57 protein-coding genes and 1 pseudogene (2 of these 58 running past the window's edge) are annotated in these 55204 nt (G+C 62.4%); 27 read left to right on the top strand and 31 right to left on the bottom strand.

Annotated features, from left to right (window positions below; translation table 11 throughout):
* The 3 genes in view from ACNAOT_RS00565 to ACNAOT_RS00555 are tightly spaced (each overlapping or abutting the next) and all read right to left on the bottom strand, a layout consistent with a single transcriptional unit that may run on beyond the window.
* Positions 1-219, bottom strand: the beginning of a protein-coding gene (locus ACNAOT_RS00565; RefSeq protein WP_420179610.1) for a glycosyltransferase. 831 nt of this gene lie to the left of the window's left edge; the window shows 219 of its 1050 coding nt (coding positions 1-219); it begins with the start codon at positions 217-219; its stop codon lies beyond the left edge, outside the window.
* Positions 216-1304, bottom strand: coding sequence for a glycosyltransferase family 9 protein (locus ACNAOT_RS00560; protein WP_420179608.1), 1089 nt, complete (start codon positions 1302-1304; stop codon positions 216-218). The genes ACNAOT_RS00565 and ACNAOT_RS00560 overlap by 4 nt, the downstream gene beginning before the upstream one ends.
* Complete coding sequence (locus ACNAOT_RS00555; protein WP_420179606.1) at positions 1301-1855, bottom strand: D-glycero-alpha-D-manno-heptose-1,7-bisphosphate 7-phosphatase; 555 nt, start codon at positions 1853-1855, stop codon at positions 1301-1303. The genes ACNAOT_RS00560 and ACNAOT_RS00555 overlap by 4 nt, the downstream gene beginning before the upstream one ends.
* Before the next feature lie 86 nt (positions 1856-1941).
* On the opposite strand from ACNAOT_RS00555, the gene ACNAOT_RS00550 reads away from it, so the two are divergent.
* Complete coding sequence (locus ACNAOT_RS00550) at positions 1942-2904, top strand: glycosyltransferase family 9 protein (RefSeq protein WP_420179605.1); 963 nt, start codon at positions 1942-1944, stop codon at positions 2902-2904.
* A gap of 7 nt (positions 2905-2911) precedes the next feature.
* Here ACNAOT_RS00550 and ACNAOT_RS00545 read toward each other — a convergent pair whose 3' ends face one another.
* The gene (locus ACNAOT_RS00545; RefSeq protein WP_420179604.1) at positions 2912-3688 is read right to left on the bottom strand and encodes a sigma-70 family RNA polymerase sigma factor; all 777 of its coding nucleotides are present in this window, start codon (positions 3686-3688) and stop codon (positions 2912-2914) included.
* Between the two features lie 142 nt (positions 3689-3830).
* Between ACNAOT_RS00545 and ACNAOT_RS00540 the strand changes: the two genes are divergently transcribed.
* Positions 3831-4571: a GAF and ANTAR domain-containing protein gene (locus tag ACNAOT_RS00540; protein ID WP_420179603.1), complete on the top strand. Its 741-nt coding sequence runs from the start codon at positions 3831-3833 to the stop codon at positions 4569-4571.
* 38 nt (positions 4572-4609) lie between these two features.
* Here the strand turns inward: ACNAOT_RS00540 and ACNAOT_RS00535 are convergent, their stop codons facing one another.
* The 3 genes from ACNAOT_RS00535 to ACNAOT_RS00525 all read right to left on the bottom strand — a co-directional run bounded on the left by ACNAOT_RS00535 (position 4610) and on the right by ACNAOT_RS00525 (position 6926).
* Positions 4610-5005 (bottom strand): DUF1761 domain-containing protein, encoded by a 396-nt coding sequence (locus ACNAOT_RS00535; protein ID WP_420179602.1) that lies wholly within the window; start codon positions 5003-5005, stop codon positions 4610-4612.
* Between the two features lie 80 nt (positions 5006-5085).
* Positions 5086-5952, bottom strand: coding sequence for a DUF6597 domain-containing transcriptional factor (locus ACNAOT_RS00530; RefSeq protein WP_420179601.1), 867 nt, complete (start codon positions 5950-5952; stop codon positions 5086-5088).
* Positions 5953-6080: 128 nt separating this feature from the next.
* Positions 6081-6926, bottom strand: a complete 846-nt coding sequence (locus tag ACNAOT_RS00525; RefSeq protein ID WP_420179600.1) for an HAD family hydrolase — start codon at positions 6924-6926, stop codon at positions 6081-6083.
* A 204-nt stretch (positions 6927-7130) separates the two neighbouring features.
* Between ACNAOT_RS00525 and ACNAOT_RS00520 the strand changes: the two genes are divergently transcribed.
* The gene (locus ACNAOT_RS00520; RefSeq protein ID WP_420179599.1) at positions 7131-7856 is read left to right on the top strand and encodes a class I SAM-dependent methyltransferase; all 726 of its coding nucleotides are present in this window, start codon (positions 7131-7133) and stop codon (positions 7854-7856) included.
* Between the two features lie 67 nt (positions 7857-7923).
* On the opposite strand, the gene ACNAOT_RS00515 is transcribed toward ACNAOT_RS00520, so the two are convergent.
* Together ACNAOT_RS00515 and serS are read right to left on the bottom strand one after the other, a co-directional pair.
* Positions 7924-8973, bottom strand: a complete 1050-nt coding sequence (locus ACNAOT_RS00515) for a hypothetical protein (protein WP_420179598.1) — start codon at positions 8971-8973, stop codon at positions 7924-7926.
* Positions 8974-9135: 162 nt separating this feature from the next.
* Complete coding sequence (serS, locus tag ACNAOT_RS00510; RefSeq protein WP_017198243.1) at positions 9136-10416, bottom strand: serine--tRNA ligase; 1281 nt, start codon at positions 10414-10416, stop codon at positions 9136-9138.
* A 112-nt stretch (positions 10417-10528) separates the two neighbouring features.
* Here serS and ACNAOT_RS00505 point away from each other — a divergent pair, with 112 nt between their 5' ends.
* Positions 10529-11590 carry a diacylglycerol/lipid kinase family protein gene (locus tag ACNAOT_RS00505; protein WP_420179597.1) on the top strand — a complete coding sequence of 354 codons (1062 nt, stop codon included), beginning with the start codon at positions 10529-10531 and terminating at the stop codon, positions 11588-11590.
* On the opposite strand, the gene ACNAOT_RS00500 is transcribed toward ACNAOT_RS00505, so the two are convergent.
* The 3 genes from ACNAOT_RS00500 to ACNAOT_RS00490 form a co-directional block, all read right to left on the bottom strand.
* Positions 11587-11817, bottom strand: coding sequence for a hypothetical protein (locus ACNAOT_RS00500; protein ID WP_054808662.1), 231 nt, complete (start codon positions 11815-11817; stop codon positions 11587-11589). The genes ACNAOT_RS00505 and ACNAOT_RS00500 overlap by 4 nt on opposite strands.
* Positions 11818-11923: 106 nt before the next feature.
* Positions 11924-12856 carry a prephenate dehydratase gene (gene pheA / locus ACNAOT_RS00495; RefSeq protein WP_420179596.1) on the bottom strand — a complete coding sequence of 311 codons (933 nt, stop codon included), beginning with the start codon at positions 12854-12856 and terminating at the stop codon, positions 11924-11926.
* Between the two features lie 30 nt (positions 12857-12886).
* Positions 12887-13213 carry a rhodanese-like domain-containing protein gene (locus ACNAOT_RS00490; RefSeq protein ID WP_178994762.1) on the bottom strand — a complete coding sequence of 109 codons (327 nt, stop codon included), beginning with the start codon at positions 13211-13213 and terminating at the stop codon, positions 12887-12889.
* Between the two features lie 155 nt (positions 13214-13368).
* Between ACNAOT_RS00490 and ACNAOT_RS00485 the strand changes: the two genes are divergently transcribed.
* The 3 genes from ACNAOT_RS00485 (at position 13369) to ACNAOT_RS00475 (ending at position 17115) form a co-directional block, all read left to right on the top strand.
* Positions 13369-14112 (top strand): Type 1 glutamine amidotransferase-like domain-containing protein, encoded by a 744-nt coding sequence (locus ACNAOT_RS00485; RefSeq protein WP_420179595.1) that lies wholly within the window; start codon positions 13369-13371, stop codon positions 14110-14112.
* Between the two features lie 25 nt (positions 14113-14137).
* Positions 14138-15541, top strand: coding sequence for an amidase (locus ACNAOT_RS00480; RefSeq protein WP_420179594.1), 1404 nt, complete (start codon positions 14138-14140; stop codon positions 15539-15541).
* A 74-nt stretch (positions 15542-15615) separates the two neighbouring features.
* On the top strand, positions 15616-17115 hold the full coding sequence (locus ACNAOT_RS00475) for a peptide MFS transporter (RefSeq protein ID WP_091464444.1): 1500 nt from the start codon (positions 15616-15618) through the stop codon (positions 17113-17115).
* 203 nt (positions 17116-17318) lie between these two features.
* Here ACNAOT_RS00475 and ACNAOT_RS00470 read toward each other — a convergent pair whose 3' ends face one another.
* On the bottom strand, positions 17319-18011 hold the full coding sequence (locus ACNAOT_RS00470) for a DUF4190 domain-containing protein (RefSeq protein ID WP_420179593.1): 693 nt from the start codon (positions 18009-18011) through the stop codon (positions 17319-17321).
* A gap of 220 nt (positions 18012-18231) precedes the next feature.
* Between ACNAOT_RS00470 and ACNAOT_RS00465 the strand changes: the two genes are divergently transcribed.
* Both ACNAOT_RS00465 and pgm read left to right on the top strand, forming a co-directional pair.
* Positions 18232-18987: an SDR family NAD(P)-dependent oxidoreductase gene (locus ACNAOT_RS00465; protein ID WP_091464441.1), complete on the top strand. Its 756-nt coding sequence runs from the start codon at positions 18232-18234 to the stop codon at positions 18985-18987.
* Between the two features lie 220 nt (positions 18988-19207).
* Positions 19208-20881, top strand: a complete 1674-nt coding sequence (pgm, locus tag ACNAOT_RS00460; RefSeq protein WP_420179592.1) for a phosphoglucomutase (alpha-D-glucose-1,6-bisphosphate-dependent) — start codon at positions 19208-19210, stop codon at positions 20879-20881.
* A 103-nt stretch (positions 20882-20984) separates the two neighbouring features.
* Here the strand turns inward: pgm and ACNAOT_RS00455 are convergent, their stop codons facing one another.
* Both ACNAOT_RS00455 and ACNAOT_RS00450 read right to left on the bottom strand, forming a co-directional pair.
* Positions 20985-21485, bottom strand: a complete 501-nt coding sequence (locus ACNAOT_RS00455; RefSeq protein WP_420179591.1) for a 2'-5' RNA ligase family protein — start codon at positions 21483-21485, stop codon at positions 20985-20987.
* 310 nt (positions 21486-21795) lie between these two features.
* Positions 21796-22401, bottom strand: a complete 606-nt coding sequence (locus ACNAOT_RS00450; RefSeq protein ID WP_420179590.1) for a malonic semialdehyde reductase — start codon at positions 22399-22401, stop codon at positions 21796-21798.
* A 203-nt stretch (positions 22402-22604) separates the two neighbouring features.
* Between ACNAOT_RS00450 and opgC the strand changes: the two genes are divergently transcribed.
* A complete protein-coding gene (opgC, locus tag ACNAOT_RS00445) occupies positions 22605-25094 on the top strand; it encodes an OpgC domain-containing protein (RefSeq protein ID WP_420179589.1) in 2490 nt (829 codons plus the stop codon).
* Positions 25095-25179: 85 nt separating this feature from the next.
* Positions 25180-26535, top strand: coding sequence for a uracil-xanthine permease family protein (locus ACNAOT_RS00440; RefSeq protein WP_420179588.1), 1356 nt, complete (start codon positions 25180-25182; stop codon positions 26533-26535).
* Between the two features lie 48 nt (positions 26536-26583).
* Here the strand turns inward: ACNAOT_RS00440 and ACNAOT_RS00435 are convergent, their stop codons facing one another.
* The 3 genes from ACNAOT_RS00435 to ACNAOT_RS00425 all read right to left on the bottom strand — a co-directional run bounded on the left by ACNAOT_RS00435 (position 26584) and on the right by ACNAOT_RS00425 (position 28824).
* The gene (locus ACNAOT_RS00435) at positions 26584-28050 is read right to left on the bottom strand and encodes a GH25 family lysozyme (RefSeq protein WP_420179587.1); all 1467 of its coding nucleotides are present in this window, start codon (positions 28048-28050) and stop codon (positions 26584-26586) included.
* A gap of 142 nt (positions 28051-28192) precedes the next feature.
* The gene (locus ACNAOT_RS00430; protein ID WP_420179586.1) at positions 28193-28573 is read right to left on the bottom strand and encodes a hypothetical protein; all 381 of its coding nucleotides are present in this window, start codon (positions 28571-28573) and stop codon (positions 28193-28195) included.
* On the bottom strand, positions 28573-28824 hold the full coding sequence (locus tag ACNAOT_RS00425) for a hypothetical protein (RefSeq protein ID WP_420179585.1): 252 nt from the start codon (positions 28822-28824) through the stop codon (positions 28573-28575). Before ACNAOT_RS00425 ends, ACNAOT_RS00430 begins: the two co-directional genes overlap by 1 nt.
* Before the next feature lie 573 nt (positions 28825-29397).
* Between ACNAOT_RS00425 and ACNAOT_RS00420 the strand changes: the two genes are divergently transcribed.
* The 6 genes and pseudogenes from ACNAOT_RS00420 to ACNAOT_RS00395 all read left to right on the top strand — a co-directional run.
* On the top strand, positions 29398-30714 hold the full coding sequence (locus ACNAOT_RS00420; RefSeq protein ID WP_420179584.1) for an ABC transporter substrate-binding protein: 1317 nt from the start codon (positions 29398-29400) through the stop codon (positions 30712-30714).
* Between the two features lie 64 nt (positions 30715-30778).
* Positions 30779-31879 (top strand): carbohydrate ABC transporter permease, encoded by a 1101-nt coding sequence (locus ACNAOT_RS00415; protein WP_420179583.1) that lies wholly within the window; start codon positions 30779-30781, stop codon positions 31877-31879.
* Positions 31876-32778 (top strand): carbohydrate ABC transporter permease, encoded by a 903-nt coding sequence (locus ACNAOT_RS00410; protein ID WP_179018063.1) that lies wholly within the window; start codon positions 31876-31878, stop codon positions 32776-32778. The genes ACNAOT_RS00415 and ACNAOT_RS00410 overlap by 4 nt, the downstream gene beginning before the upstream one ends.
* Positions 32778-34235 (top strand): GH1 family beta-glucosidase, encoded by a 1458-nt coding sequence (locus tag ACNAOT_RS00405; protein WP_420179582.1) that lies wholly within the window; start codon positions 32778-32780, stop codon positions 34233-34235. The genes ACNAOT_RS00410 and ACNAOT_RS00405 overlap by 1 nt, the downstream gene beginning before the upstream one ends.
* A gap of 44 nt (positions 34236-34279) precedes the next feature.
* Entirely contained in the window at positions 34280-35299 is a 1020-nt protein-coding gene (locus ACNAOT_RS00400) for a LacI family DNA-binding transcriptional regulator (RefSeq protein WP_420181216.1), read from the top strand.
* A 93-nt stretch (positions 35300-35392) separates the two neighbouring features.
* Positions 35393-36067 (top strand): annotated as a pseudogene (locus ACNAOT_RS00395) (Gfo/Idh/MocA family protein); the annotation flags it as partial.
* 214 nt (positions 36068-36281) lie between these two features.
* Here the strand turns inward: ACNAOT_RS00395 and ACNAOT_RS00390 are convergent.
* Complete coding sequence (locus ACNAOT_RS00390; RefSeq protein WP_364308637.1) at positions 36282-36569, bottom strand: helix-turn-helix domain-containing protein; 288 nt, start codon at positions 36567-36569, stop codon at positions 36282-36284.
* Complete coding sequence (locus ACNAOT_RS00385; RefSeq protein WP_364308636.1) at positions 36569-37060, bottom strand: DUF2975 domain-containing protein; 492 nt, start codon at positions 37058-37060, stop codon at positions 36569-36571. Before ACNAOT_RS00385 ends, ACNAOT_RS00390 begins: the two co-directional genes overlap by 1 nt.
* A gap of 194 nt (positions 37061-37254) precedes the next feature.
* Here ACNAOT_RS00385 and ACNAOT_RS00380 point away from each other — a divergent pair, with 194 nt between their 5' ends.
* Positions 37255-37821, top strand: coding sequence for a type 1 glutamine amidotransferase domain-containing protein (locus ACNAOT_RS00380; protein WP_364308635.1), 567 nt, complete (start codon positions 37255-37257; stop codon positions 37819-37821).
* Between the two features lie 184 nt (positions 37822-38005).
* Here ACNAOT_RS00380 and ACNAOT_RS00375 read toward each other — a convergent pair whose 3' ends face one another.
* On the bottom strand, positions 38006-38221 hold the full coding sequence (locus ACNAOT_RS00375; RefSeq protein ID WP_420179581.1) for a hypothetical protein: 216 nt from the start codon (positions 38219-38221) through the stop codon (positions 38006-38008).
* A 410-nt stretch (positions 38222-38631) separates the two neighbouring features.
* Between ACNAOT_RS00375 and ACNAOT_RS00370 the strand changes: the two genes are divergently transcribed.
* From ACNAOT_RS00370 to ACNAOT_RS00360, 3 genes are all read left to right on the top strand, one after another.
* Positions 38632-39231: a hypothetical protein gene (locus tag ACNAOT_RS00370; RefSeq protein WP_420179580.1), complete on the top strand. Its 600-nt coding sequence runs from the start codon at positions 38632-38634 to the stop codon at positions 39229-39231.
* Positions 39232-39791: 560 nt separating this feature from the next.
* Entirely contained in the window at positions 39792-40118 is a 327-nt protein-coding gene (locus ACNAOT_RS00365) for a hypothetical protein (protein ID WP_420179579.1), read from the top strand.
* A gap of 12 nt (positions 40119-40130) precedes the next feature.
* Positions 40131-40682 carry a dihydrofolate reductase family protein gene (locus ACNAOT_RS00360; protein ID WP_420179578.1) on the top strand — a complete coding sequence of 184 codons (552 nt, stop codon included), beginning with the start codon at positions 40131-40133 and terminating at the stop codon, positions 40680-40682.
* Between the two features lie 48 nt (positions 40683-40730).
* On the opposite strand, the gene ACNAOT_RS00355 is transcribed toward ACNAOT_RS00360, so the two are convergent.
* Positions 40731-41684, bottom strand: a complete 954-nt coding sequence (locus ACNAOT_RS00355; protein WP_420179577.1) for a DUF5937 family protein — start codon at positions 41682-41684, stop codon at positions 40731-40733.
* Between the two features lie 56 nt (positions 41685-41740).
* On the opposite strand from ACNAOT_RS00355, the gene ACNAOT_RS00350 reads away from it, so the two are divergent.
* Positions 41741-43021, top strand: coding sequence for an MFS transporter (locus tag ACNAOT_RS00350; RefSeq protein ID WP_420179576.1), 1281 nt, complete (start codon positions 41741-41743; stop codon positions 43019-43021).
* An 81-nt stretch (positions 43022-43102) separates the two neighbouring features.
* Here ACNAOT_RS00350 and ACNAOT_RS00345 read toward each other — a convergent pair whose 3' ends face one another.
* Positions 43103-43546 carry a hypothetical protein gene (locus ACNAOT_RS00345; protein ID WP_420179575.1) on the bottom strand — a complete coding sequence of 148 codons (444 nt, stop codon included), beginning with the start codon at positions 43544-43546 and terminating at the stop codon, positions 43103-43105.
* A gap of 355 nt (positions 43547-43901) precedes the next feature.
* Positions 43902-44345, bottom strand: coding sequence for a YdeI/OmpD-associated family protein (locus ACNAOT_RS00340; RefSeq protein WP_420179574.1), 444 nt, complete (start codon positions 44343-44345; stop codon positions 43902-43904).
* 95 nt (positions 44346-44440) lie between these two features.
* Between ACNAOT_RS00340 and ACNAOT_RS00335 the strand changes: the two genes are divergently transcribed.
* The gene (locus ACNAOT_RS00335; protein WP_091464392.1) at positions 44441-44701 is read left to right on the top strand and encodes a DUF2630 family protein; all 261 of its coding nucleotides are present in this window, start codon (positions 44441-44443) and stop codon (positions 44699-44701) included.
* Positions 44702-44713: 12 nt separating this feature from the next.
* Here the strand turns inward: ACNAOT_RS00335 and ACNAOT_RS00330 are convergent, their stop codons facing one another.
* On the bottom strand, positions 44714-45856 hold the full coding sequence (locus tag ACNAOT_RS00330; RefSeq protein ID WP_420179573.1) for a glycerate kinase: 1143 nt from the start codon (positions 45854-45856) through the stop codon (positions 44714-44716).
* A gap of 83 nt (positions 45857-45939) precedes the next feature.
* The gene (locus tag ACNAOT_RS00325; protein ID WP_420181215.1) at positions 45940-46911 is read right to left on the bottom strand and encodes a D-2-hydroxyacid dehydrogenase family protein; all 972 of its coding nucleotides are present in this window, start codon (positions 46909-46911) and stop codon (positions 45940-45942) included.
* A gap of 65 nt (positions 46912-46976) precedes the next feature.
* Between ACNAOT_RS00325 and ACNAOT_RS00320 the strand changes: the two genes are divergently transcribed.
* Positions 46977-48803 (top strand): glycoside hydrolase family 2 protein, encoded by a 1827-nt coding sequence (locus tag ACNAOT_RS00320; protein ID WP_420181214.1) that lies wholly within the window; start codon positions 46977-46979, stop codon positions 48801-48803.
* A 51-nt stretch (positions 48804-48854) separates the two neighbouring features.
* Here ACNAOT_RS00320 and ACNAOT_RS00315 read toward each other — a convergent pair whose 3' ends face one another.
* Positions 48855-49652: a glycerophosphodiester phosphodiesterase gene (locus ACNAOT_RS00315; RefSeq protein WP_420179572.1), complete on the bottom strand. Its 798-nt coding sequence runs from the start codon at positions 49650-49652 to the stop codon at positions 48855-48857.
* 13 nt (positions 49653-49665) lie between these two features.
* Positions 49666-49938 (bottom strand): hypothetical protein, encoded by a 273-nt coding sequence (locus ACNAOT_RS00310; RefSeq protein ID WP_420179571.1) that lies wholly within the window; start codon positions 49936-49938, stop codon positions 49666-49668.
* Positions 49939-50074: 136 nt separating this feature from the next.
* Here ACNAOT_RS00310 and ACNAOT_RS00305 point away from each other — a divergent pair, with 136 nt between their 5' ends.
* Both ACNAOT_RS00305 and ACNAOT_RS00300 read left to right on the top strand, forming a co-directional pair.
* Positions 50075-50941, top strand: coding sequence for an SDR family oxidoreductase (locus ACNAOT_RS00305; RefSeq protein ID WP_420179570.1), 867 nt, complete (start codon positions 50075-50077; stop codon positions 50939-50941).
* On the top strand, positions 50938-51867 hold the full coding sequence (locus tag ACNAOT_RS00300; RefSeq protein WP_420179569.1) for a methyltransferase family protein: 930 nt from the start codon (positions 50938-50940) through the stop codon (positions 51865-51867). The genes ACNAOT_RS00305 and ACNAOT_RS00300 overlap by 4 nt, the downstream gene beginning before the upstream one ends.
* Here the strand turns inward: ACNAOT_RS00300 and ACNAOT_RS00295 are convergent.
* Entirely contained in the window at positions 51864-52673 is an 810-nt protein-coding gene (locus tag ACNAOT_RS00295; RefSeq protein ID WP_420179568.1) for an HAD family hydrolase, read from the bottom strand. The two genes, ACNAOT_RS00300 and ACNAOT_RS00295, sit on opposite strands and share 4 nt — an antisense overlap.
* Before the next feature lie 70 nt (positions 52674-52743).
* Here ACNAOT_RS00295 and ACNAOT_RS00290 point away from each other — a divergent pair, with 70 nt between their 5' ends.
* Positions 52744-53805: a glutathione S-transferase family protein gene (locus tag ACNAOT_RS00290; RefSeq protein ID WP_420179567.1), complete on the top strand. Its 1062-nt coding sequence runs from the start codon at positions 52744-52746 to the stop codon at positions 53803-53805.
* A gap of 6 nt (positions 53806-53811) precedes the next feature.
* On the opposite strand, the gene ACNAOT_RS00285 is transcribed toward ACNAOT_RS00290, so the two are convergent.
* The gene (locus tag ACNAOT_RS00285; RefSeq protein ID WP_420179566.1) at positions 53812-54750 is read right to left on the bottom strand and encodes a carbohydrate kinase family protein; all 939 of its coding nucleotides are present in this window, start codon (positions 54748-54750) and stop codon (positions 53812-53814) included.
* A 39-nt stretch (positions 54751-54789) separates the two neighbouring features.
* Positions 54790-55204: the 3' portion of an alpha/beta hydrolase gene (locus ACNAOT_RS00280; protein WP_420179565.1), read on the bottom strand. The gene runs 407 nt beyond the window's last position; only the last 415 of its 822 coding nucleotides appear in the window; its start codon lies off the right edge, out of view — the gene reads right to left on this strand; its stop codon occupies positions 54790-54792.

Here is a 55204-nt window from a genome sequence, read left to right as displayed (position 1 = left end):
CGCTGCGATCTCCTCGGGCCGCTGCAGGACTACGGCATCCACGCTGTCCGGATCGAGGCTTTCCAGGTTCACTTCCTGCGCGGCGGCAGGCCACTCACGGCCGCCTCGCCCCAAACCCCACGCGCCGCCGTCGGACGATTTAGGGAGCAGGTACTCATGCTGGCCCCGGACAAATGCCTCCATCCATCCGCCGTGGACGTGCCACACCAGAATCCTCATGGTTTCCAAACCTTTCGTCGGGTGGACAGGGAGGACACGCCTCCCAGGAGCCTTTCAACAGCTTCGACAACCTGCTCCGGGGTTACCGAGCTCAGGCAGGGATGCCCGGGGACCGGACATACGCGGGCGCGGGTGTTCTTGCAGGCCGCTTCCTGGTCTCCCAGCAGTTCCAAGGGGACGCCGTAGGGCGCCCATCGGATGGCCGGAACCACCGGGGCGAACAGGCACACCACCGGAGTGCCCACGGCTGCCGCCAGATGGGCGGGACCGGTATTGCCGGTCACCACGACGGCGGCTCCCGCCAGTACTGCTGCTAGCGTCCTGAGGTTGGTTCCGCCGCCGAGGTTCATGGCGGAGGGGCCGGCCACTGTTGCAGTGAGTGACGTTTCGCCCGGGCCGCCTGTGACCACCACCCGGTGCCCGTACGCTTCAAGAAGTTCCACGGTGGCAGCATGGTGCAGTGCGGGCCACGCCCTGGCTGGGGCGGCGGCTCCGGGGTGGACCACGATGTACGGGCCATCATCAGCCAACTTGTCGGCTACCCCCTCAGGATCCGGGCCTGAGGTGATGCGCAGCTTTCCGTCGTCGCCGTTCGGCAGCACATAGCCGCCGGCCTCCGCAATGGTGAGCGCACGGACCACTTCCGGCTGGTCCTCCGGAAAGTCTTCGCCCGGTTTGAGCCGAACGTCCAGGAGTGAGCCTGCGTAGTCCGTTGATGCGCCCGTGATCTTTTTGACGCCTGCCAGGCGCAGGAGCATGGCCAGCGGAAGCGGGGACTGGTGGAAGGACGTAAGAATCACGGCTTCCTGAATCCGTGAACTGCGGACAAACTCGATCAGGCCACTGGTCATGTCATCCGTGACCGGAGGTGCCGGGTTCACGATCCACGGGCATGCCCACGTGTGCACCTGGGTCACTCCCGGCAGCATTTCCGCAGCGCTGGCTCCTTCGGGGCCGCAGAGCAGGACCACATCGTTGGGTCGGCTGCCATCGGGCCGGCTTCCGTTCGCGACAGCACGCAGGGCAGGTCCTGAAAGGAGGACGTCCCCCATGCTGTCCAAACGGGCTACCAGGACGCGGCTCATACACGGGCATCCTGTTCTTCCAGTGCCCCGGAGAGCAGAAGCTCCACTGCCTGCCCCAAGTCCTCCGCAACAACGCCGGCAGCCTCGATTTCCTCCTGCCGGGTAATGCTGGTCGGCACCAGGACGGCTCTCGCACCCGCCGCGGCGGCCGCCTCCATGTCAGCCCCGATATCGCCAACGAAAGCAACCTCCGCTGGCGTGATACCCAAGGTGCTGCACGCTCCAAGAATCATGCCCGGAGCGGGCTTGCGGCAGTTGCAGCCATCCTCCGTTCCGTGGGGACAAATTTCCCACACATCGAACGGACCCAACATCTGCTCCACCCGCTGATTGACGGAGTGCATTTGCTCCAACGTCAACAGCCCACGCGCCACGCCCGACTGGTTGGTCACCACTCCCGTGGCCAGTCCCGCCCGGCGTACTTTTTGCAGCGCTTCAAGGGCACCATCCATGGGCCGCACCAACTGCGGATCGCCGTTGTATGGCACGTCAACAACGAGTGTTCCATCGCGGTCAAACAGGACCGCCTTCAACGTTCCGGTTCCTCCCATACCCGCAACGTTCCCCAGTTCTCCGGACACTAAACAGTGCGGCCCTGAGAAGTTTCGTGCAGCTAGACTCCTAGCGGGAGGCCACTATGGACGCAGCTTTGGAAAGTCACAACACCAACGATCAGCCCCTGCTGCTTGCCCTGCGCGCTTTGAAACTTGGCGACCTCCTGGTCGCGGTTCCGGCGCTCCGTGGGTTGCGGCGGGCGTTCCCCGAGCACCGTATTTTGTATGCTGCGCCGGCGTGGATTGCCGAGGCTTTAGATCTTGTGGGCGGCATTCATCACCTGCCGACACCTGGGCTCGATGACCCCCTGACAGTCCCGCGGGGCGCCGTGGATATCGCCGTGAACCTCCATGGGAATGGCGCTGAAAGCCGTTTGCGGATTGAAGAACTGCAGGCCAACCGCATAGTGGCGCACGCTTCCGCCGGCACTGACGGACCTGAGTGGACCACCGGCATCCCGGAGCGCGAACGCTGGACCCGGCTGCTCAACTGGCACGGTATTGATGCCGATCCCCTGGACTATCGGCTGAACCGTCCCGCCGTTCCTTCGCCGCGCCCGGGGGTCACCGTGATCCATGTGGGCGCGGCCTATGGCAGCCGGCTATGGCCGGTGGAACGGTTCGCGGACGTTGCCGTGGAGCTCGCTGCAGCGGGGCACGATGTAGTTCTCACGGGCGGCGCCTCCGAGCGCGGGCGCGCTGAGGAGACTGCTGCCTTGGCGAAGCTCAAGGGAGCAGATCTCGACGGCGGGCTACTGGCGGGGCGTCAAGGTCTAGCCGAGTTTGCGGCCACCATCGCCGAGTCACGGCTGGTGATCTCTGCCGACACCGGCGCCGCACATCTGGCATCAGCCTACGAACGTCCGTCCGTAGTTCTGTTCGGCCCTGCGCCCGCGGAAGAGTGGGGACCGCCGCCCGGACCGCACGTGGTGCTCACCGCCGTCGAACTCCGCCGCGGTGATGTGTTTTCCGCCGATCCTGATCCCGCACTGTTGGCCGTCAGCGTTCGTGACGTTTTAGCCGCAGTAGAGCGGCTGGGCGTCTAAAACATCATTACAGGGCGGTCCCGTCCTGAAGCTGAGCTTCTTCGTCCAGCAGTTGCGTTTGGAGGGAAACGAGGATTTTCGAGAGCTTGCGCGACACCTGCATCTGCGACATTCCCAAGGCTTCGGCAATGGTGGACTGCGTTTCCTCGCGGTAATAGCGGCGGTAGAGCAAGTGCCGGTCCTCGGCGCTCAGATCACGGATGGCATTGCGCAGGGCCAGCACGTCCTCGAGCCGGTCCGTCGGGCAACCGAAAGCAGAAAGCGAGCCTTGGAGGCCATCTCGCCCCTCGGATGCCGGAGCATCCAGGGAATCCGGTCGCTTGCTGGTGCCGGCCATCAGCGCTTCACGCACTTGGCACGGCTCCAGGCTTAGATCTTCCGCAACCTCCTCAGGAGAGGGCGTGCGTTGCAGCGTTTGGGTCATCTCCTCAGTCCGGGCCAGCACCTGGCGGCGGACGTCCTGGATGGTGCGGGGTGGGCGCACAACCCAGCAATGGTCGCGGAGGTAGCGCTTGACCTCCCCGGCGATAGTAGGGGCGGCGTACGCGGGGAAACTGACACCCTTGGACTCGTCGTAGCCGCGCGAGGCCTTGATGAGGCCCATGTACGCGACCTGCCTGACGTCGTCGAGGTCGTGAGTGTGGGCAGAATATCTGGCGGCAATGGACTTGGCCAGGTTCAGGTGATCAAGTACCAGGCTGTCCTGGAAGCTTTGCCGGATGCTGCCTTCCGGTTTGCAGGCAGGGGGCCTGGTCTGGACGGTGAGAGGTCGGGTTTGACGCATGGGGCTTCAATCCTTAACCAACTAAATGGGGGTGAGCCCACGGCAAGACTCCTTAAAAAGAGAAGCACACTTACTATTAGCTTTCAACGGGTCCACGGGGTTAGTCTCGAAAGGTAGCCATATCCACGGATCGGAGATCCACATGGAAGACCCCCAACTCGCTGAGCCGACTACAGTGGTGGCCGATATCCAAGACCTGCTGCTCGATACCCCGGACGTTGAAGCGTTCCTTGAGGAGTTGGCCAGGCACTCGGCAGGCATGTTCAGCACGCCCGGAAACGAGGTTTACTGCGGCATCACGCTGATGCGTCATCGCTCGGCCGGGACGGTGGCAAGCAGCGGCGAGCGCGCCCGGATGCTCGACGAACTGCAGTACGACTTCGCCGACGGACCGTGCCTCCGCTCCTGTCGTGAAGTCACGCAAGTGCACATTCCCGATTTCGCCAAAGACAACACTTGGCCCGAGTACAACAAGTTGGTCACCGAACACGGCATCCGGTCCGTCCTGGCTGTGCCGTTCCCCCTTAGCGATGACGCTGCCCGGGCGGGACTCAACCTCTACTCCGAACACGCCAACGCCTTCGATCAAGCCGCTGTGCAACGCGCCAACGACTACGTACAGCAGGCATCCAAAGGCCTGCGCCTGGCGGTTCTCATCGCGGAGCACAGCCAGACCGCCAACAACCTCCGGGCAGCGATGGAATCCCGCACGGTGATAGACGTGGCAACGGGAATCATCATCGCCCAGAACCGCTGCACCCAGCAGGAGGCAATGGAGCTCATCAAGAAGGCGTCCAGCAACCGGAACGTTAAGCTCCGGGTGGTGGCGCAGGCCATTGTTGAATCCGCAGGCGGCGGGCCTGTTCAGACCTATTTCAAGTAGCTTTCCTGCCCTTTTGTTGCGGGCGGCTGACCCTGCTGCTAGCCCTGCATCGCGCCGATGATTGCGCCCATGGCCGTGAAGGTGACGACGTTGTAGCTGGCGTTGATCGCGAACAGTGTCAGGCTGCGGCGTTCGAACAAGTAACTAATGCCCAGTGCTGTTGCTACCCATCCCAGTCCAGCGGCCAACCCGGCAAGGGTTCCGAATGCGAATCCACCGCGGCCAATGAACGCCGCCAGAAACACGGCCATCACCAAGGCAAGGATGAATGAGCCCACGAACACGCGTGCCGTTCCGGACTTCAGTTGCTCATCGCTGACACCTGCGGCCTTTTGCCACGGCTTGGCGAACAGCAGCGAGTACCACAGCCCACCCACCACGAAGGTGGCGAGCGCGGCCAGAAGCACGGCGAGCCAATTGATCTGAATGTCCATCGGTGTCCTCTCAAGGGCGGGCAGTTCCTGAATGGACAGTACGTCTGTGAGCCCCCACGGTCTTGTAAAAATCCCGCACGCTACCCGATTACTTCCTCAAGCGGGACAAAAGTGGCGTACTCCGCCCCATAGTTCTTCACCACCTGCAGGTACTCCGACGGCGTGAATCCGCTGAACCGCCTGAACGCCCGGATGAGGTGCGGCTGATCATAGTAATCTGCCAGGTGGAGGAGCTCACGGCCTGGGACTGACCTTTTCGGGAGGGCGGCCGCCTGCTTCACGATCCTGTTGAAGCGGCACACGTCCGAGTACGCCTTGGCCGTGGTTCCACAATCCCGCATCATGATGCGTTCCAGCGTGGACGTGCTGATCCCCAAGTCCCTGGCAAGCACGCTGATTTCCACGTCCTCATTCGCAAGGGTTTCAGTTGCCTTTTGTGTCCTGGGATCTGCTCTGTAATCGGGTCTGAGACGGTGTTCGAGGAAGGCAGTCAGGGCCGCGAACGCCGGCTCCGGTTCCGCGTTGGCGAGGCTCTCACGCAAGTCCGAAAAGCCCGGTAAGAGACTTTCGGCGTCCACCACACGGTTCTGAAAACCCGACGGCGGCAGGCTGGTGAACGCTGCCAAACCGTAAGGAGTGAGTCGGGCACCGACGTTGAAAAGCTGGTCCGGGTTTTCGCTGATCAGGTAGCTGCGCTGCAGGCCGGCATAGAAACCGGTGGAAACTTCCGTCTCCCTGCTGGTTTCCTGCTCGCCCGAACCGTTCAGGTCGCCGGAACTGTCCGGCGGGCTGATGAGGCGGTACGGGTCGGACAAATTCAGAATCAAATGCGCTTCGGGCCCGGGAAGAATTTTCTCGTATCTTGCCTGCGGCTCAGCACGGACCAGCCACAACCGGGTAACGAACGGCTGCAGCTCTGGCGGTGGCGGGCACTCTTGATAGAACACAGGCTCAGTCTAGGCAGGTCACCGCCACGGATCCCGCCTTTGTTCGAAACCCCCGGCGCTTAGCGGTGAGGGTAACGAACAAGAGCCGGTCCGACCGCAGCGATGAGCCCGGCTAAGACGAGTGGCAGTTACAGCAGGCTACGCAAGACCTGCGCCGCGCCGTCGTCGAGCACTGAAGCGGTGACTTCATCCGCCACGGCGATCACCTCGTCAGGGGCCTGACCCATGGCAACGCCGCGGCCAGCCCAAGTGAGCATCTCGATATCGTTGCGTCCATCGCCAACGGCCACTGTGTTGGCCAAGTCCGTGCCGAGCTTATGGCGCAAGGCCTCCAAGGCACTTGCCTTGGTGACGCCCTCGGCTGCGATGTCCAGCCAAGCAGTCCATCCCACCGAGTACGTCACACCGGAAAGTCCGATGTGCTTGATGGCCTCGTTGAACTCGTCCGAAGTGTTCTCGCTGCTGAAGACCACTACGCGGACCGCAGTGGAATCCAACATGGTCTGGAAGTCGACGCCGATGGACTCCACGCCGAAACTGGCGTCCTGGAAGCGCTCCGTGGAGAGGAAGTTCCCGTCCTCATCCTCCAGCGCGTACTTGGCGTTGGGCAGCCGTTCCCGCAGGGCCTTCAGCGCTGGAGCGGGATCGAAAGTTGCCTTGTGGATGATCTCGTAGCCCTTCTCCAACGACGGATCCAAGCGAAGGGTCACGCCGCCGTTGCAGCACACGGCGTATCCTCGCTCGATGCCAATCTGCTGGATGATGGGAAGTGTCGCATTGAGCGACCGGCCTGTGGCGATCATGACGTCGTGGCCGCTTGCCACCACTGCTTGCGCAGCGGATCGAACAGCCGGCGACATGTGGCCATCGTGGTCCACGAGTGTGCCGTCGACGTCCAATGCGATCATGAGCTTGTTGTTGTTATTTGGCTGGTCATCGATGCCAGCAACTGGAGTATCAGTCAAAATAGTCATGCATACAGTAGAGCAGACACCCCAGACACTGAACTAGGACGGGCGCCACAGCTGTGGATTAACGGACGGTGAATAGTGATACTGCTGCTCGTCGTTGTCCCTGTTTCCCGCACTTGTTCGAAATCCCCGCCGTGCAACGCCGAGGGTGCCGAACAGGAGCAGGCTTCGGTGGTGCAGGGCTAGGGTAGTCGGATGCTCTCACAAATGACCGGCGCTCAGTTGTCGGCACTGTACGACGCGGAAAATCAATGGGCCGAGGATGACGACTTCTTTCTGGCCTTCGTAAATGAGCGACCGAATGGTCGGGTGTTGGATCTGGGATGCGGCACTGGGCGGATGACCCTGGCGGTTGCTGCGAATGGTCATGCCGTTGTTGGCGTCGACCCAAACCCTGACTCCCTTGCAGCTGCCCGAACGAAGCCCGGCGCTCATGCCGTCACGTGGATTGAAGGCACGTCGGCGGCGATCCCCAACGACGCCATGTTTGATGTGGCCATCATGACGGCGCACGTGGCACAAGCGATTAACGACGACGGCGACTGGTCCCGAACGCTTACCGACGTCTACCACGCGCTCATACCCGGAGGCCGATTGGTCTTCGATTCCCGCGACCCTGTGGCCATGGCCTGGCAGCACTGGGTTCCGGCGGAGACGCGGCATCGGCACACTCTTCCTGATGGCTGCACCGTGGAAACATGGGCCGAAAGTGCTCCAAAAAGCCACGGGCTAGTCTCTTTGACCGAGCACCGCGTCGTTAACGGCGTCCATGAAACCGAGACCTCGGTCCTCGCATTCCGCACTGAAGAACAGCTGCAACAGGATCTGGACACGGCGGGCTTCACTGTGGACCGGGTATACGGCGGCTGGCACGGCGAAGAAGTGGGCAACGGCCATGGTGAACTGATTCTGGTTGCCCACAAGCCCATCTAGATTTCCACCCTGGTTCGAAGGCCGCGCAGTACAACGGGGGCGGGGCGAACGAGAGCCGGTTTGAACGCTATCCACGACTCGTCACAAGCAATCGTGGGCGGACGCCCGGGAGCAGTCCTGCACCCATCAGCTTCCGGCGCAGCCTCTCCGGGTTCTCGACGTCTGCCCATCCCCAGCGTGCGAATCCGAAACCCAGGGCACGAATCCGGTCTTCCCGAAGCTTCTCGTTGTACACGGCTTCCTCAGCTGTGGCGCCGTTGCGTAATTCCGGAGTGATGTATTTGGCTTTTCCGTCAAACTCACCCACAACGCCCTTCCGCCCCTCCCTCCCAGGCCACCAGAAATCACTTCGGCCAATGAAGCCGCCCGCATCGCTGAAATCGTGCTGCAGCTCCGGCTGTTCGAAGCCTAGAAATTGAAAAGCTGCCCGGCTGAACGACTCTCCGGCAGATTCAGCCGAAGGAGATGCAAGCGAGAACGTTAATTCAGCACGGCGTCGGGCGGCAGCATGAGGGTGAGCTTGGACAGCCGCCGCGATCTGGCCCATGTCCAGGAGATTCGACTCCTGCTCCAATGCCCCCTTCTTCCAGAGCGCCCGCGCTACTCCGTCAGCCACCACTAAGGACTGGCTGAGCGACAAAGAGAACGCCACGTCCAAGGCAGTATTCAAGAGCCCGGTCCCCATGAATTCCCCGAACCTCTCGGGGGAGGCCTCAGGATTGACGTGGTATCGCAGTGGGAAGCCCCTATCCCTAAGAACATGCTGGCTGTCATTACCCGCACTCACTATGGACAAAGTGGGCCTGCGTCGTCCCGAGCGGCTTGGATTCGGAGCAATGCACTCCACGTAGGAGGGTGTCCGCAGGATGGGTATCCCCATGGCGAAGGCAGCAGTTTCCCGGCAAAGGACAAGGCCTGGAATAGCTCTGGCAGCCGCCGCGACCGTCCAAGCGAAGCGAATCCACGGCTGGGCAGCGAGCCACCGGGATGTCTCAACGTAGAAGCCGCGACGAATTCTCACCAGCTTGCCTGCCATGAAGCTGCTGTGAACTGCATCCGTCCGGCCCCCGGAACGGAGAATGGCGGGGGTTTCAATGAGGCCGGGTGGTATGTCCATCACTCCACATTGCCCCGCCGCAGGCCAGTGTTCAGCCGCAGAACACTCCTATGTGCACAACCAAGGCTGTGGAGGACAGGTGCCTACGAAAAATCCCGCCCTTGTCCGCCACTCGAGCCGTACAACGGTGAGCGGAGCGAACAAGAGCGGGATCGGCGGAAACTAGAGAACAGGCAGAACCTCAAGCCCACCAAGGTACTTCTGCAGTGCCTTGGGGACGTTGACGGAGCCGTCCGGGTTCTGGTGGTGCTCAAGGATGGCAACGATCCAGCGTGTAGTGGCCAGCGTGCCGTTCAGTGTTGCTACGGCACGGGTTCCCTTGGCAACACCTTCGTCATTGACCACGCGTTCACGGATGTTGAGGCGGCGAGCCTGGAAAGTGGTGCAGTTGGACGTTGAGGTGAGCTCGCGGTAAGCGTTTTGGGTGGGAACCCAGGCTTCACAGTCGAACTTGCGGGCCGCGGACATACCGAGGTCGCCTGCGGCAGTGTCAATGACACGGTAGGGAAGCTCACACTTGGCCAGCATTTCCTCCTCCCATGCGAGCAGGCGCTCATGTTCGGCAGCTGCTTCCTCAACCGTGGTGTAGATAAACATCTCCACCTTGTTGAACTGGTGCACGCGGATGATGCCACGGGTGTCCTTGCCGTGGGAACCGGCCTCACGGCGGTAGCAGGAGCTCTGCCCCGCGTAGCGGATGGGGCCGGCGGAGAGGTCCAGGATCTCGTCTGCGTGGTAGCCGGCGAGGGCCACCTCCGAAGTCCCCACAAGGTAAAGGTCGTCTTCAGCGAGACGGTAGATCTCGGCGTCGTGCTTTACATCAAAACCGGTGCCCTGCATGGTCTCGGGACGCACCAAAGTGGGGGTGATCATGGGAACGAAACCGGCATCGATGGCCTGCTCCATGGCCATCTGCAGGAGTGCCATTTCCAGCCGGGCGCCCACACCGCGGAGGAAGTAGAAGCGTGAGCCGGAAACCTTGGCTCCACGTTCCATGTCGATCGCGCCGATCAGTTCACCGATTTCCAAGTGGTCCTTCGGTTCGAAGTCCGTGAATTCGCGCGGAGTACCAACGGTTTTGACCACAACGTAGTCATCCTCGCCGCCCTCGGGGACACCGTCCACAATGAGGTTGGGGATGACGCGGAGCAGCTCTTCCTGCTTGGCCTGGGCGGCAGAGGCCTCTGCGGAAGCAGCCTTCACGGAGTTGGCCAGTTCCTTGACCTCGGCCAGCAATGCCTGCTTTTCCTCGCCCTTGGCCTGCGCCACCTTCTTGCCGAAAGCGTTCTGCTCGGCGCGGAGGGTTTCGTGGCGGATCAGGGCAGCGCGACGATCGGAGTCAGCGGAGATGATCGCGTCCACAACGGACTCGTCGGCGCCACGGGCGCGCTGGCTGGCACGGAACTTGTCCGGATTTTCGCTGAGGTCTTTTACGTCGATCACCAGACAAGAGTATCGAATCCACCGCGGATTTCCGGCCCGCAGCGGGCAAAGGTCGCCCGCCCCGACGGCGCGGCCAAGAGGGCACTGCCCAGGAGGATAGTGTTGGAGCACCATGAGCGACTGGATCCTGTACCTGATTCTCGCTGGGGGCGTGGCGTTTGCCGTCTCCAGCTGGTGGGGTGTGCGCCGATTGAAAGCCCGGCACATCAGGAGCGCGGTTCGGGAGGACTCCCACAAGCCCGGCCCGGGGGACCAGCGCGTCGCGGTCATCCTCAATCCCGTGAAAAACAACGCGGAGGTGGCCCGGCAAGCCATCATTGACGCCTGTGATCTAGCCGGATGGGACGCACCAAAGTTTTTTGAAACCACCGTGGACGACCCCGGATACGGTCAGTCGCGCCAGGCGCTGGCTTACGGAGCCGACGTCGTTCTTGCGTGCGGCGGTGACGGTACCGTGCGCGTGGTGGCCGAGTCGCTGGCCCACAAGAACGTGGCCATGGGCCTCATTCCGCTGGGCACCGGAAATCTGTTGGCGCGCAACGTGGACCTGGACGTCACGGACATCGCCGACTGCATACAGATCGCGTTGTTCGGACATCAGCGCTTCATCGATACGGCCACCATGGGCATAGACAACGACATCACCGGCGAGTCCGCCCAGCACACCTTCCTGGTCATCGCCGGCATGGGCCTGGACGCCGAAGTTGTTGGCGACACCAAAGAAGACCTCAAAAAGAGCGTCGGCTGGCTCGCCTACACAGAGGCAGGCGTCCGCCATCTTCCTGGGCGCCGCAAACGCGTCACCATCACCATGGATGATCAGCCCGAGCAGGCACGGAAGATCCGCAGCGTACTGTTCGCCAACTGTGGCTTGATTCCCGGCGGGATCGACTTCATCCCCCAAGCCATGATCGACGACGGAATGCTGGACATTGTGGTGATGAGCCCGCGTAGCGCCTTCGGCTGGCTCGCCATGTACACAAAAGTCCTCTTCAAGCACAAGGCCAACCTACCCATGATGAGCTTCTACCGCTCCGGGAAAGTCGTCATCCGCAGCCAGGAACCCATGGCTACCCAGCTCGACGGCGATCCCTCAGGTGAGGCGACAACGGTCACCGTGCAAGTGGAGCCAGGGTCCCTCCTGGTCCGCGTACCGAAGGCAACGACGGACTAGACTGCGCCGACGTCCGGCTGGGCGGCGTTCTTGTCGGCTTCCTCGGTTGCAGCCTTGGCAGCGGCGCGGGCCTCGGCTTGCTCCTTGATCATTGCTTGTTCTTCTTCAAAGCGGAGCCGGTCTGCACGATCGGCTTCATCGCCATTCCAGTCGTCCTGGTTCTCGCCTGTGGGCTTCGGATTGACGATCATGCCTTGGCCGTCTTTGTCATCCCGGTGGACAGACATGACCGCTCCTTTCGTTGGTACATTCATCCATCGTTTATGGATCAGGCAAGCATACGCACAGAAGCATCCTTACGAAAGGGGCCAACGTCCCGGCTGTGGATAGCGCCTAGGAACCCTTTAGGATCGATTCAACCCAGGCGTGCGCCGAGGCAAAGGCAGCGTCGGACGTGTGCGGGGCAACCGTGGCCGGCTGCTTGTCGGCACGCGCGTAGGATCCAAGGAACCGGGTTGCCGGACTGATCCGGTGGAGGCCTGCTAGAGCGTCGGCAACCCGCGAATCGGCGGCGTGACCGTCGGCGTCGATGCTAAAGAAGTAATGACCCAAATACTGTCCCGTGGGTCGCGATTCGATGCGGCTCAGGTTCACCCCGCGGGAGGCGAACTGATCCAGGATCTCCATGAGCGCGCCGGGGTGATCCTCAGGCAACGGCACCACAACAGTGGTTTTGTCCGCGCCTGTGCGGTCCGGAAGAAGACCTGGCTTGCTCACCAAAATGAACCGCGTCACCGCCTCGGGGTTGTCGCCGATGTCCTCGGCCAGAACATTCAGGCCGGGTTGCTCGGCTGCAACCAACGGACCACAAATTGCGGCTTCGTACGGAGTGTCGTCCTCCAGCAGTCCCATGGCGGCGGCCGCCGTCGACGATCCCGGAACGTAATCGGCGTTCGGGAGGTGCTCATCCACCCACAGACGGCACTGCGCCCAGGCATGGCCGTGCGTCGAGATCCGCTTGATATCGGAAAGCTCGACGCCGGGCCGCGCCACGAGCACGAAGGTGATAGGGACAAGGGCCTCGCGGATGATCCGGAGCTCTTCGCCCGTGGCAATCGCGTCCAACGTGGCTGTGACGCCACCCTCCACCGAGTTTTCGATGGGGACCATGGCTGCGTCAGCTTCGCCTGCGCGAACCCGATCCAGGGCCGTGTTGACGGTGGTGCATGGAATTCGAGTGGCGTCAGCAGCGCCGGGTACCTGCAGGAGCGCAGCCTCGGTGAAGGTGCCCTCAGGACCGAGGAATGTATAGGTAACCGCTGACATCAAATATTCCTTGCTGGTTATATAACCGGGTCAGAGAACAACCGGCTTCAGGCCATTATCCGAAACCATCGGCTTCCCGGCCTCAAACCACATATCCATGCCACCGGCCACGTTCACAGCAGAGTAGCCCTGCCCCACGAGCCACTGCACGGCGCGGAAGGAGCGGCCACCGGTGCGGCAGATGACGAACAGGTCGTCGTCCGGATCGAGTTCGTCCAGGCGTGCCGGAAGCTGGTCCATGGGAATGTGTCGTGCACCTTCTGCATGCCCGGCCACCCACTCGTAGTCTTCGCGCACGTCCAGGATGCTGGCGTTGGCCGGAATGTCGCCCACAGGCACGGTATCGAAGTCGCTCATGGCGTTCCCTTCCCATCGATTAAGTCCAGCATCCAGCCTAGTCCCCGAGGCGTGCCACCGTAACTCGAAGAGCGGACCGCCCTTGCTTCCCGACGGCCGGACGTTAAGACTGGGACGGAAGCGCTCCCCGACCCTCGGCCCGTTAGGAGTACCCCATGGCTACTGGGCAACCGACCATTCTGGCGACATCCGGCGGTTACAAGCCGGGCGATCGCACCAGGCTCGAGTTCAACCATCTGATGCACTACGCCGTGGAGTTGTCCGGTGTGACCGGCCGCGCCCCACGCGTGACACACATCGGCACGGCGTCCGGTGATCAACGCTGGTGGGCTGCGGAAATGGATCAGGCAGCGCGCATCGCGGGGTTCGACTTCAGCCACCTCAACCTCTTCACCATGCCCAACATCGAGGACCCGGAAGCGCACCTCCTGGAGCAGGATGTGGTCTGGGTGAACGGCGGTTCGGTGGTGAACCTGCTGGCCGTATGGCGGGCCCACGGACTGGACGGGATCCTGCGGAAGGCCTGGGAAAGCGGGGTGGTGCTGGCAGGCGTCTCAGCGGGCTCCATCTGTTGGTACCAGGGTGGCGTGACCGACTCCTTTGGCCCTGAGCTGCAGCCTGTCACCAACGCGCTGGGCTTCCTCCCTTACGGAAACGGCGTCCACTACGACTCTGAAGTGCGGCGGGCGCCGGCAATCCACAAGCTGGTGGCCAGCGGCACACTCGGTGAGACGCACTGCACGGACGACGGCGTGGGGCTGGTTTATCGGGGCACGGAACTTGTGGAGGTGGTGTCCGAAGTGAAGAACAAGGCAGCCTTCCGGGTAACCGCAGGTGCCGGCGAGAGCGTGGACGCTGTTGCTGTGGAGGAACGGTTGGAGTCGCGTTTCCTTGGTTGATCCTTACCTGCATGACATTTCGCGAATGACGGCTGTTGAGCTCCGCGATGCCCTGGCATCGGGCGAACTCTCTGCGCGTGAGGCCACCGCGCATTTCCTGTCTGCGATCGAATCGCGGAACAGGCAACTGGGCGCCTTCGTCACCGTCACGGCAGAACAGGCCGTCAAGGATGCCACGACCGCGGATCGGCTGCACGCCAGACTGATCCGCGAGCACCGACAAGACGATCTCGCCCTCCTTCACGGCGTGCCCACCGCGTTCAAGGACCTCACCGATGTGGCCGGCGTTCCCACAACGCACGGCAGCGCTGCCCTCGAGCACAAGCCCGCCCCGGAGGACGGGGCCCTCGCCGCAACCTTGAAGGCCCAGGGTGTCATCTCACTTGGCAAGACACAGGTTCCGGAATTCGGACTTACGGCCTACAGCGAAAACCGCGTCGCACCGCCGTCGCGCAATCCGCACGCCTTGGGGCGAAGCTCCGGCGGCTCGTCGGGCGGCAGCGCGGCAGCCGTGGCAGCGGGGCTTGTTCCGTTTGCACCAGGGACCGACGGCGGCGGGTCCATCCGGATACCGGCCGGTGCCTGCGGACTGGTCGGCTTGAAACCGGGGCGGGGCGTGGTGCCGTCGGGTGCGAGCGCGGGGGATGCAGCCAAGTTGGTGGTTGCCGGACCCCTGGCACGGACCGCTGCGGATGCGGCACTGCTGATGGACGCGCTGGTCCCGCGGAGTGATGCGCCCGACGGCGGTTACCTCGCCAATGTGGGGCGGGCGCCGGAGCCCCTGAGGATCGGCGTGAGCCTGGACAGCCCGTGGGCCGGCGTGTACCCGTTCGAGATCGAGCCGGAAGCGATGGACGCCCTGGAGCTCGGAACCAAGCTGCTGGAGAAGGCCGGGCATAACATCACCGAAGCTGAAATCCGCTACGACAACCGCTATCCGGAGGCGTTCACAACAGCTTGGACTGCCGGCGTCGGGAGTGCCCGGATAGCACCCCAGCGCGAGGCGCTGCTGACCCCGCTGACCCGGACATTCCGGCGTCGGGCGCAACAGCGGAGCGCGTTGAAGGTCAACGAAGCCCTGAGTTTCCTGCGGCAGTTCGAGCACGATACCGTCACTCAGTATGCCGCGTGGGACGTGATTCTCATGCCGACCCTTGCGCAGACACCGAGGCCGGTTGGATGGTTCACGGGCGGCGGACACAGCGGTGAGCCGTGGCCGAGCGAGTGGTCCGGCGACGCTGATGAGGACTACAAAAGGCAGTGCCAGTTCGCGCCATGGTCCTCCATGGTAAACGTGTGCGGACTCCCGGCAATCACCATTCCGGTGCACACCACGCCGAGTGGCCTGCCGATGGGGATTCAGCTGATTGGCCGGTCCGGGTCTGAACTGCTGCTCCTCCAGCTCGCGGCCGTCCTCGAGACCCGCTGAGACCCACTGAGACCCACTGACGGTCGCGTCTAGCATATGGAAAGTGGTTGCCCCGGGCATTCATCGATGTGACAATGCCCGCAGTCAGTGCCAGCATTGAGAAAATGAGCACACCTCAAACCACGGCTGAGTCCGCAAAGCCAGCGGGCGATACGTCATTCTTCGGCCACCCAAAGATGTTGGCCAGCCTCTTCTCCGTGGAAATGTGGGAGCGATTCTCCTTCTACGGCATGCAGGGAATCCTGCTCTACTACATGTACTTCACCGCCGAGCAGGGCGGTCTTTCCATTGACCAGGGGCTCGCCGCTGGTCTGGTGGGTGCGTACGGTGGTGGCGTTTACCTGTCGACGATCCTCGGTGCATGGCTCGCCGACCGTCTCTTCGGCTCCGAAAAGGTCCTGTTCGGCTCGGCCATCATGATCATGGCCGGCCACGTCGCACTGGCACTCCTGCCGGGCATTCCGGGCCTGATCGCAGGTTTGGTGCTGGTTGGCATCGGCTCGGGTGGCCTGAAAGCCAACGCCACGGCGCTGGTCGGCAGCCTGTACGGCGAGAAGGACGAGCGCCGCGACGCCGGCTTCTCCATCTTCTACATGGGCATCAACATCGGCGGCCTCATTGGCCCGCTGGTCACCGGTTGGCTGCAGACAAGCTACGGCTTCCACGTCGGCTTTGGTGCCGCAGCCGTGGGCATGGCGATCGGCCTGGTCATCTACTCCCTGGGCCGCAAACGCCTTCCGGAGGAAGCCCACCGCGTTCCCAACCCCCTTCCCGCGAAGGATCGCACAAAGTATGGCCTGATCTTCCTGGCCATCCTGATCGTCATTGGGGTCTTGCTCGGCACAGGGATTGTCAACGCCAACAACCTGGCCCGGAGCATGGCCTACGCCGCAATCGGCGCCGCTGTGATCTACCTGTTCCTGATCTTCCGCAGCCCGCTGGTCACCGCCGTGGAGCGCAAGCGCGTGATCGCGTTCATCCCTCTGTTCATCGCATCTGCCGGGTTCTGGGCGCTGTTCCAGCAGCAGTTCACGTTCATTGCTGTGTACTCGCAGGAGAAACTGGACCGCAACTTGTTTGGCTGGGAAATGCCGGCCGCCTGGGTCCAGTCCATCAACCCGGTATTCATCATCATCTTCGCCGGCGTTATGGCTGCCCTCTGGACCAAGTTGGGCTCCAAGCAGCCGAGTTCGCCACTGAAGTTCTCCGCGGGCCTTTTCATCATGGGCCTGGCATTCCTGGCATTCATCCCGCTGGCCGGCGAGGGCAAGACTCCCCTGCTGGCTCTTGTGGGCATCCTGTTCATGTTCACCCTGGCGGAACTGTTCCTCTCCCCCATCGGCCTGTCCGTGAGCACCAAGCTCGCTCCGCAGGCATTCCACACCCAGATGGTGGCGCTGTTCTTCCTGTCAGTCTCGCTCGGCACTACGCTGGCCGGCATCCTCGCGGGCCTCTACAACCCCGAGGATGAGCTCCCGTACTTCCTGGGCATCGGAGGCGTGGCAGTGGTACTGGCCGTTGGCCTGGCTGCGGCATCGCCCGCGATCAAGAAGCTGATGGGCGGCGTGCGGTAGGTCCCGGCTCCTCCGGGCACTCCCCCGACGCCGCGCACATCGGCTGACCACACGCAAACGGACCAGCGCCACCTATATCAAGGTGGCGCTGGTCCGTTTCTGTATCGCCCACGAATTTGGGTGGCCCGGCTGGACCTCAACGACGGCGACCCTTGCGTCAGGTGGTATTCCCACCTGACGCAAGGGTCGCCGTCGTACGCGGTTTAGAAGTTGTTGTTATAACTGCTGCTCGAGGCGCCGATGGCGATGAAGAAGATGATGCCGAAGATCAGCGTCAACGCCACGCCGATGTAGCCCATCACGAGGCCGGCGATTGCCATGCCCTTGCCCGCGGGCTCGCGCTTCAAGGCGAGGTGGCCCAGGATCACGGCTGCGATCTGCGGCAGGATGAAGAACCCGAAGCCAACGTAGATTGCGATGCCGCAACACATGCTGGCGATACTCAGGCCCTTGGGCTCAGCCTGCATGGCGTAGTACGCCGGCTGGCCGTACGGCGACTGCGGCTGGCCGTAGGGCTGCTGACCATAAGGCTGCTGATTGAACGCCTGCTGCTGGTACGGGCTCGGAGGCTGACCATAGGGCGACGGCGGCTGCTGGCTGTAGTCACCCGGCGTGTATGCGCTGGCGGGCGGCTGCGGCTGCGTGTAGAAGTCGTTCTGCCCCTGGGCGTCCTGCGTGTACGGGTTCTGCCCGTGTGCGCTCTGCTCGTAGGGCGGGAGCGGCTGGGTCGCGTTGGCGCCGTGCTCAGGTGCACTCTCGGCGGACGCACCATGACCTGGCGTGCTTTCTGCGGGCGTGCCCGACTCAGGCGCGCTGAACTGTGCGGGCGGAACGTACTGCGGCGGTTCGTAGCCCGCCGGCTTGTCCTCGTTGCCCTTGGATGGCTGGTCTGACATAGGAATCCCCCTGGATTTGGTCTTTGATCCCAACACTACCGCCGCCGGGGGCACCACATAAGGTAACGCGGGTTCCGTGTACATGTCCCGAACAAATGCGAGGAACGTCATATTGATGCATACGCATGGAATATTTCCGAGTCGGACTCGGTTTTCATAAGTAGCGCTCAAGCGGCGCTCACTTACGAATCTGCGGGAGCTGTCCCGCGAAGGAGGAATCATGGGTAACTTCGAAGGCAAAACCGCGCTCGTCACCGGCGGAGGCTCCGGCCTCGGGGAAGCGATCAGCAAGGACCTCGCGAAGAACGGCGTCAACGTTGTAGTAGTGGACGTTAACCTCGAAGCTGCCACGCGCGTGGCCGAACAGATTACGGCCGACGGCGGCAAGGCAGTCCCGTTCCAAGGCAACACTGCTGTGGCCGAGGACAGCAAGAAAGCAGTCGACTTCGCCGTGGAGAGCTACGGGGCGCTTAATTACGCCGTCAACAATGCCGGTATCGGCGGGGCCAGCGCTCCTGTCGGAGAAATCGACATCGAGGACTGGGACCGGGTCATCGCCATCAACTTGAGCGGCGTCCTCTACGGAATGCGCTACCAAGTCCCGGCCATCCTTGCCGCAGGCGCGTCCGAGGGCGCCATCGTGAACATGGCATCGATCCACGGCGCTGTCGCAGCTCCCGGCAATGCGGCATACACCGCGGCCAAGCACGGCGTGGTGGGCATGACCAAGAATGCTGCGGCGGAATACGGAGCCCAGGGACTTCGCGTCAATGCAATCGGCCCCGGCTACATCGATACTCCCTTGTTGGCTGCCGCACCGAAGGAAGTTGTCAGCGGGCTCGAAGCAAAGCACCCGCTGGGCCGTCTGGGGCAAGCTGAGGAGATCGCGAACGTCACCACGTTCCTCCTCTCCGATAAGGCCAGCTTCATGACCGGCTCGTACGTACTCGTCGATGGCGGCTACACCGCCGTCTAGCGTTATCCGTTGTCGCTTCGCCCGGTTCATTGGCTCCTTTTCGGGCTTCGGGACCGGGGCGGGGCGATCTTTTTTGGCTAGCAGCCGCCCGTGAACGCGAAGTGAATCTTTGCCGCCTCGCCCATGGCACGGGCGCAGTAGCGGCGCCATTCGGCGTCACAGGGGCCGGATCCCGGACATTTCGTGTCAGCGGGCCCCAGGGTCTGGCATGCTGGACCCCATGGCTAGCCGAGCGGGCACAGTTGCCCTTCCCCAGGACCTTGTTGACATCACAGCCCTGCTGGACGCGTATTTCGACGTAACTCCGGATTTGGGCGACCCTGCGCAGCGCGTGGCGTTTGGAACGTCCGGGCACCGCGGATCCAGTTTGAAGGCCTCCTTCAACGAGCCGCACATCCTCGCGATCACGCAGGCAATCGTTGAATACCGTGGCCGTCAGGGCATCACAGGGCCGCTGTTCATCGGCCGCGATACCCACGCCCTCAGCGAGCCTGCACAGAACTCCGCGCTGGAGGTACTGGCTGCCAATGGCGTGACCGTCCTGGTGGACGCCCGCCACGGTTACACCCCGACGCCGGCGCTGAGCCACGCGATCCTCAAATACAACCGCGAAGCCGCGCCGGGTACACCCCAGGCTGACGGCATCGTGGTCACCCCCAGCCACAACCCGCCCGGCGACGGCGGCTTCAAGTACAACCCGCCCCACGGTGGTCCCGCCGATACCGACGCCACGGGATGGATCGCCGACCGCGCCAACCAGCTCCTCGAGAACGGTCTCCGCGGCGTCAAGCGGATGCCGCTGAACGATGCTCTGGCCGCTGACACCACCGGCAAGTTCGACTTCCTTTCCAGCTACGTGGATGACCTACCGTCCGTGCTGAACCTGGACGCGATCCGCAACGCCGGGGTGCGCATTGGCGCTGATCCCATGGGCGGCGCCTCCGTTGACTACTGGGGCGAGATCGGCGAGCGCCACCAGCTCAACCTCACGGTTGTGAATCCCACAGTTGATCCGCAGTGGGCTTTCATGACCCTCGACTGGGACGAGAAGATCCGCATGGACTGCTCGTCGCCGTCGGCCATGGCGTCCCTCATTAAACGGATGGCCGCGGGCGCCGATGGCACCGCCGCTTATGACGTCGCCACGGGGAACGACGCCGACGCCGACCGCCACGGCATCGTCACACCTCTTGTTGATGGGGTGGGTGGGCTGATGAACCCGAACCACTACCTCGCCGTCGCCATTGATTATCTGTACCGGAACCGCAGTGGCTGGAACCCGGAGTCCGTGGTGGGCAAGACTCTGGTGTCGTCGTCGATTATTGACCGTGTTGCCGCCGGTCTCGGCCGCAAGCTGGTCGAGGTTCCCGTGGGCTTCAAGTGGTTTGTTCCGGGCCTTCTGTCCGGCGAGGGTGCCTTCGGTGGCGAAGAGTCAGCCGGCGCGTCTTTCAACAAGCTCGATGGCAGCGTGTGGACCACGGACAAGGACGGCATCCTGCTGGCGCTGCTGGCGTCCGAGATCACGGCCGTTACGGGTCAGTCTCCGTCGCAGCTGTACAAGGGCCTGACTGACCAGTTCGGTGCTCCCGTTTACGCCCGCATCGACGCTGCCGCCACTCGCGAGCAGAAGTCCAAGCTGGGCAAGCTCTCTGCAGCCGATGTCACCGCTACTTCCCTTGCCGGCGAAGAGATTACGGCCAAGCTCACCGAGGCTCCCGGCAACGGCGCCTCGATCGGCGGCCTCAAAGTGGTCACCGAGAACGCCTGGTTCGCGGCCCGTCCCTCCGGTACCGAGGACGTCTACAAGATCTACGCCGAGTCCTTCAAGGGCGCCGACCACCTGGCACAGGTTCAGCAAGAGGCAAAGGCGCTGGTGGACGGGGTTATCGCCTAGGTTCTGCTGGGCTGGCGACGCTGGCGACACGCATATCCGCTAGCGACACTGAAACGGGCTGAGGACACTCGGTTTTGGGTGTCCTCAGCCCGTTTCGGTGTCTTCAGTCGGCTTCCGCGTCCTGCGTCCAGAGCCTGAGGATTCGGCGGATGGTGTGGTCACCTTCCGGCGCCATGTCCACCAGCGCTACCTGGTCAAGCACGACGACGTCTCCGGACTTGGGGCGCTTGCCATCGTGGTGCGAGATGTGCGGCCGATACCGTTCCAAGACGTAGTTGGGAGTGGCAATGCGCCCGCCTACGGTGTTTGCTGCGTCGACGATCTCCTCATGAAGGCCCTGAAGCAGCGGATTGTGCTCGATCAGGCTCACCGGGATGGACCCCATATGCCCGAAACCCGCCTCTTCGCCCACTCTCAGCCGGGTGCCTAGCGCACCCTTGACGGGCGCTTCGGCCAAGTCCGCCAAAACATCGGCGACGTCGGCACTCACGTCAGAGCCGACGTCGAACCTTAACAGTGTGATGTGAAGCGGCCAGTCGCTGCGCGGAAAAACCAGCCCGGGCGATACGGGCTCCGTGAACGCCACCCAGATGAGGTTCCGCATAGGCATAGTTTGCCACCACGCCGGACAAACCATCTCTCACATGCCGGCCCTAAATTTTGAACCATCTCTCACCTACCTATGGAGTCGGGGCAAGCGAAATTCAAGAATCTGGTGTGGACCCGGGCGGACCTGCGAGAGCGTCGGGCTCAAGCCCGAGGGATACGAGAGAGCGTCGGGCTCAAGCCCGAGGGATATGAGAGAGGGTCGCCCGTAAGCCCGAGGGATATGAGCGAGCGACGGGTATGCAGGACGCCACAAACGCAAAACGCCCGCTCACTGGACGTGTGCGGGCGTTTCTGCTGCGGAGAACTTAGACGGTGCGAACAACATCGTCGTAAGCGAACTTCGGCTTGGCTTCGCCCCACGCGTCCGGGCCCGGCTGGCCGATGTTGACCACGAGGAAGCTCTTCTGATCGCCGGCCGGGAAGAACTCGGCGTCGATAGCGGAGAAGTCGGCGCCGGTCATCGGGCCGGCAGCGAAACCGAGCGAGCGCACGGCGAGGATGAAGTAGCCGGCCTGCAAATGAGCGTTGTTGTTGCCAGTAGCAGCGGCGAAAGCGGGGTCGGCGTCGTATATGGCCTTGGGCGCGCCGTAGGCGGGGAGGAACTTGTCCCACTGACCCTGCCAGTCGGTGTCGTAAGACAGGATGGCGACCAACGGAGCGGAGGCGGTCTTGGCCTTGTTGCCGTTGGAGAGGGCGTCGACGAGCTTGGCGCGGGCCTCGTCCGAGCGGACGTACGTCACGCGGAGCGGCTGGGAATTGAAGGCAGTGGGGCCGAATTTGGTGAGCTCGTAGATGGCGCGGGCTTGCTCGTCAGTGACCTCACCGGCGAAGCTGTTGGCGGTACGGGCTTCGGCAAAAATGGCGTCGACTGCTGCGGCGTCAATGACTGCTTCTTCGTGGGCGATCGTCATTTCTTGAACCTTTCGCTGGGCCTGGCCCGGGAGCAGGCCGGGCACTTCTGCTTTCCATGGTTGCAACTTCAACTTCCGTTGTCCTCTTCCCATGACGGACCGTGACGTTAGGCACAGCACGAAAGTCGGTAGCATCATGCATACGAGCTGCCGCCGCTTTGGGGACGTTCAGCCGTGGGAATGACGACACCAGAAGGGGCCTGATGCCTACCTTTCCCCTAGCGGCCCGTCAGCGGGCGCTGGCTGTTCTTGCCATGCTTCTGGTGACGTTCCTGATGCCAACCGGGCAGGCCTGGGGCTCCGTTCAGCAGCCCAGCGTCGAGGATCCCGGAACGCGGCTCTTCGGTGCCTTGTTGGACTGGGACAAGGATTCGGCAGCAGATTACGCCCAGCGGCTCGGGGCGCCCGCAGCGCTCTACGGTCAGAACGTGTCCATGCCCGTGGACGAAGGCGGCCGCGAATACCTGAAGGGCTACTTCTCCCAAATCGCCGACCAAGGCTCGCACGCGCTGCTCACGGTCCGCCCCGCGATCGACCTGAAGGACATCAACGACGACGTTGCGGCCACTTTTGCCAGTCAAATCACGACGGCGGCGGCCGGCTTCCGGGGGAAGGTTTTCGTCCGCTTCGCACCGGAAATGAACGCGCCGTGGGTCAGCTGGGGACAAGAGCCGGAAGCTTACCGGGCTGCGTTCGACAAGGTCGCTGCAGCGCTCAGGGCCAACCTGCCGGATCCCGTGATGGTGTGGTCTCCGACAGCAGAAAAGGACTATCCCTTCCAAGTCGCCACCTCCACCCCTCCCAAGGGCGTTCCCCTGGGATCGCTGGACACCAGCGGGAACGGTGTCTGGGACCAGGACGATTCCGCATTTGAACCGTACTATCCGGGTGATGACGTGGTGGACTGGGTTGGTCTGTCCATTTACCACGACACAACGGGCGCCGGCGTGGCAAGCAATACCCTGCCCGTGGCGGGCGAGTTCAATGACGCCCTCCACGCGTCCAGCGGCGGCACCTCCAGCGGCGAGGGCGGAACCGACAATTTCTACAGCACCTACGTCCAAGCCCGAACCAAGCCCCTCCTGGTTGAAACCGGAGCTTTCTACTCGCCCGGGGCCGGGGGCGCCGCTGAGCTCGATGTTAAGGAAACGTGGTGGCACCAGGTTTTCGCCTCTGTTGCGGAGCCCGGGAATGGGTCCGTCCGGGCAGTGGTCTGGAACGAAACCACGGATGTGCGCGAACCGGGCCGGGTGCCCATTGATTGGAGGGCCACGGCCGAGCCCTCACTTGCCGACCCCTTCCGAACGTCGTTGGACACCTCAGGCCTCAGCATTGGACCCGTCACTGAGCGGGGCTTGGAGAACGTGCCTGGTGTCGAGGCACCGCAGCCGAAGACAGGCACAGTCATCCAGGGCTGGGCCGCGTGGGCTTCCGCCGGGTCAGTGCTGGTAGCTGTTGCGGCTTTGTGGCTCTTGTCCTCCCGGGCTTTTGCGAACAAATGGTCCTACACGGGCACGGGTAAGCGTGATGCACGTATCGACATGCTCCGCGGCCTGGCGATCGTGTTTGTGGTGGTAAACCATGTGGGCATCAACTCCGTATTCCAACTGATGAGCCAAGAAACCCTCGGAGTAGTTTCCGGAGCGGAGCTGTTCGTCATGCTCTCCGGAGTGGTTTTAGGCATGGTCTACGGGCCCCGCATTGCTACAGAACTCGGTGACGTGGTGGATGGAACCACCAAGCGCGCCTGGAAGTTGTATTTCACAGCCCTTGCCGTGGTCCTGATGGTGTACGGATTGAGTCTGCTCCCCTTCATCAACGCCGCAGCGGTGACCACCTTCACCGACCAAGGAACCGGCGGAGCAGGACGCGTGGCTGCGGGCACTACGTACGACCTCTACGCCGGAATGGAGGGGTTGCTGCAGTTCCCCGTCCCGCAAGGGCTCATCCCGGCGCTCCTATTGCTGCAGGTCGGGCCGTGGCAGTTCAACATCATGGGCCTCTACGTCGTTCTGTTGCTCATCAGCCCCCTAATCCTCGTGGCGCTATCCCGCGGGTTTACCTGGCTGGTCCTCACGCTTAGCGTCAGCCTCTACATCGCGGGGTCGATCTTCCGTTTCCGCCTGCTGCCTTCGCAATTCGAGGATTCATTCCCGCTTCTCGTGTGGCAGCTCCTGTTCGTTGTGGGAATGACCGCCGGGTTCTATCGACATCAAATCATCCAGTGGTTTGCCGATCCGCGACGGCGCCTACTGCTTGGCATGTGCATTTTCCTGGCGGCTGCCTGTGCCGTCTTCTCCTGGAGCGGTCCTTATATGACCAACCAGCTGGACTTCCGGCTCGCGCTTATCCCCGAAACGACGTTCAGGTACGTCTACGACACCTTCTTCAGCCGGACCTATCTTGGGCCGGGACGGGTGCTCAACGTCTTCCTTATAACCATCGCCTTGTACGCATTGCTAAGTGCTTTTTGGAAGCCGCTGTCACGTGCCGTTGGCTGGTTCTTCATACCTCTGGGCCAAGCCACCCTGTACGTGTTCATCATGCACGTGTTCTTCATTGTGGCCATCGCCAACATCCCTGCCCTGCGGGACGGGAACCTCTGGCTGAACACCGCCGTGTACATCGCCTTGCTCGCCATACTTTGGGTGATGGTGAAAACCAAGTTCCTGTTCAGGCTGGTTCCTCGCTAAAGACGGCGTTCGTCGCCGCATATGGGTGGGCATTTGGCGGTAATGTTGCACCGAATCCCAATACTCTTCTGAGGAAGGCCCCGCCATGAGCATGCTCGGCATCAAATGGAAGCTCCACGGCAACGGCAAGTCCATTCGCCCAGGCCACGTGGTGGCTCCCGACGAGCGGCTCGCGTGGCCGTTGACCATCGGCATTGGCATGCAGCACGTAGTTGCCATGTTCGGCGCCACCTTCCTGGTCCCCATCATCACTGGCATGCCGCCGGCCACCACCCTGCTCTTCTCGGGCATCGGCACCCTGCTCTTCCTGGTGATCACCAAGGGCCGGGTGCCCAGCTACCTTGGTTCAAGCTTCGCGTTCATCGCCCCGATCATGGCGTCGCAGCAGCAGTACGGCGTCAGTGGCGCCTTGGGCGGCGTGGTGCTTGCCGGCGTCGTACTGGCGCTTATTGGTGCGATCGTCCAGAAGTTTGGAGCCGAATGGATCAACCGGCTCATGCCGCCGATCGTGACCGGCGCGATCGTGGCGCTGATCGGACTGAACCTCGCGCCAGCCGCGAAGGCAAACTTCGACGCCGCTCCCGTCACCGCGCTGATCACGCTGGTGACGATCATCCTGGTCAGTGTCCTATTCCGCGGAATCCTGGGGCGCCTGAGCATTCTGGTGGGCGTTGTGGTCGGGTATCTCGTGGCCATGATGCGCGGTGAGGTGTCCTACGAAAAGATGGACGCCGCCGCGTGGGTTGGCCTGCCGCTGTTCCAGACGCCCGAATTCCACCTTGGCGTGGTGGGGCTGTTCGTCCCCGTGGTGCTGGTGCTCGTGGCTGAAAACGTGGGGCATGTGAAGTCGGTGGCCGCAATGACCGGCCAAAACCTCGACGGCGTCTCCGGCCGCGCGCTGATGGCCGACGGCGCCGCCACTGTACTTGCCGGCTTCGGCGGCGGTTCCGGTACCACGACGTACGCGGAGAACATCGGCGTCATGGCCGCTACCAAGGTCTACTCGACGGCGGCCTACTGGGTGGCTGGTATCTTCGCCATCCTGCTGAGCTTCTCCCCGAAATTCGGCGAACTGATTGCCACGGTCCCGGCCGGCGTCCTGGGCGGCGCCGCGACGATGCTGTACGGCATGATCGGCGTGCTCGGCGTGAAGATCTGGGTGCAGAACAAGGTCAACTTCTCCAACCCGATCAACCTGACCACGGCTGCCGTAGCACTGATTATTGGCATCGCGGACTACACATGGACCATTGGCGAGCTGAAGTTCACTGGCATTGCCTTGGGGTCAGCCGCTGCACTGGTGATCTACCACGGCATGAAGGGACTGGCTCGTTGGCGCGGGACCGTCGCCGAGCCGGAAACCGAGACGGCGGGCCTGCCTCCTGCGGTGAAGTCGGCGATGAATGCCGCGGCTAAGCGGGGCGGGAAGAAGGGGAAGTAGGGCTTCCTTCCGGGCAATTCGGATGCGGCGTTAAGCCGCAAGCAGCCCTTACTGGTCCCCGAAATTGGTGTCGAAACGGTTCATAAACGCGGCCATGGCATCGCGGGCCACTGGCTCAAAGGGCCTGTACGTCTTGGTCCCATCAGCTTCCGTCCACCCGGAACTGATGCCGCTGCTCGCGAGCCACGTGATCTGTTTGTAGAACGGGTTGGTCGTGGCAACGTCCGTAAACGGCGACTCCGCGGGGGCATTGAACTCCGGCGAACCGGCCAGCCTGTACATAAACGCGGCCATGGCATCGCGGGCCACCGGTTCAAAGGGCCTGTACGTCTTGGTCCCATCAGCTTCCGTCCACCCGGAACTGATGCCCTTGCTGGCAAGCCACGTGATCTGTTTGTAGAACGGGTTGGTCGTGGCTACGTCCGTGAAGGGCGACTTGCCGGGGGGTGTGAAGGCAGGTGAGCCTGCCAGCCGGTACATGAAGGCGGCCATAGCGTCACGGGCTACGGGGGCCAAGGGTCGGTAGTTCCTGGCTCCGTTGGCCTCGGTCCATCCTGTTGAAATGCCACGGGACCCGAGCCAATTGACTTCGGCGCTGAACAAACCATCGGATATGTCGGAGAAAATGGGGCCTGGGTTGCTCGCGAAGGCCGTCAACTGCCCGACGGTACCGTTGAAGACATTCTGATCACCCGGGAACACTCCGGAATCGGCGTACTGCCACAAGGTGTAGGCGTTCCAACCAGCTGGCAGCGCCCCGGGTGTCGACTCCCACCTGGCGATGTGCAGAGGGTGGTTCCCGAAGCCGTTGGCCTTACCCGTGCAGGTATTCCACCAGTCGGTGGTGGTGTAGATGGCAGGAAGGCGGCCGGTTCGCGACAGGATGGTGGTGGCGAAATCGGAGACCCACGACACCATCTCGCCAGGGGTCATTCCGTAGCAAGTGCTGCCGTAGGGGTTGTATTCGAGATCCAGCAGGGCAGGCAGTGTTTTTCCATCCGGCGTCCAGGCTGCACCGCTCTGGAGGAAGTAGCTGGCTTGAGCGGCACCGGACGACGCGTTGGGGAGGGCGAAATGGTAGGCGCCGCGCAGCATCCCGGCTGAAGCAGCTCCGGCGTATTGGTCAGCGAAGTATGGGTTGCTGTATTCGGTCCCCTCGCTGGCTTTGACGTACGCGAACTTGGCCCCGTTTGCTGCAGCCTTGGTCCAGTCCACCACCCCTTGGTGGCTACTGACGTCCATTCCGGGTACGCCCGGCATTGCAAAAGCCGACTCTGTGGCCTGAATGGAGAACAATTGGCCTGCACTTTCATGACCACGAATGGTCGATCCCATGGCGTGGTCGTTTTGGGCTGCGGGCGATTCTTCGGAGGCGTTGGCCGCCGTTGCACCAGTCGCGGCGAGAAGCATGGTGGCGAGCAGGACAGCGGCCGCTTTAGCGCCGATAAACCCTCGTGTCGGCGGTTTGGCTGGACTTTTCGGGAGACCTGAGCGGCTGGACATGGAGAATTTCATTCGACGATTCCTTCGACGTTCGAGAGGAACCGGCGCCCCCACGTGGTTCAGCCCAGCCTACTATCCAAAGTCACACTCCCACTTCCGCCAAGAACGCCGTGCGCCGCTCCAGTGAGTGCGGCATCCACAACTTGCATGCTGTTCATTGCAGGGAGAATTTTGATTCAGCAGCAATAACCAACCTTGAAGCCCACTCAATGCACTTGCTGGACTTGGCCCGGGTGAGACTCGAAACGTTGTATCCGGCTTTTGTCTTTTCACCCAACAGGCGGGCAAGAATCGCATTCTCACCCCCGGCTTCTTTTAGCACTTTTATCGCATCCGCATGATTATCGGACTTGGAGTGACGGCCCAGCTCCAGCAAACAAAAAGCATCCGCCGCTGCTATGCCTGCGTGGACCGCCAAGGTAGCAATGACGTCTGCATAAGCTTCTCCGGAATTCAGGGTGTTGATTGTATCGGCTGCTTCAAGGAAAGCCCTTGAATCCTCAAGCCGCGCACTGGCGTCCGACCGCGCCGCCACTAGGCAGCCACCGAATCACGGAGTCGGCGCGACAGCCAATTGCGGTCACCGCAAACGTGAATGCCCTCTCTCATAATCGACTCGAATATCGGTGCCTGTCGAATTTCGGACGCTTCGTAGGTCATAGGGCGAACGTCGTTACCGGTGAGATGGTAGACATCAACGGCCAAATTACCAATCTGCTCGTGAAGCTCGTCGCTGGCGCCGTCGTGAATGATGAACAGCAAGTCGATATCAGAGTCATTACGCATGTCCCCGCGTGCCGCTGAACCAAAAAGGGTGACCTGCAGGGGGCGGTCCGGCCATCGGTTTATTGCTTGAGAAACAAAACGCGTCAAGCGATCCCTGCCTCGGGACGCTTCAGCAATGACACTGGCGAGCATATGGGACGAATTCAGAACATACTCGGTTCGGTTTCCGACCTGAGATCCCACCACAATGCCGCTTTCTTGGAGACGCTCCAAGCATCGCCGGGTGCCGGACACGGAGGCTTGGATGCCTCGCTCCCGAATCAGATGCCCAGGCGTGCTTGGACGACCGTCCGCCAATGCCATGAGGACATCAGCTTCGAGCGTGGGACAAATCGCCCTCAATGGGTTCTGCAGCTGCATAGGACCTCCCAATCGCTTCTTATAGTACGCGATTCAGCATCAGTTACACCACCTCCGCCCGAGCGGCTGCCATGGACTTCCGGAGACGCAGAGAAATCTTGAGAGAGCGCTCTCTTGACGCACGTGACTTGCAGCACATACATTGGACCCACATCCCAGAGAGCGCTCTCTCGCCCTAGGCGTACGGTCGCTCGAACACACAAAGGAGTGATCGTGGAGTTTTCGCGACTAAGGAAATTCACTGCCCTCGCCGGCGTAGCCTCTCTTGCCCTCGTGGCGGCAGGCTGCAGCGGCGGAGGCGACAAAGCGGCGAGCGCCGACAATCCCGTCACACTGACCGTGACCACCTTCGGCACTTTCGGATACGACGACCTGTACGCCGAATATGAGAAGCAGAACCCCGGTGTGACCATCGAGGCCACCAACATTGACCGTGGTTCAAACGCCCGGACGGATGCGTTCACCAAGCTCGCCGCAGGCTCCGGACTTAGCGATGTCACGGCCATCGAGGAAGGCTGGCTCGGCTCCATCATGGAGGTTTCGGACCAGTTCGTGGACCTCAAGGAGCACGGTGCCGAGGACATCAAGGGCAACTGGGTGGACTGGAAGTTCAAGCAAGGCACCGATCCCGATGGCCGCGTCATAGGCTATGGCACGGACATCGGACCGCAGGCATTGTGCTTCAACGGCAAGCTCTTCGAAGCTGCCGGCCTGCCGAGCGACCGCGAAAAGGTGGCCGAACTCTTCGGCGGCAAGGACGCAAGCTGGGATACGTACTTCAAGCTCGGCCGCCAGTACAAAGAGGCCACCGGCAAGGCCTGGTATGACCAGTCCGGATTCGTCTGGAACTCCATGGTCAACCAGATGGACGAGGGCTACTACACCAAAGACGGCAAGCTGAACGTTGAGGGCAACAAGGAGATGCGGGCAAAGTTCGACATGCTCGCTGCCGGCACTGCCGATGGCCTGTCCTCCAACCAGACCCAATTCGACTGGGGTAACGGCAAGGCCTTCGTGGATGGTTCCTTCGCAACGCACGTATGCCCGGCTTGGATGCTCGGCACCATCAAGGGCCAGCTCGAGTCCGCAGGCGGCGGGGCGGCAAGCGGCTGGGATGTAGCTGACGTGTTCCCGGGCGGTGCCTCCAACTGGGGCGGTGCTTTCCTCTCGGTTCCCAAGAGCTCCAAGCACCCGGCTGAAGCAGCAAAGCTGGCAGCCTGGCTGACCGCACCTGAGCAGCAGATCAAGCAGTCCGCTGCAGCGAACAACTTCCCCAGCACCCTCGAAGCCCAGGCAAAGATCGTCGAGGCAGCAAAGCCGAACGAACTGTTCAACAATGCCCCGTATGGCGCAATCTTTGAGTCCCGCGCCGAGGGTGTCATCGCCCAGTTCAAGGGTCCGGATGACTCTGTGATCCAGGAGAACGTCTTCGGTCCCGCCCTCAAGATGCTCGATTCGGGCAAGGGTACGGCCGATGAGGCCTGGAATGAAGCCGTCAAGCTCCTCAACGACCTCGTGGTCAACAACTAGCAGAACCCGGCCGTGGGGCCTCCGGGACAACCGGAGGCCCCCTCACAGAGTCTGAGACCCGTCCATGACCACCACATTGAACCGCCCGGCAGCCAGCAGATCGGCCGCCAACAAACCGAAACCGACGTTCCGTCAACGCCTGAACGTCTTCGATATGAAGGCGTCCCCCTACCTCTACATCGCCCCGTTCTTCATCCTGTTCGCCTTGGTGGGCCTCTTTCCCCTGGGCTACACGTTCTTCGTCTCCCTCTTCGACTGGCACCTGCTCAAAGGCCAGGGAGAGTTTGTGGGATTCCAAAACTTCGCTGAGGTGCTGCAGGACAGGTTCTTCTGGAACTCCCTCTTTAACACCGTCAGCATCTTCCTGATTTCCACTATCCCCCAGCTGATTATGGCCACCATCATTGCCGCGGTCCTGGACCAGAACCTGCGAGCCAAGACCTTCTGGCGCATGAGCATCCTGCTCCCCTACGTAGTCACTCCCGTGGCCGTCGCCATGATCTTCACCAACATGTTCGGGGAGCAGTACGGGCTCATCAACAACATCCTGTCGAGCTTCGGCATCGATCCCATCATGTGGAAAAACGACACCCTTCCCAGCCACATCGCCATCGCCACCATGGTGAACTGGCGTTGGACGGGCTACAACGCGCTGATCCTCCTGGCCGCCATGCAGTCAGTACCGCGCGATATCTACGAGTCTGCAGCCATCGACGGCGCCGGCTCCGTCCGCCGCTTCTTCAGCATCACCTTGCCCAGCATTCGACCCACCATGGTGTTCGTCATTGTCACGGCCACCATCGGCGGGCTGCAGATCTTCACAGAGCCCCGCCTGTTCGATCCCGTGGCTGCCGGCGGAACGGCACGGCAGTTCCAGACCACCGTTCTGTACCTGTGGGAGATGGCCTTCCAGCGGCAGAACTTCGGCAAGGCCTCCACCATCGCCTGGCTCCTGTTCCTGATCATCCTGCTCTTCGGCATCGTGAACTGGTTGATCTCACGCCGTATCGCCACAAATGGCGACGATCGCGGCGCTGCCAGCCGCCGCCGTCGTAAGCGTTCTTCCGCCGCGAACGTAAAAGCGGACGACGCCGGCCTCCCGGCTCAGGCGGCAGCGGCAGAACCGGCCACCGCAACAGAACCAACCCCGAGGAGCGGGCAATGACCCTCACGCAAAACCGGCCACAAACACCGGCCCTTCAGCGAACCTCACGATCCCTGGCCACACGGAAGGCACTCTTTGGCAACGGCCGACGGCCCGGCTTCCTCACCTATGGGTTGCTGCTCGCGTTCTTCCTGGCATCGGCCTACCCGCTCTGGTGGTCCGTGATCATCGGCAGCCGCTCCAACGAAGCCCTCGGGGAAACCTGGCCGCCGCTGCTCCCGGGCGGCAACTTCTGGACCAACGTCGGCGAAGTCTTCGACACCATCCCGTTCTGGCTCGCGCTCGGCAACAGCGTCCTGATCTCGGGCATCATCACCGTCTCTGTGGTGGGATTCTCCACCTTGGCCGGGTACGCGTTCGCCAAACTGCGCTTCCGCGGCCGCAACTGGCTGATGGTGGCAGTGATCGCCACTATGGCGATCCCGACGCAGCTCGGCATCATCCCGTTGTTCATGCTGATGCGCACGCTCGGCTGGACAGGTGAGATCGGCGCCGTCGTCATCCCTACTCTTGTCACGGCGTTTGGTGTCTTCTTCATGCGGCAGTATCTAGTGGACGTGATCCCGGACGAGCTCATCGAGTCGGCACGCATGGATGGCGCGTCCATGATTTCAACCTTCTGGCACGTGGCGCTCCCTGCCGCACGCCCGGCCATGGCAATCCTCGGCCTTTTTACGTTCATGACGGCATGGACTGATTTCCTGTGGCCCCTGCTGGTGCTCGACGCCGGCAACCCCACCTTGCAGACGGCGCTCAGCCAACTGCAGTCGGCCCGTTACGTGGACTACTCGATCGTTCTGGCCGGTGCCGTCATGGCAACTCTTCCGCTGCTGGCCCTCTTCGTCATAGCGGGACGTCAACTTATATCCGGAATCATGCAAGGAGCAGTGAAGGGCTAATGCCATTCGAAGCAACAAACCACCCAGCGACCACTCCCTTTAACAGGGTTTGGCCCAAGGGCTTCATCTGGGGCTCGGCTACCGCCGCAGCCCAGGTGGAAGGCGCCAGCCACGAGGGCGGCAAGGAAGATTCCGTGTGGGATGCTTTCGCCCGCGTTCCGGGTGCCATTGCCAACGGCGAGACGCTGAAGGACGCGGTGCAGCACTACCACCGAATGCCCCAGGATGTCAGGATCATGAAAGAGCTGGGCTTGGATTCCTACCGGTTCTCCACCAGCTGGTCCCGTGTCCGGCCGGGTGGCCGTGCCGCGAATGCCGAAGGCTTGGACTTCTACTCCCGCCTTGTGGATGAACTGCTCGACGCCGGCATCCTCCCCTGGTTGACGCTTTACCACTGGGACCTGCCGCAGGCGCTGGAGGAGAAGGGCGGCTGGGCCAACCGCGATACCGCCTACCGTTTCGTCGACTATGCAAACGATGTCTACTCGGCGTTGGGGGATCGCGTCCAGCACTGGACGACATTCAACGAACCGTTCTGCTCGTCACTCCTTGGTTATGCGGCGGGCGTCCACGCTCCGGGTCGTCAGGAACCGGACGCGGCCGTAGCGGCGATCCACCACCAGCATCTGGCCCACGGCCTGGTGGTCAACGAACTGCGGAGTCGCGGCGCGCAGCAATTGGGGATCACGCTGAATCTCAGCAACTCCATTCCGCGGGATCCTTCCGATCCCGTGGACCTCGATGCGGCGCGCCGGTTCGACTCGCTGCAGAACCGGATCTTCCTCGATCCAATCCTCCGCGGCGCCTACCCGGAGGACACCCTCAACGATCTTGGGCAGTTCGGCATCCGGGACGTCATCAAGCCCGGCGATCTGGAGATTATCGGTGCACCTATCGATTTCCTGGGCGTCAACCACTACCACGATGACCTCATCAGCGGACACCCCACTGCTGAACACGGAGACGGCCACTCGGGCGGTGCAACGCGCCCGACGTCGTCGTGCTGGATCGGTTCGGAAGATATCGCCTTCCCGAGCCGCGGCCTGCCACGCACGGCCATGAACTGGGAGGTCAACCCTGATGGACTGCGGAAGCTCCTGGTGCGCCTTGGCGAGGAGTACCCGACGCTGCCGCCGCTGTACATCACGGAAAACGGCGCCGCCTACGACGACATCGTCAGTCCTGACGGAGCAGTCCACGACGCCGAGCGGACCCAGTTTGTCCTCGACCACATCACAGCTGTTGGTGAGGCACTCGACCAGGGCGCCGATGTGCGCGGCTACTTCGTTTGGTCGCTCCTGGACAACTTCGAGTGGTCCTGGGGTTACGGCAAGCGCTTCGGGGTTGTTCGCGTGGACTACGACACCTTTGAACGGACGGTGAAGGACAGCGGACTCGCTTACTCCCGCGTTATCGAGGCAGCCAAGGCATCTGCGACCGCTACCGTGAACGCCTAAAGTAGCCTTCAGAGGCTTACTTTTCTTACGTTCCGGAGATGACGATGACGCAGGACACCAGCGGCCCCCGGCCGGTACCCACCCTTGAGATGGTGGCTGCCTTGGCCGGAGTGTCGCGGGCCACTGTGTCCCGCGTCGTCAATGACAGCCCTAGTGTTGACCCGGAACTGGCACAGTCCGTGAGAAAAGCGATCCTTGCACTCGACTACACGCCAAACCGTGCCGCACGTTCCCTCGCCAAACGCCGGGCGAATGCGGTCACACTGATCGTCCCGGAGTCGACATCCAAGGTCTTTGCGGACCCCTTCTTCGCATCGGTGGTCCAAGGCATTGCCCTGTTCCTGACCGATACCGAGTACACCCTGAACATGGTGATCTCCTCTGAGTCGAAGCCGGAAAAAACCCGCAGCTTCCTGCTCGGAGGCAACGTGGACGGCGTCCTGGTGGTGTCGCACCACAGCGGTGACAACTCCTGGACGCACCTTTCGGGATCACTTCCCATGGTGTTCGCCGGGCGCCCCTTAGTAGGCGGCAAGGAGAGCTACTACGTGGATGTGGCCAACGAGCAAGCGGCCTACGATGTCACCCAGCTTTTGACCGAGAGCGGCCGAAAGAACGTTGCCACGATCGCGGGTCCGCAAGACATGCCCCCGGGCATTGACCGCCTCGCCGGGTGGAGGACGGCCGTGCGGGAGGCAGGTCTTGGGGAGGGCTTGATGGAGGAAGGCGACTTCACTTTGGCGTCCGGCACCAGAGCAATGCATCGTTTGCTGGATCGGGGCGTGCCGATTGACGCTGTTTTCGCGGCGAACGACCAAATGGCCGCCGGCGCCTACACCGCCATCCAGGGGCGGGGCCTGCGCATCCCGGAGGACATCGCCGTCGTCGGTTTTGACGACGATTCCTTCGCTACCTCAGTGACCCCCGCCCTCACCACCGTGCATCACCCGATTGTTGAACTCGGCAAGAAGATGGCCGAGACCCTGGTGAACCTGATCGAGGGCAAACCGGCGGAACGCGTTACCAGAATGCCAACCTCGATCGTGATCCGCGATTCCGTTTAGCTCCATGCCTTGAAGGGCTCTTCCTTGCTTCCTGCTCCCGTCAGCACCACGGCTCCTTCCGTCGCGACAGGCCGCCCCATCCGTTGGGGAGTAGTGGCCACGGGATCCATAGCCCTGCGCGTGGTGCAGGATCTTGCGCTCCTTGAGGACGCCGTCCTGCAAGCTGTCAGTTCCCGCTCGGAGGTTGCGGCCCGGAGCTTTGCTGAAAAGTTCGGGTTTGTCACCGCCTACCCGGATGCAGGAGAGACGCCGGGCTACGAGCGGCTGCTGGCCGACCCCGCCGTCGACGTCGTCTACATCGCCACGCCGCACGCGCAGCATCACGCCGTCGCGCTTGCCGCGCTTAACGCGGGAAAGCACGTCCTGTGCGAAAAGCCCATCGCCATGGATGCCGTGCAGGCACGCGAACTGTCCGATCTCGCCCGGGATCGTGGGCTTTTCCTCATGGAAGCGATGTGGACCCGGTTCCTGCCGAGCTTCTGCCGCGCCGTCGAGATTTTGCGGTCAAGGGAGATCGGGGAGCCGCGCTGGCTCCAAGCTGACCTCGGTTTCGTGCCTGCATACGACCCCGCGTCCCGTATCTGGGATCCGGCTGCTGGCGGCGGAGCATTGCTGGACCTCGCCGTGTATCCGCTGACATGGGCGCTCGGAGTTTTCGGTGAGCCCCGCAGCATGCTTGCCACCGGAGTCCTGACTCCTGAAGGTGTGGACCTGCAGAATTCCCTTGCCCTGGATTATGAGAGCGGAGCGCATGCGCAGCTCATCACGTCGATCGGCGCGGAGTGCCCCAGCGTGGTGACTGTCGGAGGGACGGAAGGTTGGCTGCGATCCTCCGCTCCCCTTTTCAACCCGGCCGAGCTCATCATCCAGCCACGCAGCGGCACGCCGCGGACGGAAAGGTTCGAGGTGACCGGGCACGGATTCAGCTACGAACTGCGCGAGGTGACACGGTGCCTCCAGGCCGGGCTGACTGAGAGCCCGTTCATGACTCCTGGGGAGTCGGTTGCGATGATGGAACTGCTGGACGAGGCTCGTCGGCAGATGGGCCTCCGCTATCCCAGCGATCCTCAGTCTCCCACCGCAGTAGATCCCCTGGCTGGCAGTCCAGTACCTCGCACAGCGCTTCGAGCGTAGTAAACCTCACGGCCTTCGCTCGCCCGTTCTTGAGTACAGCCAAGTTAGCTGGCGTGATACCGACTTTCTCGGCAAGCACTCCAACCGGCATTTTGCGCTTGGCCAGCATGACGTCAATATCCACGATGATCGGCATCAGATCACCTCATCGAGCTCGGAGCGGAGCTGTGCGGCTTCGACGTCCCGCGCTACAGCCTGGGCAAGCAGTGTACGCATCACCAACACAACCAGCGCCACGCCACCGATCATCAACGCCGCTCCGCAGATCAGCATCACGATGCCTGGTGCGGTCTCGCCGGGTGCCAGAATCACGGCGATGCCGAACACCAGCACCGCCGCCAACGCGATGGCACCAAAGATGATGTCCACGAACCGGAAGGCCCCGTGGGAGAACACGGTTCCGCGACGCACCATCGTCAGCAATCGCCACACGCAGACCGATACCACCTGGACACACAGAATCCCCAAGACCACGATGGCCAGCAGGGCAACACGAGGGCCGTCGGGGGCGCCGGCCTCAACAAGATCGGTCGAGAGCAACGGGACCATCCGTACCTGCACAAACAACGAACCGGCCAGCACCATCGCGATTACTATCCGTAACGCGAGAATTGTCAGCTTTCCCACTGGAGTCTCCTTTATCGAACAACAATCTGATTCTATCGATATTCGATAGTTAAGCAACCGCACTTGCAGCTTTTGTGGATAGTCAGCTTGCTTACTAAAGCCTCTTTCCCTAGGCTTGAACAGGTCAGACAAACGACTCTCACAGCGGCGGCCCACGCTCAAAAAGCACTCCGCCGCGCAACGGAGGAGGAACAATGTCAGAACACAACATCACAGGCAAGAAGGTCGCATTCCTGTTGACGGACGGCGTGGAGCAGGTGGAACTCACCAGCCCATGGCAGGCGGTCAAGGATGCCGGCGGCGAGCCCACTCTCGTGGCCCCGTCCAAGGGAAAGCTCCAAGGCTTCAATGGCGTGGAAAAGGGTGACACCTTCGACGTCGACCTCGCGGTAGCCGATGCCAACGCTTCCGACTTTGACGCTCTGGTTCTTCCCGGTGGCGTCGTCAACGCCGATCATCTCCGCGTAGATAAGGACGCACAGAACTTCACGCGCGCCTTCTTTGAGCAGCACAAGCCGGTGGCGTCCATCTGCCACGGACCCTGGATTCTCATCGAGGCCGGCGTGATCAAGGGCCGCAACGTCACCTCGTATCACACGCTCCAGACCGACCTGAAGAACGCTGGCGCCAACTGGACCGACGAGGAAGTGGTGGTGGACCAGGGCTTGGTCACCAGCCGCAACCCGGACGACCTCCCAGCCTTCAACAGCAAGGTTGTGGAAGAGATTTCCGAAGGCCAACACGCTGGACAGACCGCCTAACGGTCAGCGACCCACATACGGCGAGTGCCGCCGTCGTACTTTCACAAGAAGTACGACGGCGGCACTTGGCGTTTCGCTGTCTGCAGGCTTTCGAGGGAGAAACGGACGGTTCTTGGGAGCGCTAAATGAGTGTGGTGAAGATATCCCAGCCGTTGCCTTTTTGTTGGGTGCCGAATGGCCCGCCCTATGAGGAGATCGACGTCCTGATGATGGCGATGACATTGTTGCCCGGTCGGGGGTGCCCTCCGTTCACCGCGACGTCCAGGTTGTGCTCGTAGCTGCCTCCCCCGCTGATTTCGGACATGACTGCCCACCCGGGTCCCCACACTGAGGGCTGCTTCCAGTTCCGTTGACCGTCCGTGGAGTATTCGTGGAGGTATCCGCCGATCTTTCCAGCCATCCGCCGCCTCCGCCCCTTGGTAAAGGTAGAGGTCGCAAACGGATCCCGGGCAAGGACGTCGCTGTTGCCGCCCCCCGTCGAAATCCCCCGGCGAGAACGAAGTTTCCGCGGCCGGTCCAACCCGTGGCCCGGTGGGACGCAGAAGTGGGGACTTGATGATTCCCTCGTTGCTGGCGGGGTGATTCTGTGAGGGTATGTTCATCCGCGCCCACGCATCTGGAACAGATTGATGAATCCGGGAAAGAGAAAGAGCCCGCCAAATAGCGGGCTCTTTCTTAATCTTTTGTCCGCGAGGGGAGGCCTTAGCCCACGAAACACGCGACTCGTAGAACCAACTTTAGGATAAGTACGTGCCATATGCCAATTCAGCTGCGCAGACCGCGATACATGCCTCCTTATCCGGACCTCGCATGTCCACCTACGTTCAGGCCACCTCCGGCGACCTGAAAAGAGCGTTGGACCTTTATGGCTGGAATGCCCGGGCATCAGCAGCCTTGATGGTGCCAGCGCATTTCGCCGAAGTCACCGTGCGGAACGCTGTTTCCGATGCCCTGACCGGCCTATACGGCCCGGACTGGCCATGGAACCAGACATTCGAGGGCAGTTTGCCCGGTGCGCCCCGTGGGCGCTATAGCCCTCGACAGGACTTGGTCTCTACCCGTAATAGCGAACGTACAACAGGAAAAGTCATCGCTGAATTGAAGTTCGTCTTCTGGCAGAAGATGTTCACCGCACGTCATGACGAACGCCTCTGGGACCAAGCCATTCTTACGCTATTCCCTCATGCAGCAGCCACGACCGCGGAGACCTTACGGGGACGGATTTATGCCGACCTGGAAGCAATTCGCCTGCTCCGGAACCGCATTGCCCACCATGAACCAATCTTCACGCGCAACCTCGCAGACGACCTGAAGAGAGTGATCGAACTAGTGGACATGCGCTGCACGGCCACCGCGGGCTGGGTCAGGGCCATTGAGACTGCAAGCACGGTCCTACAGGAACGCCCCTGAACTACCCCGGCCACCAGGATGCAACTGACGTGTGGCGAGGTGGACCGTAACGGTAACCGCCCCACACACTTTATGGCAAATGGCCAGCGCCAGCTAGGAGCAGTGGGTGCACAACGTTCACCGAAAGCAATTGCCCCTAACTGGCGCACGTGGGCCGATCCTTCGCCGGGTGGGACCTTAGACCACTCGCCGCACTCAGGGGCAAGCGGACGATGAGCGGAAATGACGATCTCATACCCAAGTCCGACGAGCGTTGGAGCACCGCCACAAGACGAGCGCAAGGTACTTCAGACTTGGGCCTCGCCGGGACTTAAAAAGACCTATTACGCGCACTATTTCCCGGCCGGGCTGATTATCCTTGTCACGGTGGGGACTGACGGGATGCTAGCTTTCGGAGGCGAACCCGCGGATTGGCCGTCATTTTGCGAGCGCTGACTTTGGGGCTCGCTTGCATCCGCTTACCGCATTGAGAAGCAGCGGCCGCGGCAGCTCCGCCGTCGTAATGTTGCGCAGGTCACACTCGACGCATACGCTGGGGACGCTGCAGCGTGGCAGCAAGGATGAAAGGCAACACATTGGCCAGCGACAAGCTCTCCGTAGTTGTTCGCGTCGACGTTGACGGCGAACAGATCCAGATCGCAGCGACCGGTCGAGTAACCACCATGAGCCTCCAGGGGCTCTACCCGGTGGTTCAACGCACCAAGAGCCTCGGCGGCGGCCTCGGTGTCGAAATGGATCTGTCCCAAGCGACGATTGATGCCGATGCCCTCGCCCAGCTGACGACTTACGCCGAGCTTCACGAAGTCCCGGTCCGGCTGCAGCCGGATTCCGGCAACGTGACCGCCCTTCCAGCCCGCGAACTCCAGACCACCAGCCGCGCCGCATAGCAGGAGGCACCGATGCGCAAAGTCACCGCTGGCCTGTTCCACTCCGTGGATGGCGTAGTGCAGGACCCCTTCAAGTTCCAGTTCGACAGCTTCGACGACGAACTGGGCACGGGACTCACCAAGATGATCAACACGGTGGACACCGTGGTCCTGGGTCGTGTCAGCTACCAGGAGTGGGCCGGCTATTGGCCGAACGCTCCACGGGACGAAGACTTTGCTGCCTTCATCAACCCTGTGGAAAAGTTCGTTGCATCCCACACCTTGTCCGAACCCCTTGAATGGGAAAATTCCCACCTGATTGAGGGCGACCTGGAGCAGTTCGTCACGGAGCTGAAATCGCGGGAAGGCGGCGAAATCGCCGTCTGCGGCAGCATCTCCCTGGTCCGCCAGCTCTTCTTCGCGGGCATCCTCGATGAACTCACCCTCATGACGCACCCCGTAGTTGCGGGCAGTGGGCGACGACTTTTCGAAGATGGCGATCCGCTGCACCGGCTCGCGTTGGAGAACCAATACGCCACCAGCAAGGGCAACGTGGTCAGCACCTACAGCCTGCGCGAAGACTAAAACGCACGACGGCGGCAGTCACCCGCCGCCGTCGACCTGCATGAACGGTCACCCCAGCAGCAGCGCCGCTCCCAGTTCGCTCCTGAAGTAGAGCACGCTGTGTCCGTATCGTGTTGATGTCACGAGTCCAGCGTCTCGGAGCACCCTGAGGTGCTGGTTCACAGCGGACGTTGTGACCCCGAAGCGCAGGCCCAGCTCGGTGGACGAGGCCGGGGCAGCCAGCGCAGTGAGCAGGCTGGTCCGAACCTCCCCCAACACAGCCACAATCGCACCCGGATTCGTAACGCGCTCCGTTTCCCACATGGCACCCTGGCCCCGAACCGGGTACATCAGTAGCGGCGGGTCGCCGTGGTTCACGGGAGCAGAGGCCCTGCGGGTAAACATGGTGGGAACAAGGGTCAGCCCCAGACCGTCAGTCTTCTCGGTCCGCGACGCCGGGTTCTTCAACCTCACGGATATCACCCGTCCGTCGAACTCCACAGCACCGGACAGGTCGTTGAGCATCGTGAACAGCCCGCCCTGCGCAATCTGACGCCCACGGTAGACGATATCCGCTTCCAGTATGGTGCGCATGCGCAACCAATGCGGTGCGAAGCAGGTGTCCCAGAACTCCCGGAGGATACGGACCATACGCCGGACGGCCTGATCAACAGGTCCGGAAAAGACGGCCGGAACGGCGCCGTGCACCCGCATTAGGTCGCCATGAAACTGCTCGGCTGAAATTTGCTCCAATGCATCAAACTCGTCATCGATCCTCGTGAGCGGGGACTCAGGCCGCGGGTTCAGGAAGTCCGGTGTCCACAATCGGTCATCCACCAAGGCCAGCAATCCATCCAGGTCCAAGCGCGAGCGGGCCTCTTCCGTCCGACGCAACCATGGCAGTTGAAGTGGATACTGGCTCGGGTCGCGAATAGCCCTTAGGGAAAGTCCCAGTTCACATAGAGGCGAGATTCCGAAACGCACGCCGCCCAGATCTGCGTCTGACAACTCGTACCTCAACATGAAGCATTACGCTACATCAATACCAGCCACCGGCAGGGGGTGGCAGAACTACATGTGTGACTAAATCCCCCGCAGACACCGCTCAATCCCAAAAGCACAGCCTCCGCGTCGCGCTCTCAGATCCCACCCTCAAAATTCTCGCTTCTGCCATCCTCGTAGCCACGGTGGGCCGCGGCATCTTCCTCACGTTAACGGTTCTGTACTTCAGCCGCTTCGTTGGGCTGAGTGCCGTGGAAATCGCCGTGATCCTCTCAGTTTCCAGTGGGGTGGGCGTCGCGACGTCCTATATTGGTGGTCGTCTCGCCGACCGCTTCTCCGCACGTCGGCTCCTTGTAGGGATGGTCGCCATCGAAGGTCTGGCGATCGCAACCTATACGTTCGCCGGAAACTTCGGCACCGCCGTCGTCATTGCCTGTGTCGCAGTGGGCGTGAACCGCGGCGCGAATGCCACACGCTCCGCGATCATCGCCCGGGCCTTCGACGGTCCGAACCGCGTGAATGCGCGCGCAGTCCTCCGCACCATCACAAACCTGGGCATCGCCGTGGGAGGCATGATTGCCGGACTCGCACTGGTGGCCGGCACCGCCGACGCGTTCCGGGGAATGATGATCGGGGCTGGTGTGGTCTACATCCTGAGCGCGCTACACCTCCGCCGGCTGCCTGGCCGGGTAGACGCACCGCGTCACTATCCTGCCGGCCATGCTCCGAAGCGGGGCATCTCCCCCTTCAGGGACCGCCGCTATGTACTGCTTACCGTGCTGTCCGGCATTTTCGGCATGCAGTTCGGGCTGGCCGAGATGGGCGTCCCGTTGTGGATTTCGCACGACACCAGTGCGCCGGACGTCCTGATCTCCGTCATCCTTGTCATCAACACTCTGTGTGTAGTTTTGCTGCAGGTGCCGCTCTCCCGTGGCACCGACGACCCTCGGCGCGCAGGAAAAATCGTGATGACCGGTGGTGCACTGATGGCGGTAGCCTGCGCACTTTACGCAACTGCGGGAGGAATGCCGGTCATCGCAGCCATCACCCTCCTGTGTGGCGCGGCACTCCTTCACTCGTTCGCGGAAATCCTCTCGCAGGCTGGGGCCTGGGGACTCAGCTTCGAACTCGCCAACCCCCTCCAAGCAGGCGCTTATCAAGGGATGTTCGGCATGGGATCCGCCCTGGGGGCCATGCTGGCACCGCTTGTGGTGACTGCCACCGTCGTCGAACATGGCGCGCTGGGCTGGGCCATCCTAGGCGCGGTCTTCCTCGCGTCGGCGGCGGGAATTGCGCTAATAGCGCGGAAGGCTCCTACGACGACGGCACTCGCCCCGGCGGCCCGCTTATCTGCGTAGGTTTGTGGCGTCCGGAGATAAATCATTACGCGGAAAAGCGCCTTACGTTTGTGAGCGAGTCTTCCGATGCAGGCGAAACAGTCATTCACGACTTCCTAGTTCGAGCAGATCCACATCAACGTAACCGCTGCCTGGCTTGGGAGAACCGCGTTCCTTGCGAAGCCGGGCGGCCTTGTACTCGTCCCTGGCTAGTTTGAACCCGTACCAGGCAATAAATCCTGCGAGCCCCATAACCCAGAGCGCACCCCAAGAGGGTCCCTCCCCAATCCAAAGTGGGGACAGGAACATGGCTACAGCGGCGACGAACCCCACGCATCCAAAAGTCGACAGAATGGCCATCCCCCACCAAGTGCTGACCTGGGCTTGGCCGCGACCCGGCGAAAACCCAATCTCATCGCCCGGATAACTGTGGAGTTCACCGGTTGTGGTCCTACGTAGCACCCGCTTCTCACCATTGGCGATTGCCTGCTTGTGTTCGGCGTACACGGCATCCTCATGCCGATAACGCTCCCGGTCATAAACCACGGCCAACCCTCCGAAGATTTGAAAGTCCAGCCTAGCGGCCAATGCACGACGGCGGGGTCGGCTCAGAATCACTCAAACTGCGCCAGGTGTGGCCGGCCCGGGTGGTCAAAGTCCTCGCCGGCCACACTGTCCGCCTGGGCGAGCGGACAAGTGCGCGGCCGGCCAGCCGACGGTGGGGCCTTGCTCGCGCACGGTGACCAGCCGACGAGGGGGGTCTCTTCGCCTCCTCGACCGTGGCTGTTGTTCTGCATCCGAATGCGCTCTACAGCCCGTCACTACTTGGTAGTGGCTCCAGTGGGATGAACGTGACGTGATTCAGGTCACTTTTAATCCTGTCCGTGTTCTTGAGCGCGGCCTAATTCTTCCGAGCCTTCAAATCCGCAACTACCTTCGCGATCCGCCGGGCACGCGTCTCCTCGGTCTTCGCATCACCGATCGGCTCGACGTAGCGCCGCTGGCTGCTGTAGTTCAGCGTGCCGTAGAACGCCTTCGCCTCAGGCTCCGCCTCGAGCGCGGCGGTCAGGTCCGCCGGCAGCTCGACAACCCGGGGTTCGGTGTCTACTTCAAGACCAACGTCCACGGTGTCCCCCGCTGCGGCGCCGGTCAGTTCACGGTTCGCCGAGCTGACACCCACCATGTATTTCCCGCCCATCACGGCGATGCTGCTGCGGTAACTCTGGCCGTTGATGGTCACCACCACCGGGGGCCGCTTTCCCGCGCCGAGCCCCTCAACGATCGCGTCCGGAACCTCGATACCCGCCTTGTTGCCATCGCCGACGATGGTCGTAGTGAATTTCATGACCCAAGTATGCCGTTGGCCGCCAGTAGACGCACCCCGTCAGCAGGACTACGTTCGAGGTAACCACGCAATCCCCGCTACCCAAGGAGAAGAACATGGACGAGCAGGACCTTCTGGAGCGCATCCAATCGTTGGTTGAGGAGGAGCACCGTCTCCGCGACACCACGTCAGGGGGCGGCGGAACCGAGGACGACGTCGACGGCGATGGCGGCCTGGCACGATTGGCTCAACTCGAAGCGCAGCTCGACCAGTGTTGGGACCTGCTGCGCCAACGCCGGGCGAAGAGAGACGCCGGGGAGAACCCCAACGAGGCCGAGCCGCGCCCCATCAGTGAAGTGGAAGGCTACCGGCAGTAGCGCCGCACTCCGCTACGCGCCTTCAAGCACCTGACTCGTCGCCCACGCCAAGTATTTGGCGGCGTTGGCAACGGCATCGGCGACGTCCGGAACACCATCCTTGCGCTGCGCGACATCCAACAGCTGGGCCGCGGCAACGATGCCGTGCTTCGCCAGGTCTTCAGGCGTGACGGTGATGCGCCCAGCCACGGCGATCACCGGAATTCCGTGCAAACTCGCGGCGTCAGCCAAGGCAATGGGCGCCTTGCCGGTGAGCGATTGCTCATCCATGGAACCCTCGCCGGTGATGACGAGATCTGCCTCGCCGAGGTGCTTTGCGAGGCCCGTGAGCCCGGCGACCAGCGCAAAGCCACCTTCCAGCGTGGCATCCGTGAATGCGAGGAACGACGCCGGGAACCCGCCTGCCGCGCCAGCTCCCGGAACGTTTACATCGCGGCCGGTGGCCTCCCGAAGGAGCGACGCCCAATTGCGGAGACCGGCGTCGAGCTTTTCAACGGCGTCCTCATCCGCGCCCTTCTGGGGACCGAAAACATGCGCCGCACCTTCCGGCCCGTACAGCGGGTTTTGGACGTCGACGGCGATGCGAAACTTCACGGCGGACAGCCGCGGATCCAGTTCGGAGACATCCAACGCAACGACGTCGGCCAGGGAACCTCCGCCAAGTGGCACCACATTGCCGGCCGCATCCAAGGGTTTGAGCCCCAACGCGCGCAAGGCGCCGCTGCCGCCGTCGGACATTGCAGAGCCACCCAAGCCGAGCACGATCTCCGTGGCGCCGGCGTCGAGGGCCGCTGCCACTAGCTGGCCGCAACCGTAGCTGTGGGCACGCAATGAGTTCTCCGGCGTCGGTTCCATATGGGCCAGGCCGGAGGCCATCGCGGTCTCGATAACGGCGCTTGCCCCGCCGAAGGAGTCCTTGCGGATTGCCCATGAGGCTCCGACGGGCTTGAGGATAGGGCCAACAACGGCGTTGTTCCGCTCCTCGTAACCAGCAGCAATAGCGGCGTCCAGGGTACCTTCGCCGCCATCGGCAACGGGGAACTGGGTGGTCACGGCGTCCGGGTAGACGCGCAGGGCACCTTCGGCCATGGCTGACGCGGCTTCGGCGGCGGTCAGGGATCCCTTGAACTTGTCAGGGGCTATGAGGATACGCATGGGTCCATCTTGCCAGCTTCGTTCGGAAAGCGCTTGCCCAGCGCGTAACTTAAGTGCTCGCGGCGCTGCGGCAAGGGCCGGAATTATCCGCCGATTACCCTCACTGGAGCCCCATCAAGCCACGCCTTCACATCTTCGAACGCCCCGCCATAGAACTGCCGGTAGCTCTCGTGCGTCACGTAGCCGATATGCGGCGAGAGAACGGTCCTCGAAGAATGCACCAGCGCATGCCGCGCCGGCAGGGGTTCCTCCTCGAAGACATCCAGGGCCGCGCCACGGATCCACCCCTCCTCCAAGGCCCGGACCAGTGCCGCCTCATCCACCAGGGGCCCGCGCGCAGTATTGACCAACACGCCGTCGGGGCCGAGAAGTCTCAGTTCTTCCGGCCCAACGATGCCTTCCGACCTCTCGGATAACCGCAGGTGCAGCGTCACGACGTCGGACTCCCGGAACAACTCCTCTTTGCTGACCTTGCGGGCACCGGCAGCCTCAGCAGTTTCCGCCGTGAGATTCTGGCTCCAAGCGAGGACGTCCATCCCGAATGCCTTCGCATAGCCCGCCATCCGCTTGCCGATCTTGCCCAACCCAACTATTCCGAGGGTTTTGCCCTCGAGTTCAAACCCGACGCCGGTCTGCCAGCCGCCAGCGCGCAGGGAGTTCTCCTCGACAGTCAGGTTTCGGGCAAAAGCCAGGAGCAAAGCCCACGTCAGCTCGGGCGCCGCAGCCGGTGAGCCACCCGTTCCGCACACCACGATGCCGCGTTCCGCCGCCGCTTCAAGGTCGATCGCCGCATTCGCCATGCCAGTGGTTACCAGCAGCTTCAGGTTCGGCAGCGAATCAAGGACGTCCTGTGGAAAACGGGTTCGCTCGCGCATCGCCACAATGATGTCGAACGGCGCTAACGCGGCCACGGCTTGCTCTTCCGAAAGGAAAGGCGCGCTGAAGACGCTGACCTTCACGTCGTCGTCGAGCAGTGAATCCCACGGGGCGTAATCGCCGGAGACCTGCTGGTAATCATCAAGGATTGCTAAACGGAATCGGGTCACGGTATTCATCCTTGCGCGGCGGCCGGTGGTACTCAACCCCGTGGCACGTTAGGTTTTTGATTGTGAGCCAAAATGTGACCCCCGCCACGCCCAAACCCGAGCATCCCCGTCCGCAATTGGTCCGCGACAAGTGGCTGAACCTCAACGGCACCTGGGGATTTGAGATCGACGCCGGTGACTCCGGCTTGGAGCGCGGACTCACCACGCGCGAACTTAACAGCGAAATCCTGGTTCCGTTCGCACCGGAATCTGCACTTTCGGGGATCGAGCACGTCGATTTCATGGAAGCCGTCTGGTACCGGCGAACGGTGGCGATCCCTCAGGAGTGGGCGGGCCAGAACATTCTGCTGCACTTTGGCGCCGTAGACCACGACGCCACCGTATGGGTGAACGGGGTTGAAGTAGCCCGTCACCGTGGCGGCTTTACACCGTTCACTGCAGACCTCGGAGGAGTGGCCGAGCCCGGAACGGAAGCAGTGATTGTGGTGAGGGCCAGGGATTCACGGCACGAGATGCAGGCACGCGGCAAGCAGGCCACGTGGTACGACAACACCCACTGCCAGTACACCCGGACCACAGGAATTTGGCAGACGGTGTGGATGGAAGCGGTCCCTGCGGTTCATATCAAACGCCTCCGCATGACTCCCAATCTTGCTGACGCCAGCATCACACTGGAGGTGCCCGTTAGCCGTAACCGCAGCGGGCATACGGTCACCGCCGTCCTCAGCAACAAAGGTGACGTGCGTGTTGAGGCCACAGCCAAAGCAGACCTGGACCTCACGCCGTCACTCCGCCTCACCATCCCCGCCGAATCCCTGCGTCCTTGGTCCGTCGAAGATCCCTTCCTCTACGACCTCGAAGTCAGGATTCACGATGGGTCCGGCGATGTTGTTGATCAGGTCAGCAGTTACGCGGCCGTCCGGTCCATTGCCTTGGACGGCAAGGTGGTTCGCATTAACGGCGAAGCTGTCTTCCAACGACTCGTTCTGGATCAGGGCTACTGGCCCGACTCCCTGATGACCTCGCCGGATGACGCTGCCTTGATCAAGGACATCGAATTGTCCATGGCCGCAGGCTTCAACGGCGCCCGTTTACACCAGAAGGTCTTCGAAGAACGCTTTCTCTATCACGCTGACCGCCTCGGTTACTTGGTGTGGGGCGAGTTCGGCGACTGGGGTGTCTCCGGCGGAGGAACTGTGGGGCACAACCAAAGGCCCACAGCCAGCTTCGTGGCGCAATGGTTGGAAGTGCTGAAACGCGATTTCAACCACCCCTCCATCATTGGCTGGTGCCCCCTCAACGAGACGCACCAAGTTCTCCATGACCGCCTGACAGTGCTGGACGACGTCACCGAGGCCATGTTCCTGGCCACCAAGCTCGCCGACCCTACCCGGCCGGTGATCGACGCTTCCGGCTACGCTCACCGGATCCGCGACACGGACATTTACGATTCACACTCCTATGAGCAGGACCCGGACCGCTTCCGCATCGAGCAGCAGGGGTTGGCGGAGGGAAAGCCGTACATCAACCGCAAGGCCGACGGCGAGGAATACTCCGTGCCGTACGCGGGCCAGCCCTACTTTGTCTCGGAGTTCGGCGGAATCTGGTGGAACGAAGTTGAGGCCCATCAGGCTGCGGACGGAAGCGACGTCGCCTCCTCGTGGGGCTACGGCCAGCGCGTCAGCAGCGAGGAAGAGTTCTACACCCGCTTCGACAGCCTCTGCTCAGTGCTCCTGGATAACCCCGACATGTTCGGTTATTGCTACACCCAGCTCACGGACGTGTTCCAGGAGAAGAACGGCATCTTCAACTTCGACCGCAGCAATAAGTTCGATCTGGAGAGAATCCGCGCAAGCCAAGTGCGGCCTGCCGCGATCGAGACCCGCCGAGGTGGCAGTTAACCCCAATGTTTCCGCCTGGGACTGTCATTAAGTGCCAACTCGGCGCGGGATCTAAACCCACTGGCCCCTGCGCACCAGGACTTCCTTGAGAAGGTCGAGCCGGTCCGACACGATTCCGTCCACGCCAAGGTCCAGCAACCGCTCCATTTCCACGGGATCGTTGACCGTCCACACATGGACCTGCCTGTCGCACCGGTGCGCGCGCCGGATGAATCCGGACGTCACCACGGGAAACCGCCCGTAGCGGACAGGAACTTGGAAGACGTCGACGCCGGAGAGCAGCTTGCGAGCCAAAGGAACCGGAAGCACAGGGCCGAGAAGGACGAAGAGCGCGGTCAGGGAGCTGCCCGCAGAGGAAGCCACACGACGGGAGAGCTTGGAAAGGACTGCCCGGCGGCGCCTGTCCGAGAAGCTGGTGACCAAAACCCGGTCATGGACGCCATGCTTTTCGATCGCCGCAGCCATCGGGCCCACGGAATTCCAGTCTTTAACGTCCAAGTTCAGTCGGACCTGGGGCAGGGCAGAAACCAGCTCATCGAAGGTGGGGACGGGCTCCACTCCACCGATTCGGGCAGCCGCAACCTGGGCGGCCGTCAGCTCCGAAACCTTGCCGATGGAATCAGTCACACGGTCCAGGGAAGAATCGTGGAAAACGAGCAGTACGCCGTCGGACGTCGTGTGGACGTCCGTTTCAAGATGGACAGTTCCGAGCTCCACTGCAGCCTGGAATGCAGCCATGGAATTCTCCAGGCCATCCAAGGAGAAACCTCGGTGGGCGAAGGCCAAAGGCCCCACCGAACCGTCCTTGCGAAGGAAATAGGGCAGCGTCACTCCCGTAGCGTAGCCCATGGCAGAGGCGCGGTTAGCTCTCCTGCGGGACCGCCGCCGTCGTCGATTGCGGAACGATCGTCACGCCGTCGCTGACGTGCACCAATGTCCGGCCGCGACCGCCGTCGAGCTCCACCCAAACCGCGGTGGCATCGCCGGTAACGGCGTCCACCACGCCAGCCGACTCGAAACCCGGCGTCAGCGTGACGTTGACGCGGTCGCCCTGTCGCAGCGAACGCCAGTGATGATCCGGTTCGATGCGCCGCAATGGAGCGGTATTGACGTTGTTGATCCGACGCTTAGCCATGGTTCCCCCTACAAGTTCAATGAGACAGATAAACCGTGCGAACGGGTCTTGGCTGGAAGCCTACGGCCGTAAGTTGAACGCCGGTTGTATGGAAGCTGGGAACCAGATGACACTGCGGGACTGACAAACTAGGGGCATGACTGTGTTGATTGCCGGCTGCGGCGACCTTGGAACGGAAGTTGGACTGCGCTTCGCAGCTGCGGGCCATAATGTGGTTGGCCTGCGCCGTTCCCCTGAAAAGCTACCCGCCGAAATCAGCGGCATGTTCGCGGACCTCTCCGTCGCAGTCCCGGAACTGCCGGAGGACGTGGACATTGTTGTGGTGGCTATCGCCGCCGACACGTCCACAGAAGAGGCCTATCGCGCGGCTTACTTGAACGGCGTGAAGAACGTGTTGGACGCACTGGAACGGCAGTCCATCGAGCCGCAGCGGATCCTGTTCGTCTCCTCAACGGCTGTGTATAAGGATTCCGGCGGAGCTGTTGTGGATGAGTCCACGCCCACGGAGCCCACACGGTTCAGCGGCAGGGTACTGGTGGAAGCCGAAGACCTGTTGTTCAGCCGGACGCAGGGGACCAAAACCCGGCCCATCTCCCTAAGGCTGGGCGGAATCTACGGACCGGGACGCACCCGGCTGATCGATCAGGTCAGCAGCGGCACGGCCGTCATCCCTTCCCAGCCCCGGCATACCAACCGCGTTCACCGGGACGACGCCGCGGCCATGATCGTGCACCTCACCACCATGGAGGCGGTTCCTGATCCCGTCTACGTGGGCGTCGATGACTACGCGGCGGAAATGGGCGACGTCATGCGGTTCCTCGCCTCTGAAATGGGATGCCCTGAACCCCCGACGGCGGCACCTGGGAACGCGTCCGACGCCGGCCCGGGCGACAAGCGCTGTTCCAATAAACGCCTGCGGGCGACAGGTTTCGAATTCACCTTTCCCACTTACAAGGAGGGCTACCGCGCTTTGCTGGCCGGTGAGGGCGTACGGCACCCGTGAATCGCGAGGCTCCTACCGCTTCGCGGGCGCAAGCGTGGGGCCGGATCTACTTCGCTGTCCAAGCCGTGGCCGGGCTGGCGTGGTGGGTGGGAGTTTTCCTGTCACCGGTCATACGCACTGCCACTCTCGGCAGCCTGGACCCGGTCGCCGTAGCCGCCTTCGACATTCCCTTGTTCGTCATCGTCTCGGGTGTCGCAGCGTTCGGCGTCAGGGCTGCGGCCGTGGTGGCCGCTGGTTGGACTGGCCTCGTTGCTGTCGCCTTGGCCATCTACGCAACTATCACTTCCGAAGCGGGGTGGGGCGTCCTGATCATGTTGGCCGCCGCCGCTTGTTCAATGGTTGCGCTGTCCTTTGTGGTGCAAGGCCGTGTCCCTACGGAGTTGATCGTGCGGGGACCCTTTGCGTTCCGTCCGGCGTCCAACCGTCGCAGTACTGCAGCCAACGTGGGCGCAACCATGGGGCAGTTGGTCCTCTTCTGGGGTTTCTTCCTGGTGGTTCTTCCGTCAGCCATTTGGTGGATCGAGCAGCGGTGGAACGTTTCCTTGCCGTTTCCCTCCGCCGCACCGCCCGCCGGTTTCGTGGTGCTGGTGCTCGCCAGTTCCCTCGGGATCGCTTCCGCGGTGACCATGTCCTCTGCCGGAGGCGGAACCCCCTTGCCCTCCGCCATGCCCAACCGCTTGGTCATCGCCGGGCCGTATAAGTGGGTTCGGAATCCCATGGCCGTGGCAGGCATCTCCCAAGGAGCAGCTGTGGGGCTGATGCTGGGTTCGTGGCTGGTGGTTGCCTACGCGGTGATTGGTTCACTTCTATGGAATTACGCTGTGAGGCCACACGAAGAAGCCGACTTGGAACGTCGGTTTGGCACCGAGTTCCAGCGATACCGCGACTCAGTGCGGTGCTGGATTCCGCGCCTGCGAGGAAACTAGACCCGCTGCTCCGTGAGCTTCGCCTCGAGAATCTGGGCCACGCCGTCGTCGTCGAAGTGCGGCGCCTGCTGCCCGGCGGCGAGGATGGCCTCCGGGTGGCCGCTGGCCATCGCGTAACCGTGACCGGCCCAGCGCAGCATTTCGATGTCGTTGGGCATGTCACCGAACGCCACGACGTCAGCGGCTTCGATACCCAGCGATTCGGCGTACTTGGCCAGCGTGACAGCCTTATTGATGCCCGGAACGGACATCTCCAGCATTGCCGTCCGTGGCGCCGAATGCGTGGTGCTCACCAAATGCGCGACGGCCGGCTGCACTTCAGCCAGGAACTCGTCCGGCGTACCTTTGCGGGTGATCGCCAGGAACTTTACGACGGCGTCATCCGCCGTGAGCGTCTCGGCCAGCGGCGCGGGGGTGAACTCAGCGAGCAGCTCGCTGGTTTCGTTCTCGATGAAGCCCGGCTCAAGCTGGAAGCCCGTGAGAGTCTCCACAGCAAACAGGGCATCGGGCCTGATGGACTTGATGATGCGGCGGGCTTCAAAGACGGATTTGGCACCAAGGACAGACGAGGACAGGGCCTTCTCGGTTTCGAGATCCCACACCACTGCACCGTTGGAACAGATCACGATTCCGCTGTGACCCAGCTGCTCCTGGAGCGGGTACAACCAGCGCGGCGGACGACCCGTGACGAAGACGAGTTCCACCCCTGCGTCGCGGCACGCCTGGAATGCCTTGATGGTCCGGTCACTGATTTTGCCGTCGTGACCGAGGATGGTGCCGTCAATATCGCTTGCTACGAGCCGCATCAGGCCAGTCTACGTGGGCCCACGGCCCACAAGGTCGCGCGGTTCGGGGAGCGCGGCATAGTGTGAAGTCATGAGTGAGAAGACCAGCGAAGTCGAAGAACACAGCACCCGCGGGGCGTACGTCACCGGCGACGAGTTCACCCGGGACACCAATTACATCGAGGACAGGATCACCCGCGACGGTGCTGCCGGACCGAACGGCGAGCCCGGCTGGCCCCTGGAGCCGGGGCGCTACCGGTTGATTGCAGCCCGGGCTTGCCCTTGGGCCAACCGTGCCGTGATCGTGCGCCGGCTTCTTGGTTTGGAGGATGTCATCAGCCTCGGCCAGCCTGGCCCCACCCACGACGCCCGATCCTGGACCTTCGATTTGGATCCGGATGGTGTGGATCCCGTGCTGGGCATCGAGCGACTGCAGGAAGCATTCTTCCGCCGTTTCCCGGACTACCCTCGCGGAATCACTGTTCCGGCCATGGTGGACGTCCCCAGCGGCGCAGTGGTGACCAACAACTTCCCCCAAATCACGCTGGACTTCTCTACAGAATGGACAGAGTTCCACCGCCCGGGAGCGCCACAGCTGTACCCGGAGCACCTGCGCGAGGAAATCGACAAGGTCAACAAGCGCGTGTTCACCGAAGTCAACAATGGCGTTTACAGGTGCGGCTTCGCCGGATCCCAGGAAGCGTACGAGGCGGCCTACACCCGTCTGTGGAATGCCTTGGACTGGCTGGAGGAGCGCCTAGCGAGCCAGCGGTATCTCGTGGGTGATTCGATCACCGAGGCCGACGTCCGGCTCTTCACCACCTTGGCGCGCTTCGATGCCGTCTATCACGGCCACTTCAAGTGCAACCGCAACAAACTCAGCGAGATGCCCGCATTGTGGGCCTACGCCAGGGACCTGTTCCAGACACCGGGATTCGGGGACACCATCGATTTCGTGCAGATCAAGCAGCACTACTACATGGTGCACGAGGATATTAACCCCACCAAGATTGTCCCTGTGGGCCCGGACCTATCCGGATGGCTTACTGATCACGGACGGGAATCCCTACGCGGAAGCCCCTTCGGCGACGGCACTCCGCCAGGCCCGGTGAAAGCGGGCGAGGAAGTGGCCGCAGGGCACGGGGCCAGCTGAGCAGCTTTACTTATGCACTCCGTGGTTGAGCTCCGCCCGCGTGGGCGGATTCGCACCGGCCCGTGACACCGTCACGGCAGCCGCACGTGTTGCGTGATCCATGATGGCTGCCAGGGTTTCTGCGGGCATTGCCCTCAAAGCGCCACGGTTCTGCGCGCCGTCCAGCCCGTGATCCACAATCGCGGACAGGAGCCCCGCCATGAACGAATCGCCCGCGCCCACTGTGTCCACAACGTTCACGGATGGTGCGGGAACCTGAGTTTCACCGGCCCTCGTTACGCCCCACGGGCCACGTGAACCACGTGTTACCACCACCAGGGCCGGACCCTCAGCACCACCCAAGGTCAGCCAGCGACGCGCGGATTCCAGCGGATCGACGCCGGGATACAGCCATTCAAGGTCCTCGTCCGAGGCCTTCACGACGTCGGAAAGCACCACAAAGCGCTCGGCTTGCGTTCGCGCATATTCGACATCCGTGATGATGCTGGGACGGCAGTTCGGGTCGAAGCTGATAGTGCTGCTCGGGTGGGCATGCTCGACGGCGGCAAGCACCTCTGCGGCGCCAGGCTCCAGGAAGGTGGCAATGGAACCGGTGTGCAGCAGGGTGGAGCCCTGCAGCATGAGCGGCAACCGACCGGCGAGCCCGGGTAGCTCCCAGGCGAGGTCGAAAGCGTAGGTGGCGGCGCCGTCGTCGTCGATCTGCGCGGTGGCCACGCTGGTTGGCTTCTCGTCCGGCGGTAGCGGCACCATCACGGAACTCGAGCGCAAGTGCGCGGCAACGGAATCACCGTAGGCGTCCCGGCCGTAGCGACCGATGAACTGCACCGGATGGTCCAAGCGGGCCAACCCGACGGCAACGTTCAGGGGGCTCCCGCCTACGTGGGCTTCGATTCCCGAGGAACGTTGAACGACGTCGACCAGGGCCTCACCAATGACTGTCAGCATGGGACCACTCTGCCAGAGGCTGGCCCCACGAACCACAGATTACGAGAGCAGCCGTTGCACCAGTTCACGGCATTTCTTGTACGCCACGGCCTTGGGGTCGATGAGGTCGAAGTGGTCGCCAGGGACGCGCAGCAGCTGGGCCGCACTTCCTGCCGCCGTTGCCGCCGCGACGTACGCTTCGGACTGGCTTGCAGGAACGTCCTCGTCATCTGTGGCATGCACGGCATAGACGGGGACATCGATGGGCAGTGAGCTCATAGGGTCGGCGTACTTATGCCGTTTGGGGAATCTATGGGAATCCCCGCCCATGAGGTTGCAGACGGCGCCATTGCTGAGGTTTAGCTTCTCCGCTGCCGCAAGGTTCAGGAGGCCTGACTGGCTGACCACGCCTGTCAGGTGGACGGCGTTATCCTCAGGAGTGCGCTGGAGCTGGCGGTCGGCGTCGGGCGTTCCA

Origin of the sequence: Paenarthrobacter sp. TA1.8 (genome assembly GCF_048595705.1) — a bacterium.
Classification (GTDB): Bacteria; Actinomycetota; Actinomycetes; order Actinomycetales; family Micrococcaceae; genus Arthrobacter; species Arthrobacter nitroguajacolicus.
Note: the sequence above shows the minus strand (reverse complement) of the source record. Positions and strands in the feature narration are given on the sequence as shown.

Excerpts from the sequence above, each read along its gene's own strand:
- ACNAOT_RS00485 (WP_420179595.1), top strand. The coding sequence starts at position 13,369 with ATGGCTACTGGGCAACCGACCATTCTGGCGACATCCGGCGGTTACAAG.
- pheA (WP_420179596.1), bottom strand. The coding sequence starts at position 12,856 with ATGTCAGCGGTTACCTATACATTCCTCGGTCCTGAGGGCACCTTCACC.
- ACNAOT_RS00515 (WP_420179598.1), bottom strand. The coding sequence starts at position 8,973 with ATGGACATACCACCCGGCCTCATTGAAACCCCCGCCATTCTCCGTTCC.
- ACNAOT_RS00335 (WP_091464392.1), top strand. The coding sequence starts at position 44,441 with ATGGACGAGCAGGACCTTCTGGAGCGCATCCAATCGTTGGTTGAGGAG.
- ACNAOT_RS00330 (WP_420179573.1), bottom strand. The coding sequence starts at position 45,856 with ATGCGTATCCTCATAGCCCCTGACAAGTTCAAGGGATCCCTGACCGCC.
- pgm (WP_420179592.1), top strand. The coding sequence starts at position 19,208 with ATGGCTAGCCGAGCGGGCACAGTTGCCCTTCCCCAGGACCTTGTTGAC.
- ACNAOT_RS00375 (WP_420179581.1), bottom strand. The coding sequence starts at position 38,221 with ATGGCTGGAAAGATCGGCGGATACCTCCACGAATACTCCACGGACGGT.
- ACNAOT_RS00455 (WP_420179591.1), bottom strand. The coding sequence starts at position 21,485 with ATGCGGAACCTCATCTGGGTGGCGTTCACGGAGCCCGTATCGCCCGGG.
- ACNAOT_RS00405 (WP_420179582.1), top strand. The coding sequence starts at position 32,778 with ATGCCATTCGAAGCAACAAACCACCCAGCGACCACTCCCTTTAACAGG.
- ACNAOT_RS00290 (WP_420179567.1), top strand. The coding sequence starts at position 52,744 with ATGAGTGAGAAGACCAGCGAAGTCGAAGAACACAGCACCCGCGGGGCG.
- ACNAOT_RS00470 (WP_420179593.1), bottom strand. The coding sequence starts at position 18,011 with ATGTCAGACCAGCCATCCAAGGGCAACGAGGACAAGCCGGCGGGCTAC.
- ACNAOT_RS00360 (WP_420179578.1), top strand. The coding sequence starts at position 40,131 with ATGCGCAAAGTCACCGCTGGCCTGTTCCACTCCGTGGATGGCGTAGTG.
- ACNAOT_RS00390 (WP_364308637.1), bottom strand. The coding sequence starts at position 36,569 with ATGCCGATCATCGTGGATATTGACGTCATGCTGGCCAAGCGCAAAATG.
- ACNAOT_RS00295 (WP_420179568.1), bottom strand. The coding sequence starts at position 52,673 with ATGCGGCTCGTAGCAAGCGATATTGACGGCACCATCCTCGGTCACGAC.
- ACNAOT_RS00305 (WP_420179570.1), top strand. The coding sequence starts at position 50,075 with ATGACTGTGTTGATTGCCGGCTGCGGCGACCTTGGAACGGAAGTTGGA.
- ACNAOT_RS00465 (WP_091464441.1), top strand. The coding sequence starts at position 18,232 with ATGGGTAACTTCGAAGGCAAAACCGCGCTCGTCACCGGCGGAGGCTCC.
- ACNAOT_RS00500 (WP_054808662.1), bottom strand. The coding sequence starts at position 11,817 with ATGTCTGTCCACCGGGATGACAAAGACGGCCAAGGCATGATCGTCAAT.
- ACNAOT_RS00410 (WP_179018063.1), top strand. The coding sequence starts at position 31,876 with ATGACCCTCACGCAAAACCGGCCACAAACACCGGCCCTTCAGCGAACC.
- ACNAOT_RS00400 (WP_420181216.1), top strand. The coding sequence starts at position 34,280 with ATGACGCAGGACACCAGCGGCCCCCGGCCGGTACCCACCCTTGAGATG.
- ACNAOT_RS00285 (WP_420179566.1), bottom strand. The coding sequence starts at position 54,750 with ATGCTGACAGTCATTGGTGAGGCCCTGGTCGACGTCGTTCAACGTTCC.
- ACNAOT_RS00310 (WP_420179571.1), bottom strand. The coding sequence starts at position 49,938 with ATGGCTAAGCGTCGGATCAACAACGTCAATACCGCTCCATTGCGGCGC.
- ACNAOT_RS00545 (WP_420179604.1), bottom strand. The coding sequence starts at position 3,688 with ATGCGTCAAACCCGACCTCTCACCGTCCAGACCAGGCCCCCTGCCTGC.
- ACNAOT_RS00560 (WP_420179608.1), bottom strand. The coding sequence starts at position 1,304 with ATGAGCCGCGTCCTGGTAGCCCGTTTGGACAGCATGGGGGACGTCCTC.
- ACNAOT_RS00505 (WP_420179597.1), top strand. The coding sequence starts at position 10,529 with ATGAGCGACTGGATCCTGTACCTGATTCTCGCTGGGGGCGTGGCGTTT.
- ACNAOT_RS00540 (WP_420179603.1), top strand. The coding sequence starts at position 3,831 with ATGGAAGACCCCCAACTCGCTGAGCCGACTACAGTGGTGGCCGATATC.
- ACNAOT_RS00365 (WP_420179579.1), top strand. The coding sequence starts at position 39,792 with ATGAAAGGCAACACATTGGCCAGCGACAAGCTCTCCGTAGTTGTTCGC.
- ACNAOT_RS00315 (WP_420179572.1), bottom strand. The coding sequence starts at position 49,652 with ATGGGCTACGCTACGGGAGTGACGCTGCCCTATTTCCTTCGCAAGGAC.
- ACNAOT_RS00550 (WP_420179605.1), top strand. The coding sequence starts at position 1,942 with ATGGACGCAGCTTTGGAAAGTCACAACACCAACGATCAGCCCCTGCTG.
- ACNAOT_RS00450 (WP_420179590.1), bottom strand. The coding sequence starts at position 22,401 with ATGACGATCGCCCACGAAGAAGCAGTCATTGACGCCGCAGCAGTCGAC.
- ACNAOT_RS00555 (WP_420179606.1), bottom strand. The coding sequence starts at position 1,855 with ATGGGAGGAACCGGAACGTTGAAGGCGGTCCTGTTTGACCGCGATGGA.
- ACNAOT_RS00525 (WP_420179600.1), bottom strand. The coding sequence starts at position 6,926 with ATGACTATTTTGACTGATACTCCAGTTGCTGGCATCGATGACCAGCCA.
- ACNAOT_RS00425 (WP_420179585.1), bottom strand. The coding sequence starts at position 28,824 with ATGCGTAATGACTCTGATATCGACTTGCTGTTCATCATTCACGACGGC.
- ACNAOT_RS00340 (WP_420179574.1), bottom strand. The coding sequence starts at position 44,345 with ATGAAATTCACTACGACCATCGTCGGCGATGGCAACAAGGCGGGTATC.
- ACNAOT_RS00355 (WP_420179577.1), bottom strand. The coding sequence starts at position 41,684 with ATGTTGAGGTACGAGTTGTCAGACGCAGATCTGGGCGGCGTGCGTTTC.
- ACNAOT_RS00535 (WP_420179602.1), bottom strand. The coding sequence starts at position 5,005 with ATGGACATTCAGATCAATTGGCTCGCCGTGCTTCTGGCCGCGCTCGCC.
- ACNAOT_RS00490 (WP_178994762.1), bottom strand. The coding sequence starts at position 13,213 with ATGAGCGACTTCGATACCGTGCCTGTGGGCGACATTCCGGCCAACGCC.
- ACNAOT_RS00435 (WP_420179587.1), bottom strand. The coding sequence starts at position 28,050 with ATGAAATTCTCCATGTCCAGCCGCTCAGGTCTCCCGAAAAGTCCAGCC.
- ACNAOT_RS00475 (WP_091464444.1), top strand. The coding sequence starts at position 15,616 with ATGCCCGCAGTCAGTGCCAGCATTGAGAAAATGAGCACACCTCAAACC.
- ACNAOT_RS00480 (WP_420179594.1), top strand. The coding sequence starts at position 14,138 with ATGACGGCTGTTGAGCTCCGCGATGCCCTGGCATCGGGCGAACTCTCT.
- ACNAOT_RS00370 (WP_420179580.1), top strand. The coding sequence starts at position 38,632 with ATGTCCACCTACGTTCAGGCCACCTCCGGCGACCTGAAAAGAGCGTTG.
- ACNAOT_RS00325 (WP_420181215.1), bottom strand. The coding sequence starts at position 46,911 with ATGAATACCGTGACCCGATTCCGTTTAGCAATCCTTGATGATTACCAG.
- ACNAOT_RS00520 (WP_420179599.1), top strand. The coding sequence starts at position 7,131 with ATGACCGGCGCTCAGTTGTCGGCACTGTACGACGCGGAAAATCAATGG.
- ACNAOT_RS00415 (WP_420179583.1), top strand. The coding sequence starts at position 30,779 with ATGACCACCACATTGAACCGCCCGGCAGCCAGCAGATCGGCCGCCAAC.
- opgC (WP_420179589.1), top strand. The coding sequence starts at position 22,605 with ATGCCTACCTTTCCCCTAGCGGCCCGTCAGCGGGCGCTGGCTGTTCTT.
- ACNAOT_RS00380 (WP_364308635.1), top strand. The coding sequence starts at position 37,255 with ATGTCAGAACACAACATCACAGGCAAGAAGGTCGCATTCCTGTTGACG.
- ACNAOT_RS00440 (WP_420179588.1), top strand. The coding sequence starts at position 25,180 with ATGAGCATGCTCGGCATCAAATGGAAGCTCCACGGCAACGGCAAGTCC.